49 protein-coding genes and 1 riboswitch (1 of these 50 running past the window's edge) are annotated in these 57,671 nt (G+C 53.3%); of the genes, 28 read left to right on the top strand and 21 right to left on the bottom strand.

The annotated features are described in order from the left end of the window. The 9 genes from rimM to LBJ36_03565 form a co-directional block, all read right to left on the bottom strand. Positions 1 to 466, bottom strand: partial view of a ribosome maturation factor RimM gene (gene rimM, locus LBJ36_03605; GenBank protein ID MDR1378117.1) — the 5' portion only. Its footprint begins 47 nt before the window's first position; the window shows 466 of its 513 coding nt (coding positions 1-466); its start codon is at positions 464 to 466; the stop codon falls past the left edge of the window. A 44-nt stretch (positions 467 to 510) separates the two neighbouring features. After that, positions 511 to 756, bottom strand: a complete 246-nt coding sequence (locus LBJ36_03600; GenBank protein MDR1378116.1) for a KH domain-containing protein — start codon at positions 754 to 756, stop codon at positions 511 to 513. 129 nt (positions 757 to 885) lie between these two features. Next, a complete protein-coding gene (gene rpsP, locus LBJ36_03595) occupies positions 886 to 1,152 on the bottom strand; it encodes a 30S ribosomal protein S16 (GenBank protein MDR1378115.1) in 267 nt (88 codons plus the stop codon). Positions 1,153 to 1,202: 50 nt separating this feature from the next. Next, positions 1,203 to 2,543: a signal recognition particle protein gene (gene ffh / locus LBJ36_03590; protein MDR1378114.1), complete on the bottom strand. Its 1,341-nt coding sequence runs from the start codon at positions 2,541 to 2,543 to the stop codon at positions 1,203 to 1,205. 59 nt (positions 2,544 to 2,602) lie between these two features. Then, positions 2,603 to 2,989 carry a hypothetical protein gene (locus LBJ36_03585; GenBank protein MDR1378113.1) on the bottom strand — a complete coding sequence of 129 codons (387 nt, stop codon included), beginning with the start codon at positions 2,987 to 2,989 and terminating at the stop codon, positions 2,603 to 2,605. A 46-nt stretch (positions 2,990 to 3,035) separates the two neighbouring features. Continuing rightward, positions 3,036 to 3,431 carry a YraN family protein gene (locus tag LBJ36_03580; protein ID MDR1378112.1) on the bottom strand — a complete coding sequence of 132 codons (396 nt, stop codon included), beginning with the start codon at positions 3,429 to 3,431 and terminating at the stop codon, positions 3,036 to 3,038. Continuing rightward, entirely contained in the window at positions 3,428 to 3,706 is a 279-nt protein-coding gene (locus LBJ36_03575; protein ID MDR1378111.1) for an EscU/YscU/HrcU family type III secretion system export apparatus switch protein, read from the bottom strand. The genes LBJ36_03580 and LBJ36_03575 overlap by 4 nt, the downstream gene beginning before the upstream one ends. Next, positions 3,703 to 4,812 carry a hypothetical protein gene (locus LBJ36_03570; GenBank protein MDR1378110.1) on the bottom strand — a complete coding sequence of 370 codons (1,110 nt, stop codon included), beginning with the start codon at positions 4,810 to 4,812 and terminating at the stop codon, positions 3,703 to 3,705. Before LBJ36_03570 ends, LBJ36_03575 begins: the two co-directional genes overlap by 4 nt. A gap of 454 nt (positions 4,813 to 5,266) precedes the next feature. Continuing rightward, a complete protein-coding gene (locus LBJ36_03565) occupies positions 5,267 to 6,865 on the bottom strand; it encodes a mannitol dehydrogenase family protein (protein MDR1378109.1) in 1,599 nt (532 codons plus the stop codon). A 299-nt stretch (positions 6,866 to 7,164) separates the two neighbouring features. Here LBJ36_03565 and LBJ36_03560 point away from each other — a divergent pair, with 299 nt between their 5' ends. The 8 genes from LBJ36_03560 to LBJ36_03525 all read left to right on the top strand — a co-directional run bounded on the left by LBJ36_03560 (position 7,165) and on the right by LBJ36_03525 (position 17,374). Beyond that, entirely contained in the window at positions 7,165 to 8,565 is a 1,401-nt protein-coding gene (locus tag LBJ36_03560; protein ID MDR1378108.1) for a class II D-tagatose-bisphosphate aldolase, non-catalytic subunit, read from the top strand. Positions 8,566 to 8,598: 33 nt separating this feature from the next. Continuing rightward, a complete protein-coding gene (gene gpt, locus LBJ36_03555; GenBank protein MDR1378107.1) occupies positions 8,599 to 9,081 on the top strand; it encodes a xanthine phosphoribosyltransferase in 483 nt (160 codons plus the stop codon). 134 nt (positions 9,082 to 9,215) lie between these two features. After that, positions 9,216 to 10,976: an ABC transporter substrate-binding protein gene (locus tag LBJ36_03550; GenBank protein ID MDR1378106.1), complete on the top strand. Its 1,761-nt coding sequence runs from the start codon at positions 9,216 to 9,218 to the stop codon at positions 10,974 to 10,976. Next, entirely contained in the window at positions 10,973 to 11,938 is a 966-nt protein-coding gene (locus LBJ36_03545; protein MDR1378105.1) for an ABC transporter permease, read from the top strand. Before LBJ36_03550 ends, LBJ36_03545 begins: the two co-directional genes overlap by 4 nt. Next, complete coding sequence (locus LBJ36_03540; protein ID MDR1378104.1) at positions 11,935 to 13,122, top strand: ABC transporter permease; 1,188 nt, start codon at positions 11,935 to 11,937, stop codon at positions 13,120 to 13,122. The genes LBJ36_03545 and LBJ36_03540 overlap by 4 nt, the downstream gene beginning before the upstream one ends. A 701-nt stretch (positions 13,123 to 13,823) precedes the next feature. Next, a complete protein-coding gene (locus LBJ36_03535; protein MDR1378103.1) occupies positions 13,824 to 15,011 on the top strand; it encodes an FIST C-terminal domain-containing protein in 1,188 nt (395 codons plus the stop codon). Positions 15,012 to 15,101: 90 nt separating this feature from the next. Continuing rightward, positions 15,102 to 16,793, top strand: coding sequence for a response regulator (locus LBJ36_03530; GenBank protein ID MDR1378102.1), 1,692 nt, complete (start codon positions 15,102 to 15,104; stop codon positions 16,791 to 16,793). Between the two features lie 74 nt (positions 16,794 to 16,867). Beyond that, entirely contained in the window at positions 16,868 to 17,374 is a 507-nt protein-coding gene (locus tag LBJ36_03525) for a TIGR04002 family protein (GenBank protein ID MDR1378101.1), read from the top strand. Positions 17,375 to 17,581: 207 nt separating this feature from the next. On the opposite strand, the gene glmS is transcribed toward LBJ36_03525, so the two are convergent. Beyond that, positions 17,582 to 19,417: a glutamine--fructose-6-phosphate transaminase (isomerizing) gene (gene glmS / locus LBJ36_03520; protein ID MDR1378100.1), complete on the bottom strand. Its 1,836-nt coding sequence runs from the start codon at positions 19,415 to 19,417 to the stop codon at positions 17,582 to 17,584. 180 nt (positions 19,418 to 19,597) lie between these two features. Between glmS and LBJ36_03515 the strand changes: the two genes are divergently transcribed. From LBJ36_03515 to LBJ36_03450, 14 genes are all read left to right on the top strand, one after another. Beyond that, entirely contained in the window at positions 19,598 to 20,917 is a 1,320-nt protein-coding gene (locus tag LBJ36_03515; protein ID MDR1378099.1) for a hypothetical protein, read from the top strand. Positions 20,918 to 20,990: 73 nt separating this feature from the next. Then, on the top strand, positions 20,991 to 21,530 hold the full coding sequence (locus LBJ36_03510; GenBank protein ID MDR1378098.1) for a thioredoxin family protein: 540 nt from the start codon (positions 20,991 to 20,993) through the stop codon (positions 21,528 to 21,530). Between the two features lie 109 nt (positions 21,531 to 21,639). Beyond that, positions 21,640 to 22,230, top strand: coding sequence for a hypothetical protein (locus LBJ36_03505; GenBank protein MDR1378097.1), 591 nt, complete (start codon positions 21,640 to 21,642; stop codon positions 22,228 to 22,230). 64 nt (positions 22,231 to 22,294) lie between these two features. Then, entirely contained in the window at positions 22,295 to 22,495 is a 201-nt protein-coding gene (locus LBJ36_03500; GenBank protein MDR1378096.1) for a transposase, read from the top strand. Positions 22,496 to 23,154: 659 nt separating this feature from the next. Continuing rightward, positions 23,155 to 23,751, top strand: a complete 597-nt coding sequence (rpsD, locus tag LBJ36_03495; protein MDR1378095.1) for a 30S ribosomal protein S4 — start codon at positions 23,155 to 23,157, stop codon at positions 23,749 to 23,751. A 192-nt stretch (positions 23,752 to 23,943) separates the two neighbouring features. Continuing rightward, positions 23,944 to 25,062: a histidine kinase gene (locus LBJ36_03490; GenBank protein ID MDR1378094.1), complete on the top strand. Its 1,119-nt coding sequence runs from the start codon at positions 23,944 to 23,946 to the stop codon at positions 25,060 to 25,062. Between the two features lie 300 nt (positions 25,063 to 25,362). After that, positions 25,363 to 26,739, top strand: a complete 1,377-nt coding sequence (locus LBJ36_03485; GenBank protein ID MDR1378093.1) for a glutamine synthetase beta-grasp domain-containing protein — start codon at positions 25,363 to 25,365, stop codon at positions 26,737 to 26,739. Between the two features lie 111 nt (positions 26,740 to 26,850). Next, positions 26,851 to 27,765 (top strand): MurR/RpiR family transcriptional regulator, encoded by a 915-nt coding sequence (locus tag LBJ36_03480; GenBank protein ID MDR1378092.1) that lies wholly within the window; start codon positions 26,851 to 26,853, stop codon positions 27,763 to 27,765. Between the two features lie 196 nt (positions 27,766 to 27,961). Beyond that, complete coding sequence (locus LBJ36_03475) at positions 27,962 to 29,332, top strand: sodium:alanine symporter family protein (protein MDR1378091.1); 1,371 nt, start codon at positions 27,962 to 27,964, stop codon at positions 29,330 to 29,332. Continuing rightward, a complete protein-coding gene (alr, locus tag LBJ36_03470; protein MDR1378090.1) occupies positions 29,322 to 30,470 on the top strand; it encodes an alanine racemase in 1,149 nt (382 codons plus the stop codon). Before LBJ36_03475 ends, alr begins: the two co-directional genes overlap by 11 nt. A 500-nt stretch (positions 30,471 to 30,970) precedes the next feature. Beyond that, complete coding sequence (locus LBJ36_03465; GenBank protein ID MDR1378089.1) at positions 30,971 to 31,747, top strand: ABC transporter permease; 777 nt, start codon at positions 30,971 to 30,973, stop codon at positions 31,745 to 31,747. Between the two features lie 4 nt (positions 31,748 to 31,751). Further along, a complete protein-coding gene (locus LBJ36_03460) occupies positions 31,752 to 32,453 on the top strand; it encodes an ABC transporter ATP-binding protein (GenBank protein MDR1378088.1) in 702 nt (233 codons plus the stop codon). A gap of 30 nt (positions 32,454 to 32,483) precedes the next feature. After that, positions 32,484 to 33,422: an NrtA/SsuA/CpmA family ABC transporter substrate-binding protein gene (locus tag LBJ36_03455; protein MDR1378087.1), complete on the top strand. Its 939-nt coding sequence runs from the start codon at positions 32,484 to 32,486 to the stop codon at positions 33,420 to 33,422. A gap of 8 nt (positions 33,423 to 33,430) precedes the next feature. Next, positions 33,431 to 34,549, top strand: a complete 1,119-nt coding sequence (locus tag LBJ36_03450; GenBank protein ID MDR1378086.1) for a hypothetical protein — start codon at positions 33,431 to 33,433, stop codon at positions 34,547 to 34,549. A 121-nt stretch (positions 34,550 to 34,670) separates the two neighbouring features. Here the strand turns inward: LBJ36_03450 and LBJ36_03445 are convergent, their stop codons facing one another. The 10 genes from LBJ36_03445 to LBJ36_03400 form a co-directional block, all read right to left on the bottom strand. Next, complete coding sequence (locus LBJ36_03445) at positions 34,671 to 35,741, bottom strand: hypothetical protein (GenBank protein ID MDR1378085.1); 1,071 nt, start codon at positions 35,739 to 35,741, stop codon at positions 34,671 to 34,673. A 54-nt stretch (positions 35,742 to 35,795) separates the two neighbouring features. Beyond that, positions 35,796 to 37,796, bottom strand: coding sequence for a TRAP transporter permease (locus LBJ36_03440; GenBank protein MDR1378084.1), 2,001 nt, complete (start codon positions 37,794 to 37,796; stop codon positions 35,796 to 35,798). A gap of 83 nt (positions 37,797 to 37,879) precedes the next feature. Continuing rightward, a complete protein-coding gene (locus LBJ36_03435; protein MDR1378083.1) occupies positions 37,880 to 38,881 on the bottom strand; it encodes a TAXI family TRAP transporter solute-binding subunit in 1,002 nt (333 codons plus the stop codon). A gap of 148 nt (positions 38,882 to 39,029) precedes the next feature. Further along, positions 39,030 to 40,034 carry an MBL fold metallo-hydrolase gene (locus LBJ36_03430; GenBank protein ID MDR1378082.1) on the bottom strand — a complete coding sequence of 335 codons (1,005 nt, stop codon included), beginning with the start codon at positions 40,032 to 40,034 and terminating at the stop codon, positions 39,030 to 39,032. A gap of 24 nt (positions 40,035 to 40,058) precedes the next feature. Then, a complete protein-coding gene (locus LBJ36_03425) occupies positions 40,059 to 41,198 on the bottom strand; it encodes a 2-hydroxyacyl-CoA dehydratase family protein (GenBank protein MDR1378081.1) in 1,140 nt (379 codons plus the stop codon). A 2-nt stretch (positions 41,199 to 41,200) separates the two neighbouring features. Beyond that, complete coding sequence (locus tag LBJ36_03420; GenBank protein MDR1378080.1) at positions 41,201 to 42,457, bottom strand: 2-hydroxyacyl-CoA dehydratase; 1,257 nt, start codon at positions 42,455 to 42,457, stop codon at positions 41,201 to 41,203. 40 nt (positions 42,458 to 42,497) lie between these two features. Further along, on the bottom strand, positions 42,498 to 43,343 hold the full coding sequence (locus LBJ36_03415) for an acyl-CoA dehydratase activase (protein ID MDR1378079.1): 846 nt from the start codon (positions 43,341 to 43,343) through the stop codon (positions 42,498 to 42,500). A 7-nt stretch (positions 43,344 to 43,350) separates the two neighbouring features. Further along, positions 43,351 to 45,108, bottom strand: a complete 1,758-nt coding sequence (locus LBJ36_03410) for a hypothetical protein (protein ID MDR1378078.1) — start codon at positions 45,106 to 45,108, stop codon at positions 43,351 to 43,353. Positions 45,109 to 45,244: 136 nt separating this feature from the next. Then, the gene (locus LBJ36_03405; GenBank protein MDR1378077.1) at positions 45,245 to 46,036 is read right to left on the bottom strand and encodes a hypothetical protein; all 792 of its coding nucleotides are present in this window, start codon (positions 46,034 to 46,036) and stop codon (positions 45,245 to 45,247) included. Positions 46,037 to 46,051: 15 nt separating this feature from the next. Next, positions 46,052 to 47,005 carry a hypothetical protein gene (locus LBJ36_03400; GenBank protein MDR1378076.1) on the bottom strand — a complete coding sequence of 318 codons (954 nt, stop codon included), beginning with the start codon at positions 47,003 to 47,005 and terminating at the stop codon, positions 46,052 to 46,054. A gap of 372 nt (positions 47,006 to 47,377) precedes the next feature. Further along, positions 47,378 to 47,577: riboswitch (cobalamin riboswitch) on the top strand. Positions 47,578 to 47,773: 196 nt separating this feature from the next. On the opposite strand from LBJ36_03400, the gene LBJ36_03395 reads away from it, so the two are divergent. From LBJ36_03395 to nrdG, 6 genes are all read left to right on the top strand, one after another. Further along, a complete protein-coding gene (locus LBJ36_03395) occupies positions 47,774 to 49,990 on the top strand; it encodes a methylmalonyl-CoA mutase subunit beta (GenBank protein ID MDR1378075.1) in 2,217 nt (738 codons plus the stop codon). Beyond that, the gene (scpA, locus tag LBJ36_03390) at positions 49,991 to 52,180 is read left to right on the top strand and encodes a methylmalonyl-CoA mutase (protein MDR1378074.1); all 2,190 of its coding nucleotides are present in this window, start codon (positions 49,991 to 49,993) and stop codon (positions 52,178 to 52,180) included. A 190-nt stretch (positions 52,181 to 52,370) separates the two neighbouring features. Then, entirely contained in the window at positions 52,371 to 53,456 is a 1,086-nt protein-coding gene (gene meaB, locus LBJ36_03385) for a methylmalonyl Co-A mutase-associated GTPase MeaB (protein MDR1378073.1), read from the top strand. Positions 53,457 to 53,461: 5 nt separating this feature from the next. After that, positions 53,462 to 53,614: a hypothetical protein gene (locus tag LBJ36_03380; GenBank protein ID MDR1378072.1), complete on the top strand. Its 153-nt coding sequence runs from the start codon at positions 53,462 to 53,464 to the stop codon at positions 53,612 to 53,614. Continuing rightward, positions 53,604 to 56,021: an anaerobic ribonucleoside triphosphate reductase gene (locus tag LBJ36_03375; GenBank protein ID MDR1378071.1), complete on the top strand. Its 2,418-nt coding sequence runs from the start codon at positions 53,604 to 53,606 to the stop codon at positions 56,019 to 56,021. Before LBJ36_03380 ends, LBJ36_03375 begins: the two co-directional genes overlap by 11 nt. 9 nt (positions 56,022 to 56,030) lie before the next feature. Further along, positions 56,031 to 56,531 (top strand): anaerobic ribonucleoside-triphosphate reductase activating protein, encoded by a 501-nt coding sequence (gene nrdG / locus LBJ36_03370; GenBank protein ID MDR1378070.1) that lies wholly within the window; start codon positions 56,031 to 56,033, stop codon positions 56,529 to 56,531. A 404-nt stretch (positions 56,532 to 56,935) separates the two neighbouring features. Here nrdG and LBJ36_03365 read toward each other — a convergent pair whose 3' ends face one another. Then, positions 56,936 to 57,304: a hypothetical protein gene (locus LBJ36_03365; GenBank protein ID MDR1378069.1), complete on the bottom strand. Its 369-nt coding sequence runs from the start codon at positions 57,302 to 57,304 to the stop codon at positions 56,936 to 56,938. Positions 57,305 to 57,671: the final 367 nt, after the last annotated feature.

Genomic DNA, 57,671 nt, shown 5'->3' with positions numbered 1-57,671 from the left:
GATTAATAACTTTCACAAAATTTTCCACCGCCGGAATATAGTGGAAATTTCCTTTTTCGTCCTCGATTTCGTAGATTTCGTTGCCGCCCGATGAAAGGAGATTCGCGACCACGCCCAAAACCTCTCCTTTTCCGTTTTCGACCGAGAGGCCGATAAGATCGTCCAACCAAAAACGCCCTTCAGGCAATGGGACCCGGTCTTCTCGATCAATCAAAATAGACATTCCTACACACTTTTGGGCTTCCTCTCGGTCCGAGACGTCACTTTCCACGATGAATTCGTTTTTAGCGGCGTCTTTCCTCACCCGCGTCACACGTAATTTACGCGCGAACACTCCCTCCGAGTAGAGGTCCAACGTGCCCATTTTGTGGAATCGCTCTGGGAAATCCGTCAAAGGAACGATCCGCATCTCCCCCTTCACCCCGTGGGCAGAGGAAACATAACCGATCACTATCTTATCAGCCACTTTTCGGAGGTTTCCCAGATTTTCGTCTTCTCCTTCGCCGGGGGTCATTCTTCCTCGACGATATCAACATCCACCCTTTCTCCCGCTTTCACCGCGGCGGCTTTGGCCAGGAGACGGATCGCGTTGATGGTGGCTCCTCGTTTGCCGATAATGCGTCCCACATCATCATGGGCCACACGGATCATGATCTTGATTCCGTTCTCGCCGTCGCTACTCTCCACATTGACGAGTTCCGGCTGGGTGACAAGGTGTTTCGCGACAAACTCGACAAGCTCATTATAATTGGCCATGGTGGCACCTCCTGTATTTTGGTACGAGTTCATCTTATTATACTACTTTAAACCTAAAACCTATTTGGCTTTTTTTATAACGGTTCAGAACGTGAGAAGATTGTAAATGACCGCCAAATTTAGAGCCAATTATTTTTCAGTGCTTTCGAACTTTTCCCAGACACCTTGTTTTTTCAAAAGGCTCTTTGCCGTGTCCGAAGGTTGAGCTCCCACGCTCAACCAGTAGAGGGCTCGTTCTTCATTGATCGCCACGGCCGCTGGGTCGGTCATGGGGTTATAGGTTCCTATCAGCTCGATAAAGCGTCCATCTCTGGGCGAACGAGAATCGGCCACAACCAACCTATAAAACGGAGCTTTTTTTCTTCCAAAACGGGATAAACGAATGCGCACTGCCATACAAAAAACACCTCCTAAAATTTTACGATACGATCAAGAAATCCGATTTGCTACCTGAATCGTCTTCCGCCAAACAAAGATTTGAAATCAAACCCCTTACCGTCAGAGGAAGAAAAGGTTTTGAAAAGTTTCTTCATCTGCTCGTACTGCGCCAGCAATTGGTTGACCATTTGAACCGACGTTCCAGACCCCAGGGCAATGCGCCGGCGCCGGGACCCCTTGATGATTTTGGGGTTGCGCCTTTCCAACGGGGTCATCGACTGAATGATCGCCTTGTTTTTGTTTAGAGCGGAATTATCGACTTCCGAGGTATTCAGCCCTTTCACTCGGTTCAAGCCGGGAATCATCTCCAAAACTTTCCCTATAGGTCCTATCTTTTCCATCTGTTCAAACTGGTGCAGAAGCGTCTCCAGAGTGAATTCCTTGCTTTTGATGGTTTCGGCCATTTTTTCGACGTCGTTCGCACCAATCGCCTGAACCTTTTCCAGAAGTCCCTGAATGTCCCCCATGCCCATGATGCGGCTCGCCATGCGACGAGCGTCGAAAATCTCCAGAGCATCGGTGGTCTCGCCCATACCCGCAAATTTTACGGGGATGCCCGTCGCGGCTCGTATGGCGAGGGCGCTTCCTCCTCTGGCGTCCCCGTCCATTTTGGTTAAGACGAGGCCGGTTAGCGGCAACGTCTCATGAAAAGCCCTGGCTACGTTCACGGCCTCTTGTCCAGTCATGGCGTCCAACACGAGAAGGGTTTCATGAGGAGGCAGGATGCGGGAAAGGCCAACCAACTCCTCCATCAACTCTTGATCTACGTGAAGCCGTCCGGCCGTGTCCAACAAGATGACGTCGTGCATATGAGACTCCGCGTACAGAGCGACTCCCTTCACAACCTGGAGGACATCGGATTCTCCCGCCTGGGGCCCGTAAAAAGCCACCTTTGCCTGCTCCGCCAACACCCGCAACTGCTCCACAGCGGCGGGGCGGCGCAGGTCGCAGGCCGCCACTAGGGGATTGTGTCCGTTTTGAAGACGTCGCGCTAACTTGACGGTCGTCGTGGTTTTGCCGCTTCCTTGAAGTCCCGCCATCAGGACGACAGTGGGAGGTTTGGGGGCAATCATCAATGGCATGGCCTCACCCATCAGGGCGATGAGTTCTTCGTAGACCACCGTCGTGACCCGTTGTCCCGCCGTGATGGATTCCAGAACCTCCAGTTCTAAGGCCCGGACACGGATTTTCCCCACGAGGTCCTTGACAACCTTGAAATCGACGTCCGCCTCCAGAAGGGATTTCCGAATTTCTCGCAACGCCAGATCCACATCCGCTTCGGAAAGTTTCCCCTTGCTTTTCAGCTTAGAAAACACGGACTCTAGTTTTTCCTTTAGGGCCTCGAACACGACGAATCCCCCTTTTTTATCTTTACTTCCCTTTTGTCTTGATTTTATCTTTTTTATCTTTATTTTATCTTTATTTCCCTGGCTTCGAGTTCCTCGATTCTGCTTTCAAGACGCTCCACCTGGGTCGCGAAACCCAAGGTTTCCTCCAGGATCAGAAGCCTTTCTTCTATCCTATTCACCAGAATATGGACGGCCTGACGCGTGACCCCCAAGGCCTCGGCGATTTCCGCCAGCGACAGATCCAAAAAACAACGCATCTCATAAATGTCTCTCTGTCGTTGGGTCAAAAGGGGGGCGTAAAAATCATAAAGGGAGTTCACACGAACCCGAAAGTCCAAGCTCAGCCTGTCGTCGCCGTTCTCTTTTATTTTCCCTTTCCTTTTCTCTCTTTTTCGGCCGGTAAGGGTAAACTCGCCCTCATCGACGTTTTTGCCAACGCAGAGCATTATATTTTCAGCCTTCTTTTCTGTCAAGTATTTTTGTTTAACACCTTCAAACCGGGTACTCGCCTCCGGTGATGTCTTTGAGGTGTTCAATTCGCCAGCAGACCTCCGGCTCGTGGGGAGATGCTGTGATACCGATCAGGTCGATGCGCCAAGGACCCGTCCATTCGATGTCGTTGACGTAGACGCACCCGACGTTCACCAGGGTTCGCAGCTTCTTGGGTCCGATGGAATCCTCCGGAGATTGGATTTCCCCGAAGGTGCGGTAACGCACCTCCACCACTACCAGCTCGTTTTCCTCCCGATCCACGGCAACCACGTCCAATTCTCCCAGCTTGCAGGAAAAATTGCGGGACAACACCCGCCAGCCCAGCTTTTCGACATGGGTCAACGCCAGGTCCTCGGCGCGTTTGCCCAGCTCCAAATGCCTCGCGGCGGCAGTCACGCCTGTTCTCCCTTTTCCAGCCGATATATCCAGGAAAGGATCCGGGCCACGGCCTCGTAGAGTTCCACGGGAATCTCCTGCCCCAGCTCCAGGGACAATAGAGCGGACACCAGCGCCGCGTCCTCGACGATGGGCACGTCGGCAGCTTGGGCGATTTCCACGATGCGCCGCGCCAAAAAACCCTCCCCCTTGGCCGTGACTACGGGAGCGGTGTCCTGTTTATCGTACTTCAAGGCCGCAGCTTTTTTGTGTTCTAGAGGGACTCGTTGTTTCATACGGTGATATCCAGTCCTCGCCCGGACAAAAGCTGTCGGCGCAGCCCACCGCTGATGATCTGGGATATACCGATGAATTGCAGAGCCAAAGGCACTCCTTCCAATTCTTTACGAATAGAGTGACGTTTGTGCTTCAGAAGTTCGCAAGTAGCCTGCCGCTCTGCGTAGAGATTCAAGTTATACGAGCGCCCGTCGCTCTCGACATCGCCGCCGATAAGGCCCAGCCGCGTCCCTTCCACACCGAAACCCATCTGCCAATATCTCCGTTTTTTTTGTTCGTGAACGCGTCCGACGAAAACCCGGGCCGAGAGATGCTCCAAACCCTCCTGAACGGGCCAGAGAGGCGCGTTCAGGAGAGAAGGATCCACATCTTCCCTAGGAGCGCGCAGTAGGAGGGAGTGGCCTTTCAAAAACGCCGCTATTTCCTTATTTTCCCCGTGTCCTTCGTCTTCTTTCAGTCCACGTAAAATCGCCACGGGGTCCTCTCCTTTGCGGGACCGCTCCTTCAATTCCTTGCGGATACGGCCCCAAAGGGCGTTGGTCTCATCCCCATTCAACCCCATGTACCACGAAAGCACCTGAACGTTGCCCGACGTCATCGGCAGGTCTCGCGCCCAAAGCTCCAGCAAGGGCGCCACTTGCTCAGGGTCTCCACCCATGCGTCGCCAGGACTCCCGCACCGAGAGCAGGACCTCGTCGGAAAGGGGCATTCCTCGGGCGAGGAGCGCGGTTGCCAGCTCCCGGTCGGCCAGGGGTAGTTTGGCCAAAAACGAGAGTTCGCTTTGAGAAAGCCGCAACACGGGAATTTTCTCTCCGCCGGAGGAATCCCACACGGCTCGAAAATGTTCCCCGACAATCAAATCCACTGTAGCACGCGCCAGAAGGGTCTGAGCCGGTTGGCCGCCCTGAGCGTTGATGCGGACGTTGTAGGTTCCGTCGGCGTTCTGCGCTAGAACTTGCCCTTCAACCAAAGTTCCCGATCGTATTCCAGCTAGGGGCAGTTGTATCGGGCGTCCCTGGGAAGTTTGTGCCACTTGGGAGTTTATTTGGTTTTGGTTGATCTGATTTTGGTTGACTTGCACGTTGAGGTTCGGTATTTGCGCCATCGTTTACGACCTTTCCGCTTTTAAAATTTCCAGTTTTGAAAAGCAATGTAACGAGACTAAGCGTTTTTTATGTTTTTCCGCCAGAGGAACGTCTACCACATAAAGGTCGGCAGAATACGCAAAGAGGGCCGGATCTTTCCATTTTTCTCGACCTCATATTTTTTCTGCCTCATAGCCACGACGCTCCTCCATAACTGTTCACCCCTTCTTCCATCCTTCTTCCATCCTTAATTTCATTCTTTTTCTATTCTTTAACTTCTATTCTTTTTCCATACGATTATAACCGTTTTCCTTAAGCGAATATGGTCTTTACTTTGACAGCTAACAAGAGCCGGAGGTCACCCCCCGGCTCAGTAGGTTATAAAGGCTACTCTCCCGGAGAAAAGGATGAGCGGCCTTCGTCGCGTTTTTGGGTACATTGGGACAAATGGGTTCCCCGTTGGGGTCCCTTCTTCTAAAAAGCCGTCTCCAGCGTTTCTCGGACGGCGTTTTTCCCGGCCAACATTTTAACGAAAAGAGATTCGATCTTTTCTCCCATACCTGCTTGATATAAGTTTACGGCAAATAGGGTAGCGTTGGATAGGAAGGGGCGTAATTGTCCACTATAGCTTTCCGGATCACCTACTCGAATGCCCTTCAGACCTTCCCGTAGAACCGGCAACATGGGATCACCGCTGATCTCCATGAGATGTAAATTGTCGTCTATGCCCAATAGATACCGGAACCAGGCCGCGATCACCACAGAAATACCCTTCAGGTTTCCCGTGTCCAAGTTGGCCGCCATATAGGCTTTAATTGTCTCACCGTAACGGATGGGAACCTTCTGACTCGTGTCGGTGGCGATGCGCTGAGGGGTATCGGGTATGAAGGGGTTGGTAAAACGATCCTCCAACACCTCGCGCAGGAACTTCTGAGGGCTGAAGATGCCGGGATCCACCACGACCTTCATTCCCTCATCGTAGCCGATCCTCTCCACCAAGGCCTTCAAAAGAGGATCCTTCATCTCGGAAGCGATGGACGAATAGCCCAACAGGCATCCGCAAATCGCCAGAGCTGTGTGCAGGGGATTGAGGCAGACAGTGACCTTCATGCGTTCCACGGCGTTCACGGTTTTTCTGTCCGCGAAATAGACCCCTGCGTCCTCCAGAGGCGGCCGGCCTCCGGGGAACTTGTCCTCTACCACCAGGTACTGGGGAATCTCAGCATTGACGAAGGGAGCGGCGAAGGTGCCTTTGTCCGTGACCAGAAGGTTCATACCCCCGATGCCCTTTTTCTTCAGATAGTCCTGTACCGCCTCGGAAGGACGTGGCGTAATCTTGTCGATCATGCTCCAGGGGAAAGCGACCCGGCTTTCGTCCTCTAGGTACGCGATAAAATTCTTGTCCACAAAACCTTTGACTTCCCAGGCTCGGGCCACGCTCAACACCGAGTTCCGCAGTTTTTCTCCGTTGTGGCTACAGTTGTCCAGGCTGAGAAGCGCCACAGGAGCTCCTCCCGCTCTGAATCGCTCCAACATCAAAGCCGCTGTCAGAGACATCATGTGCTTGGCGCTCTCTGGGCCTCTATCCATCTCCTGACGCGCGGATTCCAGCAAATCTCCCTTGATATCTGTTAGAGCGTAGCCCTTTTCGGTAATGCAGAGACTGATGATCTGAAGATTCGGAAATCTCGCGATCTCGCGAAGACGTTCCAAGCCGACGTCGGACCGAATCGTCTCCGCGATGGAGGCCACCAATTCCACCTGAATGTCGCCGTCCGCCCTCAGGTCCGCGGCCAGTGCTAGGTTGTCGTGAGGCCAGTACACCTTTTCGAGGATCTCGTAATCGAACCCCTCCGCCGCTACGATACCTACACCGACTTTTCCTTCGTTCAACAGCCGCTGTTGCAAACGGGCGATGTACGCTCGAAAAATGTTGCCCGCTCCAAAGTGGAGCCAACACGGGCTCCGGCTTGTCCGAGACGCGACGCTCACGTAGTCGTAGCTCGGCATTTTCACCCCCGCCGCCTCCCATTCCTTCTTTTTGGCCGCGTTAGTCTTGTTGAGATACAGCATGACTCTCTCCTCCTCGAATACTTAACTTAATTGAACATTTGAACTTCAGGTCGATGACAAAACGAAAACTTGACTCCACCGAATATTGAGACCACTTTACCCATTCAGCTCAAATTACGCAACCTATAGAATGTGCGTTACTCTAATAGAATGTTCGTTACTCTAGAAGAAGGAAAATTTTCTTGATTATTTGTGTTAAAATAAATCGGTTTTTGATCGAGGAACCATTTGGGATAATCTTATGAGAGGTTCGGATCATACTCGCGTTGAGGTTCAGTTGAGGTTCAGAGGTTCAATCAATGGGCGACGATGACGTTTTTGCATGGATGTTGCATAAACGCGAAAAAGGAAAAAATGAAAAAATCGGGAAAACAATCGGCGTTTACTCCGTCTGTAGCGCTAATTCTTTTGTATTGGAAGCTACTCTAGACCATGCCGCGGAAGAGGGCGCCCCGGTTCTGATTGAGACAACTTCCAATCAAGTGAACCAGCAGGGCGGCTATACTGGAATGACCCCGGAGGACTTCATTCGCTTTATTCGAGGCATCGCCGTAAATTGTGGTTTTCCTATAGAGAGAATTATTCTGGGGGGCGACCACTTGGGGCCTTTACTGTGGCAGGACAAACCCGAAGCGGAAGCTATGAGGTTGGGAGAGGAACTGGTATCCGCTTATGTAGCGGCCGGTTTTACAAAAATACATTTGGACGCGAGTATGCGTTTGGCGGATGATCCTCCCGATCTGGAAGATGAAGTTATTGCTGTACGTACTGCTCGTTTATGTGTCGCGTCGGAAGAGAGTTTTCGCCGTTACCGTCTGCCGAAGGACGCTGATTCCACCCCGCCGGTTTATGTCGTCGGTAGCGAGGTACCCGCTTCTGGCGGCGACCAAGAAAATATAAGAAAAGATCAACGGGAAGGGAGCGCCCTTTGTCCCATTTGTTCTACGTCTCCTTTGGCTTTTCTTACCTCATACGCGGCCTTTCAGCGAGCCTTCGAGGCAGCAGGGTTGGCGGACGCGATGAAAAGAGTTGTCGCTTTCATCGTGCAGCCTGGAATGGCGTTTACCGGCGATAAAATCTTTGATTACGATAGAAACGCCGCGGCGGCTCTTTGCGCCGCGTTAAGTGAGGTCGGCCAGCCATTGGTTTTCGAGGGACATTCCACCGATTACCAGACACCTGAGGCTTTGGCGATGCTGGTGGAGGACGGAGTCGCTATTTTAAAGGTGGGTCCAGCTCTCACGTTCGCCCTTAGAGAAGGACTTTTCGCCCTCGAGGCGATAGAGCGGGAGTTAATCGCCGACGGTACCCCGGGGCTTTCAGATCTTTCCTTGAGTCGTTTTTCCGAGACTCTGGAGGCGGCTATGTTACGTGATGACAGGTACTGGAGGAACCACTATCGGCGCGAGGATGGGCCGGAAAGGTTACGTTTCCAAATGCGCTACAGCTTCTTCGACCGCGCGCGATATTACCTCCCCCTGCCGGAAGTCGAGTTCAGTTTGCAAACGCTTCTCCGCAACCTGGAACGAACAGGTTTGCCTCTGCCTCTGCTCAGTCAATATCTGCCGCGTACTTTTGAAAGAGCGCGCCGGGGGCTTTTGGGGTCTGGCTCTGCAGCCCTCACGCCAAGGAATGTGCTGAAAGACTGTGTGCGTCATTGCCTGCGAGGTTACTCGACGGCGGCGAAGCCATATTCATAAAAAAAATAAAAAAAATTGGAGGAGATTGAAAAAGTGGGTTCCGAAGAACGTTATCATATTACTTATCCGATTTCGTGGGAAAGAATTCATCAAGATTGCAAAGTGCTGGCGACGCGGCTCCACGCTACCGGCAAATGGGAACGTATTGTGGGCATCGCGAGAGGAGGGTTGATCCCCGCGGCGATTATCGCGCGAGAACTCAATATCAAGCTCGTGGACACGGTCTGTGTTTCCAGCTACACGCTAAGAACCCAGGGAGAGGCCAGCGTTCTCAAAGAAATCCAATCCGAAAATGGAGGCCGGAACTGGCTCATCATCGACGACCTGGTGGACACAGGCAAAACCGCGCGCATCGTGCGCGGCCTTCTGCCCGAGGCCTACTTCGCCACGGTCTACTCCAAACCGGAGGGTCGCCCTTTCGTCGACACCCACGTTATGGAGGTCACCCAAGACACATGGATCCTTTTTCCCTGGGACGCGGAATACACTTACAGTAGACCTTTGGTGGAGGAATGATGCCGTGCTGGGGAAAAGAGGGGCCAGAAGGCGTTGGTGTTCAGCCAGTTCATGGATTACATGGATTACATGGACTACATGGACTACCCGACGTTGTTGTGGCGATACCTGAACGACAAGGAGGCAATTGATTTTTGAAACGTCGATACGCGTGTTTCCTTTTCTTTCTCTCTTTCTTTCTCTCTGTGTTGATTTTTTCAATAGCTTTCGCGTCGGAGTCAGACGCTCTTGATGTTTCTCCATGTGCGTCCTTCGATCTATTCGCCTTCGAGGGGCCAAAAATGCGGGACCTGTATTACGTGATTACACGGGACATGGACGCGCAGCTTCTAGCTATGGAAACGGGAAAACTGGACGTGCTCTCGGACCTCTATCGCCCCGCGGACATCAAACGCCTGGGAGAATCGGGGATGGCCGACTTGTCCTTGGCCTCCAGCTTTCATGGTTTTTTCATCACCCTCAATGTCCGCAAGTTTCCCTGGGATCAAGTGACGCTCCGTCAGGCGGCCGCCCAAGTAGTAGATCGTAAAGAATGGACCCGGGACTTGTTCTCTGGATACTGCGAACCCCTGACGAGCTTTCTACCCCCCATCTCTCCTTATTACAAGCCTATCGAACTCGCCGAACTCACAAAAAAACTGCCACGCGGTGTGGAGTCGGCTCGCCAACACTTGGCCAACGCCGGATGGACTTGGAATCGATTCGGGTGGTTGGTGGCACCTGACGGTCGCTCCGTGCCTCCCACGAAAATTCTTTGCCCACCCTCGTCTGTGGCGGCGACCACGGCGGAGATCGCCCAACTGGCCGCCGAGGTGCTAGTCTCCATAGGAATGCCCGTGGAAGCGGAGCCCATCGACTTCCAAACCATGTTGGCTCGGGTGGATGCGCGCGATTTTGACGCCTGCACCAACGCTTGGTCTATGAGTCGCGATCCCGACATCCTCTATTCCTTTTACCATTCGTCTATGGACGTGGAAGGAGGTTACAACATGAGCGGCATCGCGGACCCCGAACTGGATCAAGCGCTGTGGGACCTGCGTTATGCCCCCGACGAACCTGCCGCTCGATCCCTCGCTTCCCGTGCTCAGGAGCTTTTGTCGGACCTGCTTCCGGTCATTCCCATCTACAGCCGCTACTCCATCTCGGCCACGCGTAACGACTGGAAGGGAGTGTTCACTACCGACCGCTCCAACTCGGACAATTTGTTGACCCTTATCTCCATGACCCCCAAGGAAGGCAGAGAGCGTCCCATCTACTGGAATATCCCGGAGGAAATACGGACCTTGAACCCGCTGGTGTCCTCCACCGCCTACGATTGGACAGTACTGGGCACGGTTTATGATACGTTGCTCTCCACGAACCCCTACACCTTTGAGGACCTACCCTGGCTGGCCGAAAGCTGGGATATCACTCAAGAACAAGGCAGGACAGTTTTGAACTTCACCCTGCGCCCCGGCCTAAAATGGCAAGATGGCCGTCTCCTGACCGCGGAGGACGTGACCTTTTCTCTCCAGTACATTAAGGAGCATAATGTTCCACGTTTTTATGATAACGTGAAGGACGTCGAGTCGATGGAGTTCGATGTTGAAAGGCGGACGGTGCGGGTGGTTATGGCGAACACGAGTTACTGGCACCTGCACAACATCGGAGGAATGCTGATTCTTCCCAAACATATTCTAGAGACGGTCTCGGACTGGCGAGCCTGGCAACCCACAAACCGCCCTCACGAGGACCTGAACGGCACGATCCTGACCGAGCTGGTCGGCACGGGACCCTTCATCTTTCGGGAGTCCCGAACGGGAGAATATGTGCACATGACTCGCAACGAGCATTATATGTTGTTTAAACCTAAATCTGATCCTGAACCCGCCCCGAAGGGAGAGGCTATCCCATGAGCGCCTTGGCCAAACGCGTTTGTGGCTCTTTGGTGGTTCTGGCTGTGGTGTTGGCGCTCAATTTTTTTCTTTTCCGCGTTATGCCCGGAGACCCCTTGACGAGCATCGTGGATCCTCGTTTCTCGCCTGAGGCTAAACAGCAACTGGCTGCTCAATGGGGCCTGAATAAGCCCTTGGCCGAACAGTTCGTAGTCTACATCCAGGAGATGCTCTTTTTCCGGTTCGGCTTGTCCATGATGACGGGTCAGCCCGTGTGGGAGGAATTGAAGAACCGAGTTCCCAATACCGTGGCGCTACTGCTTCCGGCGCTGTTGTTGTCAGCGCTGTTGGGGCTGTGGCTAGGTATGCAGGCCGCTTTAAAACGGGGGTCCAAGGTGGAGCGAGTGGTGCTTCTGAGCGGCGCGGTTTCCTTCTCGTTTCCCTCGTTTTTCGTGCAGCTCTTGTTGCTTTTGTGTTTCGCCTATGCTTGGCCGATCTTTCCCCTGCGGGGAACGACCTCTATTCCGCCTCCGGAAGGGCCGGCCGCGGTGCTCGACTATCTGTGGCACCTGGCTTTACCCCTTTTTTCACTGGTGATTATGAGCTTCGGAGGATGGGCGCTTTACATCCGTAACATGATGGTGAAGGCGCTGGGCGAGGACTACATCTTGATAGCCCGAGCCCGGGGTCTGCCTTATAGTAGGGTGGTGTGGAACCACGCCTTCCGTTCCATCCTACCGCCAGTACTGACGATCTTTCTGCTCTCACTGCCCAGCGTAGTCAGCGGCGCCGTGATTACGGAAACCGTTTTCTCCCTCAACGGGGCGGGGCGCTTTTTGCTGGAGGCCACAAACTCCCACGACTATCCCTCAGCCGGTGCGGCCTTTTACCTTCTGGCGCTTTTGACTGTGTGTTGCAATCTTTTGGCCGACCTAATTTACGTCTTGATCGATCCGCGAGTGAGGCGGGTGAGCGCGAAATGAGGCGCCATGTAAAGCGTCAACGGAGTACATGGAGTACATGGAGTACGGTATGTCTCGTTTTACTGGCGTTTTTGGCTATCGTGGGCCCTGAACTTTTCGGCTTGAGGGAAGGTGTTCAGGCGCCTCCCTATTCCAAGCCGAAATGGCTGGACTGCTCCATCGCCCCCACGATCACGCTCACTCTGCAAGTCTCCGGCGGCGCAGCTGAGGCGCCCTTGGCCTGGAACCACGCCGCGCCTTTGCGGGTGGCTCTGACTGGGCGCCTGGACGAGGGAACCGTCCGGTGGAAGACGCCCACAAACGAGTTTCTGCTGACCGATGTTCCGGGAGAACTGGACTTGGACGCTCGCGATATCTCTTTCAAAAAAGCCCTGGGGTTGAAGCCCTTCGATGATATGTCCTCGGTGCTGTTCCCCTCAGATGGAGAATATACACTCTCGCTGGTGGGCAGTGGAGATGTGGCCTTGAAAATCGAGGGCGGGCGATGGGGGTGGCTGGGCACAGACCAGCGGGGGCGGGATGTTGCCGCGCTTTTCTTGCGAGGGATACGAGTGTCCTTGATCGTGGGGATTACGGCGACCTTGATCGCGACGCTTCTGGGTCTTTCTCTGGGGTTGCTCTCGGGCTATGCGGGAGGCTTGACCGACACACTGATCATGCGTTCGGTGGACGTGCTTTTGTCCATTCCGACCCTGCCGATTTTGATGATCTTCGCGGGGATGTGGGGCAAGGGGCTTTGGAACCTAGTGGTGATTCTCTCCGTTTTCTCGTGGATGGGAACGGCTCGGACGGTGCGGGCCATGACGCTGTCCTTGCGGGACGCCCCGTGGGTGGAGGGATTGCGCGCCTTGGGGGCGAAACGTGATTACATTCTTTTTCGCCACCTGGTCCCCGAAGCGCTCCCCTTATTGCTGGCCAACATGGCCTTAGGGGTTCCAGGGGCAATCCTGGCCGAGGCGGGACTAGCCTTTCTGGGACTCTCAGACCCTCGACTGCCCTCTTGGGGCCGGATGCTCCATGAAGCTCAAACTTTCGGGGCTTTCACCAACGGGGCTTGGTGGACGATCTTGCCGCCGGGGTTGGGGATTTCCTTGATATGCCTCGTCTTTATGGATATCGGCCGCAAACTCGAAGAACACGCCGACCCCCGTCTCACTCAGGAAAACCAGAAAAGCGAAGAATAAAGTTTAGAAAATTGACATACTCTCACGACTAAAGTTGTGGGATTCTAAGATCAACAAAGACAGCCGACTGAAACCGGTCTGACATCTTCTCTTTTAAGAGTGGATGCCCCCACTCTGAGAATATTTATAGCCGCCTTGATATCCCGATTGATATCCCGGTCGTGTTCCGCCCCGCATCTCGCATCGTTTTATCGTAAAGCTGAGAAAAATAAAGGTTAGAAAAATAAAGGTTAAAGGCGCCAGCCGACGCAATAAGCAAACGTTGGATTGACTGAGCATAGAACAGGAAAACAGTAGAACAAGGCCAAGGGACGTCTCTTGGCCTTGTTTTTGGCATGCCTAACGTAGGAGCGAGCTATAAGGTGAAACCCCCGAACATGCCTAACAATCTAAAGCATGCCTAACAATCTAAAGCATGCCTAACAATCCAAAGCATGCCTAACAATCCAAAGCATGCCTAACAATCTAAAGCATGCCTAACAATCCAAAGCATGCCTAACAAGAGGAAATCTCAGCCGAACAACATACCGGTACCGCCATACTCGAAAAGCTCAAAAAGAGAGAGATATCTAGATACAGGCCTTTCAACAGTGAGAAATCATCGATTTAAACTTGGTAGAAACCGGAAAGTGGGTTTAAAATACGATTGATACTCCTGCGAAGTGGGGACCTTTTAATCTTTTGAAAGGAGGAGATCCTAAGTGATCAAAATATGGACTGCGCACACCAGCGAAGTTGACGACGCGGCAGAGGCAGTTTCCGAGATAATGGAGCAACTGGACATCGATGGGAAACTTGAGGGGAAACTGCTCAAAAACACGGTAGGTCTCCTCACTTGTTACGCCGATTTCATCGAGTCTGAAGCGGTAAAAAGGATATGCGAAGCGTTGCCCTTCGAGGTCGTGGGCTCCACCACCTTGGGTAATGCCGTTCCGAGGTCCTCCAGCACGATTCTTTTAACCTTGATGCTGATCTCCAGCGACGACGTTTATTTCTCCGTGGGCCTAACCGATCCTATCCCCTCGGAAGACCCCGCTCCTCTGCGCCGGGCATACGAGACCGCCGCGGCAAAACTTGCCGAGAAGCCCGTATTGATGCTCAGCTACGCCCCTCTGCTCATGAACGTGGGAGGTGATTTCTTCGCTAACTCCTTCACCGAAATTTCGGGGGGAGTCCCAAACTTCGGGATGCTGGCGGTGGACCACAACAGCGATTACCACGAGTCACAAATTATCTGCAACGGAGAAGCCTACCTCGACCGCTACACCTTCGTTCTCCTTTCAGGAAATATCCATCCCCGGTTTATCACGGGATCTATCTCAAACGAAAAAGTCTCTAGAGAGAAAGGTCTTGTCACGGCCGCCCAGGGTAACCAGCTTCAAACGATCAACGGCAAGCCCGTGGTCGAATATCTACAAAGTATCGGTATTACCCGCAACAAAGACGGAACCATTGTGGGCATCAACTCCTTCCCGTTTATCGTGGACTATAACGACGGCACGACGCCTATTGTGCTGGCGATGTTCGCGAACACGCCGGAGGGTTACGCCGTTTGCGGGGGAAACATTCCGGTGGGGGCTATCCTATCCGTGGGATCCATCAACGCGGAGGAAGTGCTCACGACCACCGCAGAGACCCTGGTTTCAGCCATTGGCCTCGAAGAAGTCCGAGGCATTTTGATGTTCTCCTGCGTCGGGCGTTACTTTTCCCTGGGCTACCAACCTATGGCCGAAATCGAAAAAGTACAGGAGCTTTTGAAGGACACCGACATTCCCTACCAGTTCACCTATTCGGGGGGTGAACTTTGCCCGGTCTACTCCAGGGAGAAAGGGATATCTGTGACCGCTAACCGTAACCACAACGATACTTTTGTGGGTTGCGTCTTTTAAGTCGTGCATGAGAAACCCGCGCCTCTTCCAGAACCCTCGAATAACGCAGAGATATTGAGAGCGCTGAGCGAAGAAAATAAAAAACTGCGTTTGGAAAACAAAAAATTGGCGCGAGAATTTAAATATCAGCAAAGCATCAACGAACGTAATAGAATCAGCGCCGAGACGAAGGATAACCTGAGTAAAATCGTCTCGGCAGAGAAATCCCGGCTGGAAAAATATATGAATTTGTTGCTCGCCAACTGCCTGGACGCGATTATGCTCTTCGATCGGGAAGGTCATATTGTCTTTACCAGCGACTCGTACCTGCGGAGCACTGGGACCTCGGCTTTCGGTATGATTCGAGGAAAGTCCTACCGGGAGCTGCTAACCTCTCTCGTCGAAGAGGGATTGCTACAACGTATAGACGAGATTTTCCAAGCCAGCCTGGGCGCTAAACGCTTCACCGAGATCGAGTGCGATATTGACTTCGGGGGGTTGGGAAATGTTCGCCATTATCTCGCGCAAGTGACATCGATGTTGGAAGAAGACGGTACGACAGAGGGAGTGATGCTTTTTTTCTATGATACCACCGAAATCTCCCAGGCGAGACGCGACGCCGAACGCGCCAGAGAGCTGGCTGAGCAGTCCACCCGCGCGAAATCGGAATTTCTCTCCCGGATGAGCCACGAGATTCGCACGCCCATGAACGCCATTATCGGCATGACCTCCATCGCCAAGGCCTCGAACCAGGCCGAGCGGAAGGAATACTGCCTAGATAAGATCAGCGAGGCATCCACACACCTTTTGGGTGTCATCAACGATATCTTGGATATGTCCAAAATCGAGGCGAACAAGTTCGATCTGTCGATCGAAGAGTTCAACTTCAGGAAAATGATCGAACGGGTCACCAACGTCATCCGCTTTCGGGTGGAGGAAAAGGGACAGAGCCTATCTGTGGATGTAAGCGACAACATTCCCGTGAACATCGTTTCAGACGAGCAGCGCCTGGCTCAGGTGATCACGAACCTTCTGGGAAATGCCGTCAAGTTCACGCCGGAACACGGCTCCGTCGCTCTGTTGGCCCGAAAGATCGCGGAGGAAGAGGAGGTATGCAGTCTCTACGTCGAGATCAAAGACACGGGTATCGGCATATCGGAAGAACAGCAACAAAGGCTCTTTACCTCCTTCGAGCAGGCCGACGGTAGCATCTCCCGCAAGTTCGGCGGGACGGGTTTAGGGCTTGCTATTTCCAAGCGCATTGTCGAAATGATGAGCGGACGTATCTGGATCGAGTCCGAACTGGGTAAGGGCGCTTCTTTCATCTTCGAGATAAAGGCGAAAAGAGGCGCAGAAATGAAGATCGACGGCGACGATTTTCAGGGAGAAGAAAACTATGACATGGATGTTGACAACGACGACATTTTCTGCGGCAAACGCGTCTTGATCGCGGAGGACGTGATCATCAATCGGGAAATTGTGCAGGCTCTGATCGGACACACGGGTATCGAGATTGATTTTGCCTTCGACGGCATGGAGGCTGTCGAAAAATTCATCGCTCGGCCGGGAAATTACGAATTGATCTTGATGGATGTCCAGATGCCCCGTATGGATGGGTACGAGGCGACAAAAAGGATTCGGGACTCAGGACTGCCGGAAGCGGACTTGATTCCTATCATTGCCATGACCGCGAACGTTTTCCGCGAGGACATCGAACGCTGCCGGGTCGCCGGTATGAACGATCATTTAGGAAAACCCATCGACGCGGAGGAAGTCATCGCGAAGCTTAGGCACTATCTTTAAACTGGAGTAATATTACGAATTGGTAATTGGGAACTAGTCATGCCATCGTACACAGTAAGGAGTGTTTCGCAACGATGCAAAAGAATCTTTCTCATTTTGCCCTAGCCGGACTATTTACGGCTTTAATTCTCGTCGCTACCGCCTATCTGCCGCGTATTCCGATTGGAAGCGGGGGATATATTCACGTCGGCGATACGGTCATTTATTTGGCGGCGGCGTTGCTCCCTAAGCGCTGGGCAATGGCGGCGGGCGGGCTCGGAGGTGCTTTGGCGGACGTGTTGTCCGGTTTTGCCCTGTGGGCGCCGTTTACCCTGGTGATTAAAATGGGATTAGCTCTGCCTTTCACCAACCGCGCCACAAAACTGCTGTGCGCCTGGAATGTGGTAGCGCTGGTTGCGGCGTTTCCCATCACAATGGGGGGATACTATGTTGCCGAGTGGATTTTGACAGGTAGCGCTTCCGTTCCGCTCGTTTCTCTGCCATACAACGCGCTTCAGTCTGCCGGCAGCGCATTCCTCTATTTCTGCGTTGCCTCCCAAATGGACCGAGCCAACCTCAAGAGTCGCCTCCATTTGATTTGACTTTGATTTGACTTTGCCTTGACTTTAACTTAACTTTGACTTGATGATCGGATGATCGATTGGTGACGCCTGTAGAGACGCACTACCGCGCGTCTCTACAAGTCTATAAACCTACAAGTCTATAAACCTACAAACCTATAAACGGTTACCGATTACCTTGCTAAATCCATCATTACGTCTATATCATATCCATCATTATTATCTCCATCATTCTACCGTGACGCTTTTGGCCAGGTTTCTAGGACGATCAATCTCTCGTCCTAAAATCGACGCCAAGTGGTACGCGAACAACTGCAAGGGTACTACCGTCAAGAGCGGCGTTAGCTCGTTTTCCGTCTCAGGAATAAAAAAACAATCGTTGGAGAACCGGAGTATATCCTCGTCCCCTTGAGATGCGATCGCGATGATGGGCGCCTTGCGAGCGCGGGCCTCTTGGATGTTGGACAGGGTTTTTTCGTACAGGTCGTCCTTGGGAACGATGGCCACCACCGGCAGCTTCACATCCAGAATGGCGATGGGGCCATGCTTCATCTCTCCTGCCGCATGGGCCTCGGCGTGAACATAGGAGATCTCTTTGAGCTTCAACGCGCCCTCCATGCCGATAGCGTTGGAGGCTCCTCTGCCAATAAAGAGGAAGCCCGCCATGTCTTTGTAGCGCTCGGCCATCTCCCTGATCTCCTTGCCCTGCCCCAGAATTTTTTCGAGTTTCAGCGGCAAGCGCACCAGCTCCTCGGCCAAACGCGACTCGTCCTCTCGGCCGATGCGGCCTTTTTGTTTGCCGATCCAAAGGGCCAAAAGCGTCAGTGCCGCTAATTGCCCAATGAAGGTCTTCGTCGCAGCGACGCCGATCTCCGGTCCTGCCCGCAGTTCCAGCACTGATCCTACCTCTCGGGCCAGCGAGGAGTTGACCATATTGGTGACAGCAAGGCAACGTGCGCCCTTCGTTCGAGCCTGTCGGGCGGCCGCCAAAGTGTCCGCCGTTTCTCCGGATTGGGAGACAAAGACCGCCAGAGTCTGTTCGTTGCAGACAACGCTGCCGTAGCGATATTCCGACGCCGCCTCTACCCGCACGTCCATGCCCGTGTATTTGTCCGCCAAGCGCCCCGCCACCGCCGCGGCATGGCAGGAGGTCCCGCAGGCCACGAAATGGATACGGCAAAACTTCCGGGCGTCCTCGTCTGTGAACGGAAACTCCGCCTGAAGATCAATGCCCCTTCCGCTTCCGCTGTCGATGCGCCCCGACAGGGTGTGCCGCAAAACATTGCCCTGTTCCTCGATTTCCTTGAGCATGAAGTGGGGGTACATTCCCTTGGACGTCATTGACGCGTCCCAATCGATGGTGTGTAGGCGCGCTTTCCGTTGGACTCCGTCGAAGCCATAAAGGGAGATGCCTTTCGCGGACAGCTCCGCTATTTCACCGTCTTCCATAAAAAGAATGTTGTGGGTATAAGGTAGCAGGGCAGTGACGTCCGAGGCGCAAAAAGTCTCGCCTTCAGCGGTTCCCAGCACCAGAGGCGGTCCTTTGCGGACGCAGTAATAGCGGTCCGCCACGTCAGCGAAAAGAATGACGAAAGCGAAGGAGCCCCTCAAACGAGCACAGGCTTCTCGTATCACAAGAAGCGGATCGTCTTTGTAAAGGCTCGAAATCAGAAAAGCGACTATTTCCGTGTCTGTTTCGGAGGTGAAGTGGGCACCTTGTTTTACCAGCTCTTCGCCTAATTCGTGAAAGTTCTCCACAATACCATTATGGATCAAAACCACCCTGCCGTCGGCATCCACATGAGGATGCGCGTTCTCCCGCGTCACACCCCCATGAGTCGCCCAGCGAGTATGACCTATACCCATCTTTCCGCTTAAGACGTTTTTTTCCAGTTGGGTCCTCAGATTCGCCACGCTGCCCACGCACTTGGATATACCGATCTTATGTCCTTCGGCCAACGCGATCCCCGCGGAGTCATATCCTCGGTATTCCAAACACTCCAGTCCCTTAAGAACGATCTCGGCGGCGTCTCTGGGACCGATGTAGCCCATGATTCCACACAAAAAGCTCACCCCTTATTATAATTCAATGCTGAGAAGATTATACAGGTTTTCTTCCCTAAGATTTTCTCAGTCATGGAGACGCTTCATTTAGCGGTTTATTTGGTAAGATAAAAATGAAAAAGGGAAATAAAAATAGGGAATGAAATAAGTACATTTGTTTTTTAAGGAGCGTGTACACTTATGAGCAAACACAATAGAACGTTTACTGCTATTTTTTTCGTGATCTTCCTGGCTGGGCTTTTCGTGATTTCTTTCTCGTCGGAAAGCGACGCCGCAACCGGAAGGGTCATAAGGAAACGCGTTCCTAGCAACGGCCAACGTTCCACCGCGTCCAAAACTCCGCCGATCTTCGCAAGTGGAGCGGGAACTCAAAAAAGCCCCTATCTGATCAGTACCGCGGCGCAACTTGCCGCCTTCTCGAACTCGGTGAGCGGAGGCAACTCTTACGCGGGCAAGTATATTCGACTGGGAACCGACATCGACCTGGAAGGGGCTCCGTGGTTTCCCATCGGTTTTTCCGACAGGGGCAGGAGTAACCCCTTTAAAGGTATCTTCGATGGCGGGGGGTATATCATCTGGAACCTTCGGGGCGAACGGCCGTTGATGGGGTTGTTCGGCGTGATCGACGGAGCTACTGTGAACCGTATCAACCTACAGCATGTGGACCTTTCGGGGGGTAGCGTGGGAGGCATCGCGGCGTTTATGAGAAACTCCGTCGCGACCGACTGCTCGGTTTCCGGTTCGGTGAAGGGAACTTCCTCAGTGGGCGGTCTTGTGGGCAGCTTGCTGGGAGGCGGATTGCAGAATTGTGATTTTTTAGGGCAGGTCGAAGGGAGGAACGCCGTTGGAGGACTGGCCGGCACGATAGACCAGGCGAGAATACGTGTAGGAGTCATATCGGGGCGAGTGATCGGCGCTCTGGACGTAGGAGGAGCTGTGGGGAGTATCCTCGCCGGTGATATTGTGGCTTGCTATGGAAAAAACTTGCTAGTTAAGGGAGAGCATAACGTAGGCGGTCTTATCGGCAATATCATCGAGAGTGGCGGCGCCGACAAGTCGACCTTTGACGGGCAGGTGACAGGAATCGGGAACATCGGCGGTGTCGCGGGCCGTATCGGGGGAGGAGAGCTACATGGATGCGGTACCTTGGGATTTGTCCAGGGCAGAGCGCATATTGGGGGTATTGTCGGCGAATTGGCCGGTGGAGGTGTCGTCGTAAGCTGCACCGCCGACGCGGCGGTGGTGGGAGTGATCAACGTGGGTGGTGTAGTAGGCGAAATGACGTTCGGCGCTGTGGACCATAGCAATAACAAAGGCACGGTTCGAGGAGGGGAAGCCGTGGGCGGCGTCATTGGGCATCTCTCCAACGGAAGTTTTGTCGACAGTCGAAACTTTGGCGGAGTTAACGGCGCTTATAAAGTCGGGATGATTGTTGGCGCGGAGGGCGACTCCACTTTCGTTCCCGATCCTGGCCGTGGAGGCATTATTGGCAACCGTTGATGTTTTCAAACGGTTTTGCGCTATACTCCGTATGTGAATCATTCATGAGTTATCGTAAGACGGGGGAGTAAAAATGACCGACAATCAGGTACCTTTCGATTTAACATCGGGGAAAACGTTTGACGAGTTTCTCGGCGTTTCCTCGGATGAAGTTTACGTTAAACAACGCTCGGAGGAAGTGAAATTTTCTCCTTCTTTCGAGAAAGCCCTAAAAGAATTTCAGGGGATCACCTTGGTGGTTTTCGCGAATGTCGGCTGTCCTGATTGCCGGGCAGTGTTGCCCCTCTTAGGTAAAATTCCGCGGGTCAACCCCCATATCTCCGTGGTGTTTGAAGAGTGGAACGCCGCTGCCGAGGGTTTTTTGCAACAACGCCTTGGAACGAGCCGCGTTCCTACGGTTCTCGCGCTGAACGCGTCCGGCGACCTGATGGATGGCGCCTTCATCGAGCGGCCTCTGGACGTTCACCGTGCCGCGGCCGAGGCCATCTCTCGCAAAGTCGCGATGATCGTCATCGGCAAGTTCCGCAACGGAGGCAATGACGATTTGATCGAAAAAGACCTCCTGAAGGTCTTGCAAGGCCAGAAGAACGACGTGTCACCTTATTTGAAATGATGGTCCTTCAACGGCACTTTGGATATGCGAACCCAATTTGAAATGATGGTTCTTCCGACGGACGCGCCCGACCTCGTGTGAGATTCTTGCGTTCAGGAGGTTTTTGAATATGCGAAGGAATTTGGTGATAGCGCTTCTCTTTTTGTTTCTAGCGCCAGGATCCGTTCTTGCGGACTATGATATTTATGATATTAGCGGTCCATGGTTTATAGAGGGTGGAGGATTCGTGGAAAAGGGTATTGCGCGGGTCGAAATGACTCTCGACGGCACTTTGGATATGCGAACCCAAATAGAAAGCGGAGATCAATATTTTCTGGGTTTTTCTTTGGCGATGCAGCTCAACGCGTCGAAGCTCAATATCAACGCCTGGCGGTACTCGAAAGTTGTTATTCTGAACACTCCCGTCAAGGTTCCTGAACTCGCTCCCACGATGAGCAATTCTTTTAAACTACCGCCGGTTTCAGTTGACGGTTTGGTCTACGAGGTGACGTTTACCTCCACTACATCGGGAATCGTGAAGATTAGTGGATACATCGACGTGGACATCGTCGGCCAGGTCGAGATCAGCTCCGAAAGCGCTATCTGGAAAAAAAACTCACCAAAGCCGGATATTTCCAACAAAGCCAGTGGCTGTAATTCGGGATTTTGGGAAGGTTGGGTGATTGTAGTAATGCTGTTTGGGGCGAAAACCAGGGTGTAAACAGTTCGATTGAAATATGACTGAATCTATGTTAATATATGTAATTATGAATAGATTAGAGTAGTTGTCGCTATCAGTTCGGAAGTGGACGTGCCCGCAATGCGGCGTACATCATGACCGAGACGTGAACGCAGCGATCAATTTCAGAAATTACGCCGTGAGTTCCACGGTGTCAGCCTGCGGAGAGGAAAGCTCTGGCCGTCGTCGCGAGATGGCGGTGAAACAGGCCTCAGTGAAGCAGGAAGTCAGCTTTGAATCTGTTTAGATAGATTTGAATAGGTCTGACGGAACGGCAAACGTATCAGGTCGTTAAGACATCTTGCAAAGGGAGAGCGCGATGTGTTTGCTCTCCCTACAAATTCAAATCCAGGTACGTTACAAATTCAAATCCAGGTACGCTCTTTTCATGGCCTCGTTCATGTCATCTTGATTCTCCGAGATCAGGCCAATGAGCTGGATGAGATGAGAAGACGAATCCTGTTTCAGGAGTTACGATAAAGGATATTCCGGAAAGGATATTCCTCTCTTCGTCCAACACATCACCCACCTTCATCCGAACCCACCTTCATCCGAAGCAAATCACAGCAAATCACCGACCTGGAAGCGCGAGAAAGCTATGGCGGGGAAGTATCCATTTGCTATAAAGGATATGTTGCTATAAAGGATATGCGATCAAGCTGAAGAAATCAAGCTGAAGAAATTGAAACGTCCTGTGCGTCAGGTAGAAATTGAGAAAGTAGCAATTGAGAAAATTGAAAACAAGAAAGAAGCAGCGCCTAATGAGCGAAAAGCCCATAACCCGTGAATTTTGGTGGTTTACACCTCCCGCTAACAATGATAAAATTCTAGAATTGGAAAAAAAGAAGAAGGGTTATCAAAAAAATCAAAAAACCCTTTAATTTGTATTAGAAAAGGAGCGTCTTTATGGCAACGCGAAGAGAACCCCGTTTTAAACTTTCCCGCCATTTGGGAGTCAATGTCTGCGGTCATCCCAAGGCACTGAAGAGAGTAGACACTAAAAAGCCCACCAGAGGCGGACAGAAGGTCTCGGAATATGGCCTCCAATTGCTGGAGAAACAAAAAATCAAGGCTTACTACGGCATTCTGGAGCGGCAGTTCGCCCGTTATTTCGAGATAGCGAAAAAAAGCTCCGATATGACTGGCGTGGCGCTTTTGAAAACGCTGGAGTGTCGTTTGGACAATCTGGTCTACCGCATCGGCTTCGCTCGGTCCATTCGTCAGGCCCGCCAGATTGTCTCCCACGGACACATGTTGGTCAACGGCGCGAAGGTGGATATCCCCTCCTACGGCGTGAAGGTGAACGACGTGGTGGCTCTCAGGGAAAAATCTCGGACAAATCAAGTTTTTCAAGATAATTTCCAGGGGCTCGTTTCCTTTAATGTCCCCTACATCGAGAAAAACAAGGATCAGTTCAGCGCAAAGCTGCTTAGAGAGCCACAGCGCAACGAGCTTCCTATTGACGTCAACGAGATCCTAGCAGTCGAGTTGTACTCTAAGTAGCCCAAAGCGAGTCATTATCGATAACTTTTTGACGCAGACATACCGCTCCCGTTTGGTCGTGGGTGCGGATGTTTGTGTACACAATACGGTATCTTTTTGTGGCTCCGCGCGATAAAATATAATGGTATTGTACTGTAGGAACGTTTTCTCGTCGGAAAATATTACGGGTGTGAGTGGAGTTGTTCCATGTCAATGCCAGACAAAATCGGAGATATTGGAGAGCGTATCAGTCGTTGCTTGCAAGAGAGCCTGAACGAGCTTTACCTCATGAGGCAAGAAGAATCTGGACGGCTCGAGGATGTGAAAGAACGCGCGCGCGCTCTTGTCTTGGAGTTGAGGGATTTGGCGGCGGCCCTGGACAAAGCAATCGAAGACTACGAGCAATCACGTGAGGAACTGTTGCAAAGCTCGATACGCGGCGAGCTGTTGGACGAAAAAGCGTCTTATGAGCGCGCGTCGGCTTATATGAAAATTCGCGGCTCTTTGGAAGAACGACACCGGCTTCTGAGCGCAAAAAAAAGCGAGCTGACACAAGAAGAGTATCGCCTGAAGCGCTTGGTGAATAGAAGCGAAAACATGGGCAACCGCCTACGTATGGTGCTTAACCTCGTGTCTATGCCAGAGGATTTTTCCGCGAGCGACGACGCTGTTCGCAACACCGAGACGATGCAGACGGCCTTTCACTTGGCGGAACGCGAAGCAATCACTTTCGCGAGAGAACTGCATGATGGTCCCACCCAAACCTTTGCCGCCGTGGGATTGATTCTGGAAACGGGAAAGGAATACCTACTCCGCGCTGACTACGAAAAAACCAAGGAAGAAATCGAACGAGCTCTCGAACAGACGCGAAACGGACTTGATGAAATACGCGCTTTTCTTTTTAACTTGAACCCCACGGGCATCCAAGAGGGGTTTGGGTTTCCCTTGAAACGTTTAGCGTCGCAATTGATACAAATGTGGAAATGCACTCTCATCTTCACGCTCAACGGGAATCTGGACGAAGTGCCCGCCAGTGCACGGATCGCGTCTTTCAAAACACTGCACCAAGCGGTGATGAACGCCGCCCGACACGGAGCCACTGAAATCAAGGTGGGCATTGCGTACTCCCGAAAAACTTTAAAAGTTCGAGTCACTGATAACGGAGAAGGATTTGATGTGGCGCGGGAAAAGGCCGCTGCCAAAGAACGAGGTTCTTATGGACTCGTCAACATGGAAGACCGGGTCAAGATGCTGGGTGGAAAAATCTCCATCACCAGCGTCCTCAAAAAAGGCTCCAGTGTGTCCTTTTCCATTCCAATCCTTATGGCATAACTCAAATTCAATCCTTATGGCATAACTCAAAAGCTCTCGCTCTAACATAGCAGTTCACGTTAACAGACCCCCAAAAAAAACCAAAATAGCCGTAAGAAACACTGTAAAAAATGTTTGATCTAAAATCGCAATCTGTGCTTTTGGGTCAGGAAAAACCACTTGACACAAATCAAAGGTAAGTGTAAACTTTTGAAAATTTAATTTCTTATATCATTATTCATGAAAAACTACCTTCAAACACTTGTCATTAATGTTGGAAAAATGTCGAAAAAATACTGAAAAAATTGAGGAGGTATTCAAATGGACACGGTCAACATGGGAAACGAAATGCTTATCGAGAAGTATTCCAAAGACGGACCCTTTGATTTTTTGAACCTGATGGCCCTGGATTTGCACGGGAATCTGCGCAGCGTATCGATACCGAAAGGATACGTGACGAAGAAAATTTTTGAAAAGGGCATTGGTTTCGACGCGTCCAACTATGGCTATGCCAAGGTCACGGACTCCGATATGATTATTGTACCTGACGAAAAAACCACTTTTATCGAAAAACGGGGCAATTTTCGGATCCTTCACGTGTTGGGGGATGTGCTGACTTCCAACGGCGACCTTTTCGACCAGTATCCCCGCAACGTTGTCCAGCGTTCCCTGGATTTTTTGCGCGAGCGGAAAATCGCCGATAACATGCAAGCCTTGGTAGAATTAGAATTTTATATTTTTGATTCAGTGAAGTATGGGTGCGATGTAACGGGATCCTTTTATTCCGTAGCCTCCGCCGAAGGACTGGGACACGAATTCGACACCGCTCCTCGTTTTGACCACCACGGAGGATATCATCGCCTCCCGCCAGATGATCGTTACATGGATTTTCGCAATCAGGTCGTGTATTTAATGGAACAAATCGGTATTCCGGTCAAGTACCACCATCACGAGGTGGGGGCTTCACAACTGGAAATCGAGTTGAATTTCATGGACATTCGAAAAGCGGCGGATGGCGTCAGTCTGGCCAAGTGGATCATCCGTTGCGTAGCTGATCGAATGGGATTGAAAGCCACATTTATGCCTAAACCCCTTTACAAAATGGCCGGAAGCGGTATGCACGTTCATCAATTTCTTGAAAAAGACGGAACCTCCCTTTTTATCGGGGACGAACTCTACGGCCTTTCCCAAAAAGCCCTTTCCTATATTGCTGGGCTGTTGACCCACAGCCTGACAGGAAGTCTCCTCGCTTTCTGTAATCCCAGCACCAACAGCTATCGGCGGTTGATAGCGGGTTATGAGGCGCCTATAAGCGCCACTTTCGCCAAAGCGTCCAGGAACGCGGCCATTCGTATCCCGGGCTACCTCGGCAAACAGGAAGTTCGCATGGAGTATCGCACAGGTGACGCCTCGGCGAATATTTATTATATGCTCGCGGCCATGCTCCTCGCGGGATGCGACGGGATATTGCAGAACCTCGACCCTGTGAAACTGGGCTTCAACAATACTGAAAGCGACGAGAACAGAAGATTTCCTCTCAATCTGAATGCTGTTATGGACGGGTTGGAGAAAGACCATCAATACCTCGATCCGGTTTTCCCACAAAAATTGTTGAACCGCTGGACCACCGTCAAAAGGTCCGAGGCCGATTACGTGTATAATGCTCCTGTACCGCAAGAGTACGAACTTTATTTCTAACGCGAGGCTGGTTGGCTGTTAAAAGGCTGTTCCGTTTCTCCGCCTATTTTCTCCGCCTATTGAGGGACGGAATGGCCGTGAAAATCGACCTCCAATAAAGGAGAGTTCCAGATGGAGGAGAAGCTCGATGTCTCAGAGGGTTTATTGCTCGATCGTCTGAAATCGAAAAACAAGGATTTTAGTCCGAAGCAGTACATTCTCGCCCGCTTCATCGCGCAAAACTACGCGGATTTGGCTTACTCCAGCATCACGGAACTCTCCTTCGCCACCAGCGTGAGCGAACCGAGCATTACCCGTTTCGCTCGATTCTTGGGATACAAGGGATTCCCCGACCTTCAAACCGCGATACGTGCCCAGATCGACCGGACAAAACCTGGACACAGCCTCATTCAGGACTTCAGTAGAGAAGAGTCCGAGGGAACGCAAAAGATCATCGACGAAATTTTTTCTCTCGAGAGCAAAAGCATCGAAAAAACTTATCGCACTCTTGATCTCAAGGTGCTGGAGCAAGCGACAAATTTCCTCGTCAAAGCAAAAAAAATCGTCACGACGGCGGCCGGACTCAATTATTTTCTCGCCGAGTACGCGGCTTCTTACCTGAGCATCATCCGCAAGAACGTTGTCGCTCTGACTCGCCTTGACATTCCCGATTTCGCCACATTCATCGATCTCTCGGAAAACGACGTCATTTTGGCGTTCAGTTTTCCGCGATATCCGACAAGAACGAACGAAATCCTGGAGACCTTGCGAAGTCGAAACCCAAATACAAAAATCATTGTGATCTCAGACAGTGTTCTTTCTCCCGCGGCTACCTACGCGGATTGTCTGATTCTGACGCCCCAGTGGACCATCACCTTTGTGGACGCCTATGCGGCCGCGATGATACTGATCCACACACTGATGTACTCTGTCTTTTTAAAAAACGGCAAAGACACGGCCAAGAGGGTTCAGGAATACGATAAATACGTCCTCGACGAAAATTTGGTGGGATCTAAGTCCGCGTCATCTCCGTCTCCAAAGCGATAGTCCGCATAACACCCGCGCGGCGATGGCGCGTAAACATTGTCCTATCAACCTGAAGATCGCTATTCCTGTATTCCTGTATTCCTGTATTCCTGAAGATCGCTATTTTGGGTGGTTTCTGGCGAAACCCGAGGCTTCGAGTTTTACATTTCCGCGTAGCTCGGAAATGAATTTTACATAGAAAAGGAGAATATAGTAGATGGAAAGCGCGTTTTTCAGTTTTTTCGATTGGCTGGCGGGACAGCTTTGGGGTTGGCCCATGCTGGCGCTCATCGCTGTGTGCGGGGTCGTCTTCACCTTCGGGACCGGGTTCTTTCAGATTCGGCACCTTCCTTTCATCTTCCGCGAGACTCTGGGCAAAGTCTTACGGCATGAGGAACTGAAGGGCGAAGGAACCATCACACCCTTCCAGGCCATATCCGCGGCTCTGGCCGGAACGATCGGCAATGGCAATATCGCCGGCGTCGCGACGGCAATCGCGCTGGGTGGCCCCGGAGCGGTCTTCTGGATGTGGGTGATGGCGATCCTCGGCATGATGACGAAGTTCGTCGAGGTCACTCTCGCCGTCCTCTACCGCGAACAGCGGCCCGACGGTACGTTTTACGGCGGCCCGATGTATTACATTGAAAAGGGCCTGGGACCGAAGTGGAAGCCCCTGTCAATTTTCTACGGCGTCATGATGATTCTGGGCGCGCTGGGCACAGCCGTGTGGGTCCAACCCTCCACCATGGCCGTCGCGCTCGACACGGCTTTCGGAATCAAGCCCCTCTACACCGTCGTCGCGTCGGTCGTCCTCACCGCGCTCGTCGTTTTCGGCGGGTTCAAGCGCATCGGACGTTTTGCGGAAAAGATCACCCCCTTCCTGGTCATCTTCTACGTCATCTTCTCAATGGGCATCATCCTCGTCAACATTACACATCTTCCTCAGGTTTTTGTCGATATTTTCCGGTACGCCTTCAATCCGCACGCGGCCATCGGCGGGTTCGCCGGCGCAACGGTCATCCAGGCGCTTCAGCGGGGCGCGTCGCGCGGAACCTTTTCCAACGAGGCCGGATTGGGAACCGCTCCCATGGTCCACGCCACGGCCATCACGGATCATCCCTGCAATCAGGGCCTTTACGGCGCTATGGAGGTTTTCATCGACACCATGGTGATGTGCACCATGACCGCCATCGTCATTCTCTGTGCCGCTCCCAACCTTTGGCACAACGGGCAGACGGGCGTCGAACTGACCTTCTCCGGTTTCCAGTCGCTCTATGGAGGCTTTGGCCAGGGCATCGTCGCGATCACTGTCACATTGGCGGCCTTGACCACGATGATCGGCTATTACTTCGAATACAAAACCTCGGTCGTCTATGTCTTCGGCGACAAGCCATCAACGATCTTCCTATTTAACTTCATCTGGCTGATTCCGCCGTTTATTGTTCTGGAGAAATCTGTGGATTTCGTCTGGACGGTCGTCGACGTCTCAACGGGCATTGAGGGCATTCCCAATATGATCGCCCTCCTTCTTCTAAGCCCTGTCTTCTTTAAAACCTATAAAGCGTGGATGAAAGACCGTGGCCTGTAGTGAACTGTCTCCCTATGCCGGTTTGGAGAGACTGCGCCCGACCCGTCTGGAGATCGACGCCGCAAGCCTGCGGGTAAATTACCGAAACATCCAAAAGTACGTCGGTCCCGGTTGCCAGATCATCGGAATCATCAAGGGCGACGGGTATTCTCTGGGCCTGCTCACGATCGCGCGGATTCTGCGGGAAGTGGGCTGCGGCATGTTCGGCGTTGCGACGCCGGAGGAGGCTTTGGCGCTGCGACGGGATGGGTTCCGAGAGGACATTCTGGTCATGAGCGCCGCGCCACGCGCCGCGGCGGAACCACTTGTCCGTAACGGTGTCATTTGCGCCTGCGGGGACTTGGACTACGCCCTGGCTATGAAGAACGCCGCGGAGCGCGTTGGACAACCCGCCCGCGTTCACGTCAAAATCGACAGCGGCATGGGGCGGACGGGATTCCTACCCAACGAAGCCGTCGCGAACGCGCCGGTTTTGCGTGACATGGAGTTGAGTGTCGAGGGAGCTTTTACGCATTTCGCCACATCGGAGGAACCTAACCCGGCCTATACGCTTTGGCAGTTCGAGCGATTTATGACGGCAGTGGAAAAAATACGCGCGGCGGGCGTCGAATTGCCCCTTCTGCACACCTGCAACAGCGCGGCTATCATCCATTACCCGCAAATGCGCCTCGGCGCAGTTCGGCCTGGAAATCTCTTTTACGGACTGCCCAGCGGGGAAAGGAGCCGTCCCTTCCCGCTAATGCCGTCGATTGCCGTCAAAACGGCGTTAAGCGCTGTGCGTGTGCTCCCGCCCAACAGCGGCATCGGCTATGGGTTGCGCTACATGACGCGAGGCGTTCAGAAAATTGGCGTGCTTCCGATGGGCTTTTATGATGGCTTCGCGCGTTTTCAGCACAACCCGGAGGTGCTTGTCGGCGGCAAACGCGTCCCCGTCGTGGGAGCGATCTGTATGGATCAGACGATGATCGATTTGACGCGGGTCCCAGATGCGCGGGTTGATGATGAAGTCGTCGTGATCGGTCGGCAGGGAACAGAGGAGATTACGGTACAGGAGATTGCGAGACGCATCGACAGCGTTCTTACACAGGCATTAAGTCTCTTTACCCACCGCGTTCCCCGCGTCGTGCTGCCGGATTAGTTTTTATATAGCGAGTCACAGTTTGTTCCACCTTTAAATAAGAAGTTCGCCATTGCGAACAACGGCGGTAGGGAGAAAGAAATTTCTCCCTTGATTTTTTGATAGAGTCTTGTCATGTCGGTTTTTGGTAATCAATTTTTAAACATACACACACTGTAAGATGCTCTTTTTTGCCTGCGATTTGGGGTCTGGCGGGGAAAAGAAATTCAAAAAACAGGCTCTAAAAATAGCTCAATTGAGTACGTTTACCCATTTTTTCAATGTCTCGATGTCTTGGCGAGCTTTTCCACCAAGTGCACTTTGACACTGAAATTGACAGGAAATTCCGAGGTGTGGTGAGCAGGGTTGACCGCTTTTCCCACATTTGTTGCGCAAGTAGTGTTCAAATGACTCGACGCCAAGCACGAAGATTGACAGATAGAAGTAAAAATATTACAATGTTTGCACGGACAAACATTATTGTTTGACGTTTATCTTTGAGATAAAGAGGCTTTTTGCCGATGCGTAGATGGGGTCGTCGCGTTCTTTCGGCGTCGGGGTTTATTATTCTTTTGCTTTTGTGGCACTGGGGTAGCGGTCGGCCTGGATGGAATCATTTTTTGTTTCCCGCGCCACTGTTGGTATTGCGCAGGATGATGAATCTTCTGAACAGCGGAGTTCTGGCGAGACATCTCTTTGCAAGCTTGACGCGTGTGTTTTCGGGGTTCGGCATCTCTGTGCTCGTGGCCTTTCCTATGGGCATCGCCTTGGGCTTGGTTCCCATTTTTTCCTTACTGACGCGTCCTCTTCTGAATTTTGCCCGTCAAATTCCGCCCCTAGCGGTAGTGCCGCTCCTGATCTTGGGACTGGGGATTGGAGAGGCGTCCAGAATCGCCGTCGTCGTCATGGCCAGTTTTTTCCCCATACTGCTCAACGCGGAAAACGGTATACGGCATGTGGATCGCCGACTTCTGGAGGTCGGCAAAACCCTGTCGTTTTCACGGTGGGCCCTGTTTCGGCATATAGCGTTTCCCGCCTTCTTTCCCTATTTTTTCGTGGGCATCCGCCTTGCCCTGTCCTACAGTTGGAGGTCTCTGGTGGGTGCGGAGATTGTGGCGGCGTCTTCCGGCATCGGCTACATGATCCGGGAGGCGGAAACCCTGTCGAGATCAGACACCATCATCTGCGGCGTCCTCGTATTGGGGTGTGTCGGCGCTTTTTCCGATTTTCTGTTGGAGATTGTTTCTTCTCGCCTCTTCCCGTGGAGCCGAACGAGCGAGCAACGGGTGGTAGGGTGACGACATGGTTCGCGTCGAAAACTTGACGAAAATTTACGAAACGGAGAATGGACCCGTAACGGCTTTACGGAACGTTTCCCTAAGCCTGTCAGCGGGTTCTTTCGTCGCGCTCCTGGGTAAAAGCGGATGTGGGAAGACAACCCTTCTGCGCCTGATCGCCAGCCTGGAAAAACCCTCCGAAGGCGAGGTGTTCTGCTCCGTCCCTCGGCGTCACATGGGGTACGTTTTTCAGGAAGCGCGCCTGATGCCGTGGCTTTCCGTCGCCGACAACATCCGTTTCGCTGAACTTGGCGGAGTTTTTAGCGGCGGTAACGTGGACCCAATTTTACGGACTCTGGGGTTGTCCGAATTCTCCAAGGCATTTCCCAACGAGCTTTCCGGAGGTATGGCACAGCGCGTTGCTCTGGGAAGAACACTTTTCCGCAAACCTCATTTGATTCTCATGGACGAGCCCTTTGGAGCCTTGGATTGGTTCACGCGAAAAGCGCTGCAGAGCGACCTGTTGCGGCTGTGGCAGGAAGGAGGAAAGACTATTTTATTCGTCACCCACGACATCGACGAGGCGTTGCTGCTAGCCGATCATGTCGTCGTCCTGCGCGAAGGGGAGGTGACCGACCGCTTCCAGGTCGAGAGCCCTCACCCAAGGAAATCCGCGGAGCTGTACTCTCTCCGTGAACGAATTTTACTTTCCATCGAAAAAATTTAACAAAAAATAAGCAAATGGAGGAATACGAGTATGAAAAAATGGGTTGTGGGCTTTTTGGCGTTTGTTTTGGCATTGACGGTATTCTCCGCGCTTCCGGCGCGGGCGGGGGAAAAAACCATGACCATCACCTACGTAAAGTCTCCTTTGAACATTCCCTCTATCATTGAAAAACATCTGGGACTTCTGGAGGCGGAGTTTGGTTCCTTGGGCTACACGGTTTCCCATCCTGAAATAACATCCGGCGCTCAACAGACTCAGGCGATGGCGGCGGGATCGGTTCAGGTAGCCAACTGCATCGGGGGGACGTCTCTTCTGTTGGCTGCCTCTCAAGGACTGGACATCAAGATCGCGGGGATCTATTCGAGAGCGCCTAAAACGTACTCTCTTTTGGTTAAGGACCCCGCTATAAAAACCATCGCCGATCTGAAGGGGAAGAAGGTCGCCGGCCCCAAGGGAACGGTGCTGCATCAACTGCTGCTGGCGGGACTAAAGAAAGCGGAAGTGTCGCCTTTGGACGTGGAGCATATCGAAATGCCGATTCCCACGGCCACGGCCGCGCTGATGAGTGACTCCATCGACGGAGCCCTAGCGGCCGGACCGGCGGCGCTGAAAGCGATCGAGGGCGGCGCTCGGGTGCTCTTTGACGGCGAAGGGCTGATCGAGGCGACGATTCTGATCGGCGTCAGTGCGAAAGCCCTAGAAGAAGTGCCTGACCTTCCCAAGAGGATGCTGGACATTCATCGCAAGGCCCTGGCTTATGCCGCGGATAACCCGGAGGAAGCGGCGAAGATCGTCAGCGAGGAGACGGAGATAGAGATTGAGCAGGTCAAAGAGATGGCCAAGCTCTACGACTTCGACCCCGACATCCGAGAGCGGGACATCGAGGATCTGAAGAGCACCATGCAGTTCCTCATCGACGCGGAACTCGCCGTGAAGTATGTAGACCCCGTCTCGTTGATCGCGCGCTGATTCACGACATGATCAAGAGTGGAGAGCTCGAATTCCGCGCCGGTGATGTTTCGCTACAAGCTGACTACCGGGATATCGCGGCCTATCACGGGGGGCGTTATCCCGCGGGGACGGTTTTAGGGTACAAGGCCATGCGATTGGCTCATTCTCTGCTCTTTCCCCATGGAGGATGCTTCGTGCGCGGGAGGTGTTCCGTGGAAACCCCTTTTACCGGAAAGGGCTTCAAGGACGCCGTGGAGATGGTTTTGCGATGCGCGTCCCTGGACCGCTATGTCCTTGATTTGGATATGCCCGTTCCCCAGGGAACCGTCCCGGCCCCCGTCAGGGGAAAGTTCTTTTATCGGTTCTCCCAGGAGGATGGGTATGTGGAACTCGCTGTGAAACCGAGACTGGTTCCAGAAGAATTTTATAAAATCTCCGAAGACCTGCATTTCAAGAGAATTCCACCAGAAGCGGAGGCGCGAGCTCTGGAACTTCGCCGGAAACTCGAGGCCGCGCTCTTGGCACTGGACCCCATCGATATTTTCGACGTGTACGCTCACAGGATATGTGGAACGCTCCCCAGTGATGTTCGCTCCGAGCTTCCAATTCTGAAGGACGACTTCCGTCTTTGCCTGAACGACTATGGGGAATACACCGTGGGGATCGAACAGCTTCGGCGGTACCATGGGAACACGTCGTTGTGCGGCCTTTGCCTCGCGTGGTCGTTGGTCCGGCAGTGGGTTCGGATGGAGGGGAACATAAAGGGGAACGAGGAGCGCGGATTACCTCGCAGAGCCGTCCATGCCAAGTCCGGCGCTTTAGGGGACGGGATACAAGACGCCTTGGAGTTTTTGTTTCGGGGAAGGGATGATCGAGTTGCGGTCGACCCGGCTTGGGGCGATGGAACTCCCGCGCCGAAGGTCATGCCGGGCAGCGGAGCCTTCGCATTCCGGCTTTCTTTGCCGGAATCGTCCCGAATGTTCACACTGAAGGAAAAAGCCGTTCCCAAGGAGTACCTGAGGCTTTGTAGAATCCGCGGAGAAAACCCCGCGGAGTTCAAGGATGAAGAAGTGATCAAAACCTTGCAGTTAGAGTTTGCGTGCCGTGTTCTCGATGACCCAGAGCCGTTCGAGGTGTTGGAATAACTCGGAAATAACTCGGAAATAACTCGGCAACGCCTTCTATTGTTTATAAGTGTTTATAAGTTCGGCAAAATGATTCCCAATCGGCCACCGTAAAACGCTCGACGGTGGCCCGTTTGATCCCTTAGCCCCTGTAATAAGGGAGTTGTTCGTCAAAATGTTTTTTGCCGTTTTTGTACCACGCCACAATATGCTTAATGGCTTCATACGCCTTATTGACGGCGGCGACGTCCGAGTTGAAACCTTGATGCGGCTGGACGTAGATGTTCGCGCCGCGATTTAAGGCCCGCTCCACCAATGCTTTCGCGGCGACATGGTCCGGCTTTTCCGGCGCTTGCCCTTTGACGACTTTGGAAAACACGTTTTCCTCGGTAAAGATATCCAGGCCGATCCCGCCGAGGATCTTTTGATCGTAAAGATCCACGAGTCCCGTCTCCGGAGCGATCTCTCCTCTCGTCACGTTGATGAAAATCAAACCGGGTTTCGCTTGGGACAAATACTCTTTCGAAAAATACCCCACGTTGAAAAAACGGCTCTGGGGTATTTTCGTTAAATTCATCGCGTTGACAACGACGTCACTATTTTTAATCGCCTCTTCTTTTGAGACGAAGCGGACGCCGTGGCCATAAAAAGGCTCCAATTCGTCCCGCCGGACGTCGACCGCCTGTACTGTGAGCCCGTTGGCCGCCAAGAGATCGTAGGTTTTTTTGCCGATTTTCCCTACTCCGAAAACGGTCGCCACTCTGCTAGAGGTCAACTCCATGAAGGAAAGGCTCTTGTTTCTCTCGAAGGTGCGGGTGTTTTCCGTGTAGTGATTCAAAAGACCCGCCGCGGCGTACAAAAATTTCATAGCGGTTTGGGCGACGGCGTCAACGCAGTATTCACGCAGAGAAGCGAAGTTCGCTACATCGACGAGGTGCTCGAAATGATCGTATCCGGCGCTTCGAGTGACGATGCTTTTTTTCGCACCGCTCAAATAACCCTGGGGAAGCCGGGAGTGAGTTTTCGTCGTGATGAGATCCGGCAGAGCGACGTCGGGGTTTTTTTCCATAAAATCCTGCACCGCGTCAGGCGTTATGAGGTATTTTAGGTCTTGGGGCAGATTGTTTTTTTTCTGCTCCCCTACCGTTTCTTCCTCCAAATGCTTAGCTTCCTCGCCTAACGCTTCAAAGTGAATGATATCGTACTTGGGCACGATAAAGCCTCCTATATCAGGTATATCAGTATCTATCCAATCGTGCGCCTATCGTCAACTCATCGCGGCCTTCGAGGACATTTGCGCTTTTTGGTAGATGATCATAGCGGCAAAGATGGCTAACCCCGCAAGATCTGTTGCGATCCCTGGGAAGATCAAAAGACAGGCGCCTCCAAAAAGCAGAATACGCAAAAACGCGTTAATCGGCTTGAAGATATATCCCTGAACAGCAGCGGCCGCCGCAATGACTCCAATGGTGGCCGATACAGTCGCCGTTATGATCTCTAGATAAGAGTCGCTCACGAAAAGCAAAGCCGGGGCGTAGATAAAGGTGTATGGGATAACGAAACCGGCGAGCGCGATACGGAACCCGGCCCAACCGACCTCCGAGGGATTTTGGCCGGAAAGCCCGGCCGCCCCGTAGGAAGCGATGGCGACGGGAGGTGTCAGGTTTGACAGGCACGCGAAATAGTAAACGAACATGTGGGCCGCCAGAGGATGAACTCCCAATTTCAGAAGCGCGGGCGCTCCTATTGTGGCCGTAATGATGTAGCAGGCCGTCGTCGGCAAGCCCATGCCCAGAATAATCGACAAGATCATTGTGAGAAAAGCCGTGAGGACAATGCTGCCCGCCGCCAATGAAACGATGGCGTTGCCCAGAGTGAAGCCGAGACTCGTCAAACCCGTCACCGAGTTGATGATTCCGACCACCGCGCAGGCGACTCCTACGCTCACGCTCTGTCGCGCTCCCTGTTCCAGCGCTCGCAGATACGCTTTCAGCGTCGCCACGAAACGCCTCTGTAAGACTGACGCCGCGAACGTGACGACGACGGTACTCACAATTCCGTAGAATGCCGCGTAAAGGGGAGTGCGTCCTATGAGCAAAAGATAGATGATAGAGACGATCGGGATAATCATGTGCCCTTGTGTCTTCAACACACTGAACATGGGGATAATTTTGTCGCTGGGTACTTTTTGCATCCCGAGGCGTTTCGCCTCGATATGGACGTAAACATACTGGGAAAAATAATAAAGAACGGCTGGAATCGCCGCCGCGAGCATGATTCGGGCGTAATGCAGTCCCAGATACTCGGCCATAATGAAAGAGGCCGCCCCCATGACAGGAGGCATGATCATTCCTCCCGTCCCCGCCGCCGCGACTAGAGCGGCGGAAAATACCGGTTTGAAACCGGCGCCGCGCATCAAGGGTATGGTAAAGGTTCCCGTGGCCGCCACGTTGCCGACGGCGCTGCCATTGATCATCCCCATCAAGCCACAGGTCACAATAGCTACCTTGGCTTCACCCCCGATGGTACGCCCCGCTATGCACATGGCGAAGTCTTTGATGAAGGAACCCATACCCGTCTCAGCGAGAAACGAGCCGAAAAGGATGAACAGGAAAATGTAGGTTGCCGACACGCTGAGGGCCACCCCGAAAATACCCTCGGATGTGAGATAGGTCTGATAGACGATTCTTCGAAGAGAGAAACCCGTGTGTCCCAGCAATCCGGGAAGATACTCGCCCCACAGGCCGTAGGCCAGGAAAACCATGGCGAGAATCATCAGCTCTTTTCCAACGGAACGCCTTGTCGCCTCCAGAACGCAAATGATGAGAATTTCCCCCATGATGATATCCCGTGGAATCGATGTCCCTCTTATGCTGAACTCATCGAAGAACAGGAATATGTAGATGCTGGCGGAGGCGGCGACAACGAGCCAAATCAAGTCGAAGTACGACGGCCCCGATCCTTTTTTCTTTCCAAATGCTGGGTAGAGCAGAAATGTCAAAATCATGAGGAATGTCAAATGTACGCTTTGATGTTGCATCGACGGCACCATCCATAGGCCGGATGAAGTCGCGAGATGGTACAGGGACATGAGCGTCGCGACAACCGCCACAACCTTTGCCCAGACGCCGGCGTATTTACGAAAGCTCGATTCTTTGTCGATCTGTTCGAGCACTTCCTCCGCCTTGGCCTGAGATATTTCTTCTTTCATATTTTCCAAATCTCCCAGATTTTCCAAACCTCCCGAAACGGGTACGTTATTTGGCATGATCATTGGCCTCCGCTTAATATTTAAAAATAGGCAATCCAGAGCTGAATATCTGGATTGCCCGCCGTAACGCTAACTGGAAATTAGGGTTTCAGATTATCAGGAATAACGAGGCCTTGCTCCTCCAGATATTTGATCGCGCCTGGATGCAGCGGAATCAGCATTCCTTTTATGGCGTTCTCGACCACGGTGTACTCTGTAGCCTTATGTCCGATGACCATATCTTCATGGTTTTCAAAAGTGGCCTTGGTCAAGGTATAGATGAGATCGTCCGACAGTTTCGCGTCGGTGAAAAGGATGTTGGCAAGCGCGATGGTATGAATGTCTTCGGTCTGCTTGGGGTAGGTTCCCGCGGCGATCCTGTAGGGATAGTACCAGGGGTACATTTTGCAAATGATCCTGATTTGTTCCCCGTCCATCGAAAGCAATTCCCCCGCGTCCGAGGAAAGAATATCCATGACGGACGCCGTCGGCACTCCGCCCGCGATATGCGTCGCGTCGATCAGCCCGTTTTTCATCTGGTCGCCCGCTTCGTTGTAGCCAAGGTATTCGGCCGTGACCGTAACTTCACCCTTGTCTCTGAGATAGTTGAGCCCGTAGGCGTCGAGCATTTCGCGGCTATTGATCTCGGTCGCGCTGGCAACTTGGCCGGGAACAATATGTTTGCCCTTGAGATCTCCCAAGTTCCTGATTCCGGAGCCTTTTTTGACGATCCAGTGCATGACGTTGGGATAGAGCGTGAAAAGTCCCCGTTCGTTGGTGTAAGGGGGTTTCCCCTCATAGGTGCCTGTGGCGGTATAGGCGTAGTAGCAAATACCGGTTTGACCAATAGCGATCTGAACTTCGTTCTCGATCAGAAGTTCGATATTCTGAGGCGTTCCCGCCGTAGCTTGCGCCGACGCGCGTATTCCTTCGATTTTCGAGTAAATTTGCGCCATCGTGTTGCCGATGGGATAATACGCGCCGCCCGATGTAGCCGTGGCGATATTGATTCTGTACGCGGCGTCCGCCGGGCCAGTCAACGAAATCATTCCAACGAGAACCAACAGTGAAACCGACAACAAAATCGCTGCACATTTCTTCACAGTAAAGCCTCCTTCGATTTTTCCGCGTCTTTGGTGTGGACGAAAACTTTTTACCTCGACATCATTTTCGATGCCACAACCCCATCCCTTGTTTTCGCATTTTCTTCATCCTTCCGTACCCCCCTCCTTTTTAAGTATCACTCGAGTATCACTCGGTATCACTCGCCGAAAACGGAAAAGGCGAAAAATACAACGTCTCGCCGTTCCATTGGCTGTACAAGTTCCCTTTGTTTACCAGATGCCGTAGATGGGCCAACGTTTCGGAGCAGGCAAACCATTTCTGCTGAATCGAAATTTTCGTGAATTTGTCCCCTTTCGACCACTTGACGTCTTTCGCCACGTAAAAAGCGGGCACCGGACGATTCGCCGCTCTTACAAGAGATTCCATGAGCGCGAGACGAACGGCGTGGTGTTCCAACAACTCATCGATCCGGCCGTTGATGTCCGCGAGAGGCGTTCCGTGCGCCGGATAAAGGTGACGTATAGGCATAGAACGCACGCACTTGAGGTTGTCACAAAATATTTCCAGGTAATCGTGTTCCAAATCCCACGTGGTGATGTTCGGCGATATTCGATTCAACACGTGGTCACCGCTGAAGAGGCTTTTCGTGGGTTCGTGCCACAGACCGACCTGCCCGGGAGTATGCCCCGCCAAATCCACCACCGAAAGCGTATAACCCCCGTAGGTCAAAGTATCGCCCGGCCGCACCGTCTCGATGGGGACGCTGAAAGAAGGCCTGTTGGAGTGCGCCACGTGCTCTTCGGGCTTCAACGCGTGTTCTTCTGGAACGCCGCACCACGTATTGGTTTGCGTCAGCCACCTCCAGTGGGAGGGCAACTGGAAGGCGTCAATGTAAACTCGGTCCACTTCGCTGGCGTAGACTTTGTTTTCATCGCATTTGAGGCGCGAGATCAGCCCGCAGTGATCCACGTGCATATGCGTGAGGAAGATGTCCGTCTCCTCCAACGCCGCCCCCAGCTCTTTCAATTGCCCTCGCAAAGAGTCATCACAGGCATCGTGGTTGAGAGCCGTGTCGATCAATAAATTTCGCCCTTTGCTCTCTTTAAAGAAATAATCGTGAATGCCTCTCAAGGGATGCTTCACAAAAGGAACATCCAGCTGGAAGACTCCCGGCAATATTTCGATAGCCATTTATTCTAGAGCGTGCATTCTATTTTAACGCTTAGCGCTTAAAACATCCGCAAAAGCCTGGAGCTGGGTTCTCGCCTGTTCGAAATCTCGCATTTGTTGGTCGAAGCCAATGGACACGGAGGGAATATCAGCCTTGTCGAGAGCCTGCTTGAGCGATGGATACTCCATTTCTTCCGGGTCACAGAACTGCATCATCAAAATGACGACGCCCTGAGCACCGTTTTCGCGCGCCAGATTGACGACGTACTCTGGACGTTTGTTCAGCTCAGGGTCGTACAGAAGAACATCGTGATCTTGCCCGGCGAACTGCAGCGCCAAAGCCGTCATGGGATCATCCGCGTCCGGCACGTCCAGCCGAAAAGCGCGAGATTGATGGGCGACGTCGTCGGCGACGACCGCCATGCCGTTGTCAGCGAGAATTTGCAGCAGACTTTTACTGTCGGCGAGAATCCCCGATAACAGAATTTTGGAGCCCTTCCAATCGGATTTTGGCAAAGCCTCCAATTGCGCGTTGAGCTGAGTCAAAAGTGCCGTGTGTTCCGTTTTGTCCATGAAGTACGCGCTTTTCAGAACGGCGCTCCGTTGAGCAGGAGAGACCGACTCAGGGTGCCGCGCCGCGAGCTTGACGAATTTCCTCCGGACAGCGCGGCTCTCGTTATAAACGCGAATAGCGTCCTTCAAATCGTTATCGGTAATGGCCTTACCGGCGATGGCTTCCAAATTCTTTTTTACGTTGGAGTACTGGCTTTTCGTGTACTCCACGCCGTAGGGCGCCCGTCTGTTCTGAGGATGCGCCAGAAAAATAAACGGGATCTGCGGGATAGCCGAGCGGAAATTTTGCGTCAAAGGACGCAACGTATCGCATATCGATGGCATGATCACGCCCGATAGCTTGTCCAGTTTTCCGTTCAAAGCCAGTTCCAGCCCCATTTGAGCGATAGTACAGTAAAATGGCGCGAAGTATTCCTTTGCGGCGTTGATCGTGCCCTCTGCTCCCCAGATCCCAAAGGGCACCATACCGGCGGCTCGCACCAGCTCCTCCGGCACGTAGTACGGGAAGCAACCGATCGCCTTTTTCCCTCCAGCTACATATTTTCCCAACTGAGCCTTGGGATTGGACGCGATAACATCAAATTGATCCAGCAACTCGCCGATCGTGCTCATCGTCATTTCCCCCCCGGTTGCGCTTTATTCACTTCCGCCATCTTATTCACTTCCATCAATTCAAAAAGACCCTCCACACGTGTCGCGTACTGCGCTTCGGAGAAGTTGCGGGGGTCCGCCTGGTCGCCGTCGAAGCCAACCACCGGCACGCCCAGGTCCTTGCGGAAGCGCCGCTCCATTTCCGGCATATAACCGCTCCACGGTTTGCAGCTCCGGTTGTAGTGAACCAAAACTCCGTCCACTTTGTTCTCGCGGCAGATCCCCTCGCGCCAATCGACGCCGGTCTCAATGCAGACCGAGTTAGGTGCCTTGCAGTACGCTCGCATCATCTCGTCCAGGTTGTTGTACACGAAACCAAAGGCGGGAGCATAGACGACGGCGGTGGTGTTGATTCCCTTCGCCTTGAGCGGCCTGAACAGCGCGCGCAGCTCCGGCCAGCAGGGAATCCCCTCGAACATGATGCGGTACTTCTCCTCGTAGGGCAACGTGGAGGTGCCATCTTTCACGGCCTGCTCATATTCTTCGGCCAATAATTCGAAGGCGGCGGCGGTCTCCGGTTTGCTGCGCGCCGTGACGACGTCGGCCATGTGGTTGAATAGGTCGAATCCGCTCAAAGGAGACGGCGTGTACTGACAGTAAGAGCAGGCTTTCAGCCACGCCTTCGCCGTCCGATTCGAGTTCTGGCAAACCGCCTCGAAGCGTTTTTCGTCCCATTGACGGCCGCTGATCTTCTCCAACTGCCGAATGGCGTCCTGGAACTGTCCCTTGAGATAGGCGACCGTTTCCTCGCTCACCTCGGTCGTGTTATTGTAAGGAACGTCGATCATGATTAAGGGAATGTCGCGCATACGCGCGATATTTTCATACCACTTGGTCATACAATTGCAGATGTTGTTGCAACACAACAGGAAATCCGGCTGAGGCATCGTTCTTTCCTCGCACTCGGCCCCGGAGGCGTAGGCGAGACTGATCCGGGCGTAACCGCAGATGTCATTCGCGTACCCCAACGACTCGGCGTGTTCACACATCCTCTGTCCACCATGTTTTGCTGAAATAGCGGCCGCTTGATTTTCGGGATAACAAACGGCCAGGCCCAGCGCCTCCGCAATCTCCGCCGGAAATTTGGAAGAAGACCAGCCCACGGGCTCCCCTCGTTTCTTGGCGTCCCACGCGCTCTGGTAAACCCGGTCCACGATCTCCCTCAGAAAAACCTTTGCCTCTTTTTTTTCTGGCTCTTTTATTTCTTGGTTTTCGCTCATCTCGTTCCCCTCCTAGGCCAACACCACGCACACGGTTACGTCACGCTTTCAGATTCCCCAATTTTCTGAACGCCAATAACGCCGCTCCCAATGCGCCGACGTATTGAGACAAGGGCGATGTTTTGATATCGGTCCGCAGCTCATTTTCCAAGGCCAGCAGCACCCCGGAATTTTGCGCGACGCCGCCCGTCATGACCACATCTTTCACGATCCCCACCCGCCTCGCGAGACCAGCCACCCGCCCGGCGACCGAACGGTGAATACCGTTGATGATGTCACACTTGTTTTTGTTCCGCGCGAGCTGCGATATGACCTCCGATTCCGCGAACACCGTGCAGGTGCTGCTGATGTCCACCCGCTCGGTGCTCTGGGCGGAGAATTGCGCCAGATCCTCCAACTTTACCTCCAGAACCCGCGCCATGACCTCAAGAAAACGCCCTGTGCCCGCGGCACACTTCTCGTTCATCACAAAAGTATCGAGGACACCTTCTTTTCCGATACGCAAAATCTTGACATCCTGACCTCCGATGTCGATAACCGTGCGAACACCGGGAAATAAAAAGTACGCGCCGCACGCGTGACAGGACAGTTCGCTCATTTCGAAATTTGCCGCCTCGACGGAATTGCGGCCGTAGCCCGTGGCGAGGGTATAGGCCACATTCTCTTTCTGGTATCCGCAATCGGCCAGCGCTTGTTCGACGACGCGCGCGGGGCCACTGGTCCCCGCCCCGAAGGGAATGAGCGCCTTGCTCACGATCTCCCTGCTCACAATCTCCCTGCCGTCATTCGCGGTCTCTTTCAGAATGACGCACTTCGAGGTCGTGGAGCCGATGTCGATGCCCATCGTGCAGCGCGCGTCCATAGCAAACGTATCCTGATTTTTCACGGTTTTTTCACGGTTTTTTCCAAGTGTCATACTCCCGGAGCGAGCGCGGCAGCAACATTTGATGGAACGGGCATATCGATTTCGGATTTTGATACACGGCACAGGCAAACGCCTTGATATAGGAACGCAAGCTCGGAAACTCGACCACCTCGTCAACAAACCCCATCTTCGCGCAGAAGGCCGGCCGCGCTTTTTCCGTGTATTCCCCAATCAGCTGGTTCATCTTGTCGATGATCGGCTGAAGGTCTTTGCCCGCTTTTCGATCTTTCGCCAGCCGCCGCGAATACATCGCCGCGGCCGCGGTCTCGCCGTTCATGACGTTGATCTCGGTCGCAGCCGTTCCCAAGGAGAAAGCGTTGCTGTTATTGCCTTGAGGTCCTCCCAAAATGTAGTGGGCGGCTGCCGTCCCCTTTCGCAGCGTGATCTCGATCTGCGGTACTCCAGACGTCTCGATGGAGTAGATCAAAGACTGCCCCAGTCCCAGCAACTCCGCGCGCTCGGCTTCGTCACCGACGTCGATGCCCGTGGTGTCCTGAATCCACACGATCGGTATGCGGTCTCTTCCGCAAAGAGTGACGAACTCGTTCATCTTGACCAAGCCTTGGCGGTACAGTTTGCCGCCGATGCCAGTGGCGCTCTGCCTGTACTCGGGATAATTGACGAGGAGGCCTTGCGCGTTAGCGACGACTCCAAGCAGAAGCCCGTCCATTTTCACCAGCCCCGTCACCATTTCCGGGCCATATCCCCGCTTGTATTCCAAGATTTCACTGCCGTCGAAAATGCGCCCCAAAACCTCGTAAATGTTATAACCTCTCTTGGGATTGAGTGGCACGATGCTGTAAAGGTCATTGGGGTCGTAAAGAGGTCCCTTGGGTTGATCCACGCGGAAAAACTCCGGGTCGTAAGCGGGGATTTGGCGCATGTATTTTTTGATCGCCTCCAACACATCCAGTTCTTTTGTGTAGACCTCACGGAAAAACCCTGTCTCGTTGAAGTGAATGGCCACCGTCCCCGGAGGGTCCGCCTTGTAATTTTCCTCGAGCTCGATCAATTGCTGAGCGCCTTCCAAGTCTACGTAACCCTTGGGATTCATTCCGCCGAGAATGCCGGCGCCTCCCACCGCCATATTCGCTTGGCTGTGCGCCAACAAAATAGTTGGGCTGATGCTATGGTAGCCTCCGCCTGCGGGGTTGGTGCCGTAAATACCGACAATGACAGGAATACCGAGCTGCTCTAGCTCCGCGTTACGGTAAAAGGGGGTGCCGCCGCCTCTCCGGTTGGGATAGACTTTTTCTTGCTCGCTCAACTTGACGCCACTGCAATTGAGGACGTAAACCAAAGGAATACGCAGCATCTTCGCCGTGTCGGAAGCGCGAATCAGATTTTCGGCCTGCCCTGGAACCCACGCGCCCGCCAATTTCTTGTTGTCCGAGGCGACGACCACCGCCCACCTGCCGCTGATCCGTCCCAGCCCCTTGAGGATGGAGGTGGAACCCTCTGGATTGTCGTCTGGATTGAATAGACTGTTCAACGGACACCAGGTTCCTTCTTCAACCAGAATCCGGATTCTCTGCATGGCCGTCATCTGCCCAGATTCGTTCAAGGATTCGTCGGAGCGTCCTTCAGCCTGCATTTTAGCCGCTATATCACGAATTTCTCGTTCCACTTCTCTTGAAGCGGTCTCGTTCTCCGCGTTTACCGAAGCCAAAGGTCTGCCAACCGTCGGCATATTTTGGAAATAGGTCGGCATGGAGTACTCTGACATTGTTCAGCCACCTTTCTCGATACTCGACTCCTCGATACTCGACTCAGGGAAGACCGCGGTCGGACCGTCTTCTCCCGCTGGTTTTCTAAGATCTCCCCTGATATTTCGACATGCCTTCTTATTAGACTGGTACTTTTCAGGCCGGTACTTTTATGAACACTTGAGCTGGGTCGATTTCTTCTCGAATCATACGGATAATCTCCGGCTCCGGAGGCGCGATCTTTTCGGCGTGGGAGACGTCGATTTCAAAACCGGTGTTCTCGACAATCTCTTGGACCGAGGAGGTTTCGTAATATCCCGCAAGGTACATGTGTTTCGTTTTTTCATCGAATTTCAGAATGCCTCGGTCGGTCACCACCATCATCGGGCCTCGGTCGCCGGGAAGGCCGGCTTTTTCCCGCCCGCCGGGTCCATCAATCCAGCCAGGGCTGGTGACGTAATCAACTTTCTCGATGAAACGGCGCGCTTCGTGCTGCATCATGATGACCGTGTTGACGAAGGTACAAATCCCGTTTGCCCCACCACTTCCGGTGAAGCGTGATTTTGGGTGGTGGTAGTCGCCGATGCTGGTGGAGTTCACGTTACCGTAAGGATCGATCTGCGCGCCTCCGATGAAGGCGATCATCCGGTTGCCGCCGTGCTGCCACTCGTTGGCCTGAAAACCTACGTATCGCGCGTTGGGCCACTGCACCGCACAGTGCGCCATAAAGCGGCAATCTCCGACACTCGTGGGAACTTCGATGGGGTCGCAGTCCATTAAACCGCTTTCCACGATCAAGGTGCAGTCTGGAGCAAAGCATTTTTTGGCGAGCGTCGCGCCGATAAGAGGCAACCCCGTTCCCACGATGGCGATTTGCCCATTTTGAACTGATCTCGCGATGGAGACGGCCTGCATTTCACGGTTGGTGTAGTTGGTATAGTCCGCCATGATACTTCCCCTCCCCTACTTTTTTGCCTTGGGCGCGTATCCCAGGCCCGGCACGACTCGCGTTTTGATCAACCGTCCCGCTCCAAGTTTGTTGAGGTACTCTTCATGGGTCTTGGGTTCGTAGCCCCACGTCGTGATAAACTTTTCGAAGTCTTCGGCCGTCTTGCTGGCCGCGTCGTAGTCCCGCAGCATCTGGGCGTCGTAGTCATAATAGTTGTAGCACTGGGATGGATGTGCGCCGTGAGGAGCGTGGACGACGGCGTCTACCACAAATCCGGGAATTTTGTTCAAATTGGGATCTCGCCTGATCTCTTCGTTACTGATGAGCTCCTCGCAGGTGACGATACAGTGTTTGGAGGCAATCGCGATGTCCACATCGTGGAACTCGTCTCCCTCTATACGACAGGTTCCGTCCGGAGAGGCTTTTTGGACATGAATGACGGCCGTGTCCAACTTCGGCGTCGGCAAGAGGACCAATTTTTGTCCGGGATTGAAGGGATCGTCCTGGATGATGTATTTTTCGTTCGGGAGCTTGTCGATTTTTTGCCGCTCTTCCTTGCTGATGCCCCACTTGTTGACCAGATCCGACCCCAGCATGACGCGAACCGGAATATATGAAAGGCCTAACGCAGCGCCGGCGAACATGAGAATCAGAGCATCTTGGGAGTAGTCCTCGAACAGGATCGTACCCTGTTCTATCGCGTTTTTGAATCGGCGGCTAACGTTGGAAAAACCAGAGTTTGCCGTATAACAATTGATAAACGCCTTCACGCGGCCAGCGCCGATCAATATGTCCCAGTCGCCTCCGGCTGGCCCTCCCTCGGCTATGAAATCCTTCCGGCGCTGACGAAGAATTTCATAAACCGCCGCGTAAGGCTTCCGGTTCGTGGTGAAACCGCCGAACGCGATATGGTCACCATCATGCACGAATTTCTCGACGGCGTCGTGGAGAGTATGAATCTTGTTCATTACATAACCTCCTTTTTAATTTAAAGCTAACGGAAACGGGCAGTTTCGGAGTTCTGACCCGTTTACTAAGCCTCAAACCCCAAGCAGTGACAATTCGACCTTAAAAGTATATCAGACGAAATAGTGGTGGATATGCGTGCTCCAGCCGAAATATCAGCTTCGTTTCAACAAATTCGTTTCAACAAAGACAACATGTGGCAGATGCGTTGTCTTCATTTTCACAGTCTTCATTTTCACAATCTTCATTTTCACGGTCTTCATTTTCACGAAGATGTGGAGGTGAAGAGTAAAAATAAGAGCGCGAACTTCGATTTCGCGAAAATTGCCCCTTTGGTCAAATACTATCGATTTTTCACCGGCATTTTTCATGGAGTATAATGACCTCAACTGAATAAGAACTGTCTCGAATTTACGGGAATCCGGTGTGAAACCGGAGCGGCCCCGCCACTGTGATCGGGACGAAACCGCGATATGCCACTGCCGCTTGTTTTCAAAAGAAATAGGCGCGGCGGGAAGGCGCGGGAGTAGGATGAACGAAAGCCAGGAGACCGATTCGAAGCGTTATCGTCTTCAATGTGCGCGGGCACGTGGGACTCCTTAGATTTATAGACGCGTATGAATCGAGTGGAGAAACCATAGTCCGGTTTCTCCAAATTTTATTTTTATTTCCATATTTTGTGTTTTTTGTGGTTTTTTGTGGTTTTTGCAGGAACGAAGTATGAAGTATAAGAAGTATGAAGTATGAAGTATAAAAAGGAGGGTGTTGTGATGAAGGAGCAAAACGGGGATTCTGGACATGATTGCGCGAGCGTTTGTGACGCGCCATCTCAGGTCGGAGCGGATTTCGATTTTGGAGGCTTCCCACCCGCGAGTTACGAAGTATGGAAAGCCGCGGCGGTCGCCGCGCTCAAAGGAGCTTCGTTCGAAAAAAGCATGTTTACGCAAACTTACGAGGGGATCCAGCTCGAACCGCTCTACACGGCCGAGCACACTGAAAACCTGACGTTCCCCAAAACGTATCCGGGTTCGGACGCGACCCTGCGAGGGTCATCCGCCTCCGGTTACCTCTCGCGGCCGTGGGAAACGACGCAGCCTTGCAACGCCCTTTCGCCTAGCGAGGCAAACCGGCAGCTACTCGATGAACTGGAAAAAGGACTCACAACGGTGGGGCTGCGCTTGGACGAAAGAACGCTCTATGGATCGAGTGCAAGCACGAAAAACGCCGACGGTCTGTCGTTGTCGCTTCTGGAGGATCTGGAGGTTTTATTCGAGGGCGTGGACCTGGAGCGATACGGACTTCACGTCTACGCGGGCCCCTCGGCGGTCTCACTGTTGGGATACTTAGCGGCTTTCGCGCAAAAGCGGGGTTCTCGGCTTCACGGTTGCGTCGGTGCCGATCCCATAGGGGCATGGCTCGAAAAGGGAAAACTTTTTTGTGATAGGGATGAGCTTTTCGATGAAATGGCCCACACGATTTATTGGACGGAAAACCACATGCCGAACATGCGGACGGCGCTCCTGCGTGGCGACGTCTACCACAACGGCGGCGCAAGCGCCGTACAAGAAGTGGGTTATGTTATGGCCGCGGCCATCGAAACGACGCGGGCGCTTCGGGTTCGCCACTTGGACGTTGGTGTTTTCGCGCGGCATCTGCGTTTCGAGTTCTCTCTGGGCTCCAACTTTTTTATGGAAATCGCCAAGATCCGCGCCGCGCGCCTGATTTGGTCACAAATCGCCGAGGCTTTCGGCGGTGATCGGGATTCAAAGAAAGCCGAGATCTTCGGGCGCACGTCTTTCTTCACGAAGACGGTCTACGATCCCTACGTAAACCTGCTGCGGAACACCACGGAGGCGTTCTCCGGCGTCTTGGGCGGCGTGGACGGTCTTACGGTCGGGTGCTTCGACGAGGCCATTCGACCGAGCGACGAGTTCTCGCGGCGGGTGTCACGCAACCTGCAAAACATGCTGAAGGAGGAGTTTTTTCTGCTTCAGCCCCTGGACCCCGCGGGAGGCTCTTGGTACCTGGAAACCCTGACGGATACTCTGGCGCGAAAGAGCTGGGAGCTCATACAGAAAATAGAGGGAGAGGGCGGGCTGTTGCAGGCTTTGCGAGAGGGAACGGTGCAGGCCATGGTGGAGGGTACTCTCGCGCAGCGTTTCAAAAAACTGGCTTCTCGCTCGGACCGCGCTGTGGGTACAAACATGTATCCCAACACAGGCGAGCGCTCCCTGATATCGGAGGCGGAGACGAAATCAATGCTTTCTCAGCTTTCCCAGCTTTCCCAGCGACGAGAGGAGCGGGAAAAATGCCGCGGTAAAGGCAACAAAATTGACAAAGAAGCGGCAAAACTAGCGCTGGACGGTCTGGTCTCCCAGAGTGAAAAAAACCTTCAGGGCGGAGAACTGATCGAGCGGGTCGCGGCTGCCGCGAAGGCCGGGGTCGCGATAGAAGAAGTACGGGCTCTTCTTGACGAAGGCAATGATCCCGACAATGATCCCGACGGCGTTATCTCCCCCATTACCCCGCACCGATGGACGGAACAATACGAGATCATGCGCGGACGCACGGAAGACTTCAAGGCCAGAACCGGCGGTAACGTTCGGATTTTTCTGGCGAACATGGGCCCGATTCCTCAGCACAAAGCTCGGGCGGATTTTGTGACGTCTTTTATGGAGGTCGCGAACTTCGAGGTGCTGAAAAACGATGGCTTCCCAACGGTGGAAGCCTGCGCAGCTGCGGTCATCGAAAGCGGCGCGGACGTAGCCGTCATTTGTTCCACGGACGCGACCTACCCTGAGTTGGTCCCGCCCTTGGCACGGAGGCTGAAAGAACGACGTCCTTCGATGAAAGTCCTGCTGGCCGGCGCGCCTGCCGAAGAGTTCAAGACCGCTTATATCGAGGCGGGAGTGGACGATTTTGTCAGCGTCCGTTCCAACTGTCTGACTACGCTGAGCGATCTTCAAAAAACGAAGGAGATGTTGTAGATGAGGGGATTGAGTCCGGATTTCACACAAATTCCTTGGAACGACACCTGTGGAGAAAACGCTTTCGACCGAGAGGACTGGAAAACACACCTGGAACGAGAAGCCAGTAAAAAATACGAGGAACTTCGAGCGCACACCATGGAGCAGATCGACGTGGAGCCTCTCTATACGGAAAACGACCTGGAGGGACTACGGCATCTGGAGACCATGCCCGGCCTTCCGCCCTTCCTGCGGGGGCCCTACCCCACCATGTTCGTCACTCGCCCCTGGACGGTGCGGCAATATGCCGGGTTTTCCACGGCGGAGGAGAGCAACGCCTTTTACCGGCGCAATCTCGCCGCTGGGCAAAAAGGACTCTCCATCGCCTTCGACCTGGCAACCCACCGAGGTTACGATTCCGATCACCCCAGAGTCATGGGGGACGTGGGCAAGGCGGGGGTGGCCGTGGATTCCATTTTAGATATGGAGATCCTTTTTTCCGGCATCCCCCTCGACCAGATGTCCGTTTCCATGACCATGAACGGCGCGGTTCTGCCCGTCCTGGCCTTCTACATCCTGGCGGCGGAGGAACAGGGCGTCCACAAGTCTGTCCTGACCGGGACAATTCAGAACGACATTCTGAAGGAGTTCATGGTCCGCAATACCTACATTTATCCTCCTCAGGCCTCGATGCGCATAATCGGGGATATTTTCTCATACACGTCGAAATATATGCCCAAATTCAACAGCATCAGCATATCAGGCTACCACATTCAGGAAGCTGGGGCCACGGCGGACATCGATCTGGGCTACACTCTAGCCGACGGCCTCGAATACCTGCGCACGGGGATCGCGTCGGGGCTCGGAATCGACGACTTCGCTCCACGCCTGTCTTTTTTCTGGGGGATCGGAAAGAACTACTTCATGGAGGTGGCGAAGATGCGCGCTGCCCGCATGGTCTGGGCCAAAATCGTGGGCTCTTTCGACCCCAAAAACCCGAAGTCCATGGCCCTGCGCACCCACTCCCAAACCTCAGGCTGGAGCCTCACAGAACAAGATCCCTACAACAACGTGGGACGTACCTGCATCGAGGCCTTGGCCGCGGCTCTGGGACATACCCAATCCCTGCACACCAACGCGCTGGACGAGGCCATCGCCCTGCCGACGGATTTCTCGGCCCGTATCGCCCGTAACACCCAACTGTACATTCAGGACGAGACGAAAGTCTGTAAAGTAATCGACCCCTGGGGCGGTTCCTACTACGTGGAGGCTCTTACCGACGCTCTGATACGCCGGAGCTGGGAGCATATTCAGGAGATTGAAAGGTTGGGTGGCATGGCGGCCGCCATTGACACCGGACTTCCCAAGATGCGTATTGAGGAGGCCGCCGCGCGGCGTCAAGCTCATATCGATTCAGGGCTAGAAAAGATCGTTGGGGTCAACAGCTTCCGACTGAAAAAAGAAGATCCCCTGGAAATATTGGAAGTGGACAACAGCGCCGTCCGTCAGTCTCAAATCACTCGGCTCGAAAAACTGCGCGCCACTCGCGACCCTGAAAAGGTGGAGGGCTGTCTTCACGCCATCACGAAGGCCGCGGAGACCGGTGAGAGCAACCTGCTGGAGCTGGCCGTCGAAGCAGCCCGGGCACGGGCGTCCCTGGGTGAAATTTCGGACGCCGTGGAAAAGGTCTGCGGGCGGCATAAGGCGATCATCCGGTCCATATCGGGCATTTACTCCAGCGAGTTCGCCGACGAGGACATCATCTCCGAGGTTCGAGGTATGACGGACGAGTTCGAGCGCAAGGAAGGGAGAAGGCCTCGGATCATGGTGGTCAAAATGGGACAGGACGGCCACGACCGGGGCGCGAAGGTCATTTCCACCGCCTTCGCCGATATGGGCTACGACGTGGACGTGGGACCCCTGTTCCAAACCCCGGAGGAGGCAGCTCAAGACGCTGTGGACAACGACGTTCACATCGTGGGAATGAGTTCTCTGGCCGCGGGACACAAAACCTTGCTCCCCCAACTAGCGGCAGAACTGAAAAAACGCGGACGGGAGGACATTATGATGGTTATCGGTGGCGTCATTCCCGCTCAGGACTACGATTTTTTGCGCCAAAACGGGGCGTCGGCCATCTTCGGCCCCGGCACGATCATCCCCGTCGCCGCCAAACGAGTTATGGAAGAGCTGAATCGACGTGTCTTCGGTTGAACGGCCGGCTGAACGGCCAACAGAACCCTCAGTTGAACCCTCAGTTGAACCATCAACTGAATTATCAATTGAACCATCAGCTGAACGAGCAGCTGAACGAGCAGCTGAACGAGCAGTCGAACGAGCAGTCGAACGGCGCAAACCCGAATGGGCTCCCGACGGAGCGAACGAGGCGTATGCTTCCAGGGTCATGGAGGGGGTGACCGACTCTCATGACGGAATGGCCGCGCTATCCCCTCTTATCGTTGCTCCTTTTGTTCCTTCTTCGCCGAAACGCCCCCGACTGACGCCACAGGAGTACATCGACGGAGTTCTTTCCGGCGAGCGCTCGACCCTGTCCCGGGCGATCACCCTGGTGGAGAGCAACGCCTCGGCCCACTTCAACCTGGGGCAGGAGGTGGTCCGGGGGATTCTGCACCGAACGGGAAATTCCGTCCGAGTGGGGATCACCGGCGTTCCTGGGGCCGGCAAGAGCACGTTTATTGAGGCTCTGGGTTGTCTGCTTTGCCGAAAGGGCCACAAGGTTGCCGTGCTCGCCGTGGACCCCAGCAGCAGCGTCAGCAAAGGCAGCATTCTTGGGGATAAAACCCGTATGGAAAACCTGGCAAAGGAACCCAACGCCTTCATTCGCCCGTCGCCCACGGGGGGAACCCTGGGGGGGTTGACGCGCAAAAGCCGAGAAACCCTACTGCTCTGCGAGGCGGCCGGTTACGACGTGATTTTGGTGGAGACGGTGGGTGTGGGGCAGAGTGAGACGGCGGTACGTTCGATGGTGGATTTTTTCCTATTGCTGGTTATCACCGGCGCAGGAGACGAGTTACAGGGTATGAAAAAGGGCGTCATGGAGCTAGCCGACGCCGTCTTGGTCAACAAGGCGGACGGCGCCAACCTTATAAAAGCGGAGGCCACGCGAGTGGAATACGACCGGATCCTCCACTATCTCCGGCCCGCCACGGAGGGTTGGACCACTCACGCCCATGTCTGTTCGGCCCTTCGCGACTCCGGCATCGCCGAAATCTGGAATATCGTCGGGCAATTCATGGAAAACGTTCGTGGGTCCGGGTTTTTCGGTGAGCGGCGCAAGCAGCAGACCCTTTCATGGGTTTACAATATGGTCGAGGACCACCTGAAAAAACGTTTTTACGACTGCCCCTCCATCGCCGCCAATCGAGGAGCTATCGAGGAAAAAGTCCTGACCGGGGAACTCTCCGCGACCCAGGCGACGCAGACGTTGTTGCGCCTTTTCCAAGAAAAGACATGGCAGGAGGGTATTTGAAAAGCATGAACGAAACGCGAGAAGAGGTCGTCTTCCTCACGGCCCATACACAAGACCGCAAAAGCGAGTTGGCCGAGCGTATTTTCGACGCTCTCGCACGGGATATGAAGCGATACCCCGACGAGTACCAAGGAGGTTTATATATTTATGTCGAGTGAAGGGCAGCGGGAAGTTGTGCGCGATCAACGCTCCGGAATAGCGGTGACGGGAGTCACGGAAATCGTGAAACGCGACGGGCGCAGGGTCGCCTTCAAGATAGAAAAAATCTCGAACGCCATTTTCAGAGCCATGAGCGCCACAGGAGAAGCGAGCCTGATGCTTTTCCCAGCCCCAGCCCTAGATCTGGTTTCCAGCTTGGCTCTGGCTTTGGCAAGAAAGGTTGCGGCTCGCTTGGCGATTATGCCGGCCCGGGTGCCTGTGTCTTCGGAGGCCTCATCTGAAGTTTTTTTCTACCCTAGTCCGCTTCTGTTTCCAGACGAACCCCAGGAGTATCCCCCCCAAGTAGAGGACATCCAGGACGTGGTGGAGCGCGTCCTGATTGAGGAAGGATACGTGAAAACTGCGAAGGCTTACATTCTCTACAGGGCGCAACGCAGTCGAGCGCGGGAGACGCGGAGCCGGCTCATGAACATTTACGAAAACCTTACATTCAAAGAAGCCCAGGATAACGACCTGAAGCGGGAAAATGCCAACATCGACGGAGACACGGCCATGGGGACCATGTTGCGTTATGGGTCCGAGGGCGCGAAGTATTTCAACGAAATTTTCGTGCTGAAGCCGGAACACTCCGCAGCGCACAAAGAAGGAGACATTCACATCCACGATATGGACTTCCTGACTTTGACAACAACCTGTTGCCAGATCGATCTGCTGGCCCTTTTCAAAAACGGTTTCAGCACTGGAAACGGGTTTCTGCGGGAACCCAACGACATCAGGAGCTATGCCGCCCTGGCTTGCATTGCTATTCAAGCCAATCAAAACGATCAGCACGGCGGTCAGAGCGTCGCGAACTTCGACTACGATATGGCGCCTGGAGTAGCCAAAACTTGGGTTAAGCTCTACAGGCAAAACCTAGAAAAGGCCCGGCGATTGCTTAACTCAGAGAACATAGATATCGAAGACACAGGCGGCGAGAACTCGGACGTTCTGGAACGAGTCCAAATTTTCGCGCGGGAGGAAGCGGACCGGGAGACGGATCGTGCCACTTATCAAGCGATGGAGGCTCTGGTTCATAACCTGAACACGATGCACAGCCGCGCGGGCGCTCAGGTCCCTTTCAGTTCTCTCAACTACGGGACGGATACCTCGCCCGAGGGACGTATAGTGACGCGGAATCTGCTTTTGGCTATGGACGCAGGTCTGGGGAAAGGGGAAACGCCTATTTTCCCCGTAGGAATCTTCAAGGTGAAAGAGGGAATTAACTATCGCCCTGAGGACCCCAATTACGACCTGTTCCGTCTGGCCTGCAAGGTGAGCGCCAAAAGGCTTTTCCCCAACTTCGCCTTCCTCGACGCGCCGTTCAACCTGAAATATTACCGTCCCGGCAGGCCCGAAACGGAGGTCGCCTACATGGGCTGCCGTACCCGGGTGGTCGCCAACGTATTCGACGAAACTCAAGAGGTGGTCACGGGTCGAGGAAACCTGAGCTTTACCACTATCAACCTTCCGCGCCTGACCTTAAAAAGCGACGGCAACGAAAAAACGTTTTTTCGGCTATTGGACGAGAAAATCGACTTGGTCGTCGATCAGTTATTCGAGCGTTTCAAGGTCCAGGCGAAGAAAAAGGTCAAAAATTTCCCCTTCTTGATGGGGCAAAAGATCTGGCTGGACTCGGACAAACTGGACTGGGACGATGAGATCGGCGAGGTATTGCGACATGGGACTTTATCGATGGGTTTCATTGGTTTGGCGGAGTGCTTGAAAGCCCTGACGGGAAAGCATCACGGCGAATCCACGGAGTCTCAGGCTCTAGGATTAAAGATCGTGGGGCACATGCGAGAACGGATGGATGCCGTGTCACTGCGAACCCGGATGAACTACACCTTACTGGCTACGCCCGCGGAGGGAACGGCGGGGCGATTCGTGAAAATAGACCGGACGCTTTTCGGAATGATCGATGGCGTGACCGACAGAGATTACTACACGAACAGCTTCCACATCCCCGTTTACCACAAACTGAGCGCGTGGGATAAAATTCACTTGGAAGCCCCCTATCACGAGCTGACGAACGCGGGACACATCACCTATGTGGAAATGGACGGGGATCCTCTGGGGAACCTAGAAGCCTTCGAGAAAATCGTCCGGGCTATGAAAGAGGCGGGGGTGGGCTATGGTTCGATCAACCATCCGGTGGACCGGGACCCGGTTTGTGGCTACACGGGAATCATCGGAGACACCTGCCCTTCCTGCGGCAGGGCGGATGGCGCTCCAGGGTTCGAGCGGATTCGCAGAATCACGGGCTACTTGGTGGGTACCCTCGACCGCTTCAACGACGCCAAAAAGGCGGAAGAGCGGGACCGGGTAAAACACGGCCTCGGCACAGCAGCCAGTGGCAGGTCGGAATAAGAGGCTGAAATGAAAGTTCGCATCGCCGGCCTGGTTAATGATTCCATCACGGACGGATCGGGGTTGCGGCTCTCGGTGTTTTCTCAGGGTTGCCCCCACTTTTGCCGGGGTTGTCACAACCCGGCGACTCACGACCCCGGCGGAGGGCACGAGACAGATGTGACGGCGATACTGGCGGTACTCGACGCCAATCCCCTGCTGGACGGGATCACCCTCACGGGTGGCGAGCCGTTTTTTCAGGTTTCTCCCATGGCCAAGCTGGCCGAGGAAACACAGCGCAGGGGCTTTTCGGTGTGGACCTACACAGGTTATCGGTGGGAAGAGCTGATGGAGAAAATCGAGAAGGGCAACGCCGGTTTCGCGAAGCTGCTGAAACACACGGACGTTCTGGTCGACGGTCGGTATGAATCAAAGTTACGGTCCCTTTCTCTGCCTTTCCGCGGCTCCTCGAACCAGCGCCTTATTGATGTCGCCCGGAGTTTGGCGACGGGTAGCGTCATCGAACTTTAATGGCACGACCACATTTCGCGATCCGTGACCGTTCAAGCATCAGACGGAAGATAGCCATACGAAAATCGATGTGCGTATTTTTATTTATAGCGCTATCTTTGAAAAGCCCTTTGAAAGGCCTCACGACGCTCCTTGACGCGCTTGGATGCAAGATGATCATTCGACGAAAAAAGACAGTGACGCAAAATGAAACCGCGTGTGAAAAACGATTCCTGGTGTTACACTGCGTCGAAGACGACGACCCGGCAATGCGTGAAGCGCCACCGGCAACAGGATAGAAAGCGGATAGAAAGCAGGATAAAAAGCAGGATAGAAAGATTGTGGGGAGGGCTTAGGCCCTCCCTGATTTTTTTTTTTGCCTGAAGCATGACAAATAGGAAGGAAACAGAGGCGCTTACATCTACTTAATCTTCTTCGTTGTAGTAACTGTCCGCTTCCCAGCCCACTCCAGCACGGAGTCTAAAGCTTCCCTCACAAGCTTTGATCAAAAAATCCTTTTTCTTGACGAATTTCTGCTCTTCTTGCTTGTTATTGGAACTTTTCCAATCTCCTGATTCAAAGATATCGCCATTAACGAGCAACCAAATATCTTTTGGACGCTTGAACCAACACCCTTCGAAGTTGTTCCCGAAGCCTTGAGGTAAATCATCGGAGTCATTGGAAATAACATAGGGGTCACTTTGTGTACCCTTACCCGTCACCGCTAATGCCATCGAGACATTGGTCATCAACAACGCGACTACTACCAAAGCTAACACGACTATCTTTTTCATTGCGCTACCTACTTTCTGGAGTAATACCCCAAATATATTTGACTTCTTCTAAGGAAGTCGAATGTAGAAATCCCTGAGTATCATATAGTATTAAAACAGTCTTGGAATCCGGCTTTTCTGTACGAATATGGTATATCAAACTACCTCAAAATGTTGCATAATACCGCGCGTATTCGTACAGAAAACCGGACAACAAAAAAATATTTGTCTTACGGATGTACGGTGATGCGAGTGCGCATAGTGGTTACATCCGCGCGTTTTTTCTTGGCAACCCGTGAGATGTTTTCTCTAAAAGCGAATGAGGAGGTATGGGGGTATATGCCGTTATCGGATATGCAAGTGCGCAAGGCGCAACCGAAAGAAAAGC

The organism is Synergistaceae bacterium (genome assembly GCA_031267575.1).
In the GTDB taxonomy this organism is placed as follows: domain Bacteria; phylum Synergistota; class Synergistia; order Synergistales; family Aminobacteriaceae; genus JAIRYN01.
This window is presented reverse-complemented; position numbering and strand designations above follow the sequence as displayed.

Bases quoted from the DNA above. Each gene is read 5' to 3' on its own strand.
- LBJ36_03485 (MDR1378093.1), top strand. From the start codon at position 25,363: ATGGACACGGTCAACATGGGAAACGAAATGCTTATCGAGAAGTATTCC.
- rpsP (MDR1378115.1), bottom strand. From the start codon at position 1,152: ATGGCAGTGCGCATTCGTTTATCCCGTTTTGGAAGAAAAAAAGCTCCG.
- LBJ36_03465 (MDR1378089.1), top strand. From the start codon at position 30,971: ATGCGTAGATGGGGTCGTCGCGTTCTTTCGGCGTCGGGGTTTATTATT.
- LBJ36_03565 (MDR1378109.1), bottom strand. From the start codon at position 6,865: ATGCTGTATCTCAACAAGACTAACGCGGCCAAAAAGAAGGAATGGGAG.
- LBJ36_03375 (MDR1378071.1), top strand. From the start codon at position 53,604: ATGTCGAGTGAAGGGCAGCGGGAAGTTGTGCGCGATCAACGCTCCGGA.
- LBJ36_03490 (MDR1378094.1), top strand. From the start codon at position 23,944: ATGCCAGACAAAATCGGAGATATTGGAGAGCGTATCAGTCGTTGCTTG.
- LBJ36_03585 (MDR1378113.1), bottom strand. From the start codon at position 2,989: ATGCTCTGCGTTGGCAAAAACGTCGATGAGGGCGAGTTTACCCTTACC.
- LBJ36_03575 (MDR1378111.1), bottom strand. From the start codon at position 3,706: ATGAAACAACGAGTCCCTCTAGAACACAAAAAAGCTGCGGCCTTGAAG.
- nrdG (MDR1378070.1), top strand. From the start codon at position 56,031: ATGAAAGTTCGCATCGCCGGCCTGGTTAATGATTCCATCACGGACGGA.
- LBJ36_03425 (MDR1378081.1), bottom strand. From the start codon at position 41,198: ATGAGCACGATCGGCGAGTTGCTGGATCAATTTGATGTTATCGCGTCC.
- LBJ36_03475 (MDR1378091.1), top strand. From the start codon at position 27,962: ATGGAAAGCGCGTTTTTCAGTTTTTTCGATTGGCTGGCGGGACAGCTT.
- LBJ36_03560 (MDR1378108.1), top strand. From the start codon at position 7,165: ATGGGCGACGATGACGTTTTTGCATGGATGTTGCATAAACGCGAAAAA.
- LBJ36_03540 (MDR1378104.1), top strand. From the start codon at position 11,935: ATGAGGCGCCATGTAAAGCGTCAACGGAGTACATGGAGTACATGGAGT.
- LBJ36_03460 (MDR1378088.1), top strand. From the start codon at position 31,752: ATGGTTCGCGTCGAAAACTTGACGAAAATTTACGAAACGGAGAATGGA.
- meaB (MDR1378073.1), top strand. From the start codon at position 52,371: ATGGAGGGGGTGACCGACTCTCATGACGGAATGGCCGCGCTATCCCCT.
- LBJ36_03525 (MDR1378101.1), top strand. From the start codon at position 16,868: ATGCAAAAGAATCTTTCTCATTTTGCCCTAGCCGGACTATTTACGGCT.
- LBJ36_03450 (MDR1378086.1), top strand. From the start codon at position 33,431: ATGATCAAGAGTGGAGAGCTCGAATTCCGCGCCGGTGATGTTTCGCTA.
- LBJ36_03600 (MDR1378116.1), bottom strand. From the start codon at position 756: ATGGCCAATTATAATGAGCTTGTCGAGTTTGTCGCGAAACACCTTGTC.
- LBJ36_03420 (MDR1378080.1), bottom strand. From the start codon at position 42,457: ATGAGCGAAAACCAAGAAATAAAAGAGCCAGAAAAAAAAGAGGCAAAG.
- LBJ36_03505 (MDR1378097.1), top strand. From the start codon at position 21,640: ATGCGAAGGAATTTGGTGATAGCGCTTCTCTTTTTGTTTCTAGCGCCA.
- LBJ36_03510 (MDR1378098.1), top strand. From the start codon at position 20,991: ATGACCGACAATCAGGTACCTTTCGATTTAACATCGGGGAAAACGTTT.
- LBJ36_03365 (MDR1378069.1), bottom strand. From the start codon at position 57,304: ATGAAAAAGATAGTCGTGTTAGCTTTGGTAGTAGTCGCGTTGTTGATG.
- LBJ36_03430 (MDR1378082.1), bottom strand. From the start codon at position 40,034: ATGGCTATCGAAATATTGCCGGGAGTCTTCCAGCTGGATGTTCCTTTT.
- rpsD (MDR1378095.1), top strand. From the start codon at position 23,155: ATGGCAACGCGAAGAGAACCCCGTTTTAAACTTTCCCGCCATTTGGGA.
- LBJ36_03455 (MDR1378087.1), top strand. From the start codon at position 32,484: ATGAAAAAATGGGTTGTGGGCTTTTTGGCGTTTGTTTTGGCATTGACG.
- LBJ36_03395 (MDR1378075.1), top strand. From the start codon at position 47,774: ATGAAGGAGCAAAACGGGGATTCTGGACATGATTGCGCGAGCGTTTGT.
- LBJ36_03515 (MDR1378099.1), top strand. From the start codon at position 19,598: ATGAGCAAACACAATAGAACGTTTACTGCTATTTTTTTCGTGATCTTC.
- LBJ36_03480 (MDR1378092.1), top strand. From the start codon at position 26,851: ATGGAGGAGAAGCTCGATGTCTCAGAGGGTTTATTGCTCGATCGTCTG.
- LBJ36_03440 (MDR1378084.1), bottom strand. From the start codon at position 37,796: ATGCCAAATAACGTACCCGTTTCGGGAGGTTTGGAAAATCTGGGAGAT.
- LBJ36_03410 (MDR1378078.1), bottom strand. From the start codon at position 45,108: ATGTCAGAGTACTCCATGCCGACCTATTTCCAAAATATGCCGACGGTT.
- LBJ36_03405 (MDR1378077.1), bottom strand. From the start codon at position 46,036: ATGGCGGACTATACCAACTACACCAACCGTGAAATGCAGGCCGTCTCC.
- LBJ36_03570 (MDR1378110.1), bottom strand. From the start codon at position 4,812: ATGGCGCAAATACCGAACCTCAACGTGCAAGTCAACCAAAATCAGATC.
- LBJ36_03545 (MDR1378105.1), top strand. From the start codon at position 10,973: ATGAGCGCCTTGGCCAAACGCGTTTGTGGCTCTTTGGTGGTTCTGGCT.
- scpA (MDR1378074.1), top strand. From the start codon at position 49,991: ATGAGGGGATTGAGTCCGGATTTCACACAAATTCCTTGGAACGACACC.
- LBJ36_03400 (MDR1378076.1), bottom strand. From the start codon at position 47,005: ATGAACAAGATTCATACTCTCCACGACGCCGTCGAGAAATTCGTGCAT.
- LBJ36_03380 (MDR1378072.1), top strand. From the start codon at position 53,462: ATGAACGAAACGCGAGAAGAGGTCGTCTTCCTCACGGCCCATACACAA.